The 56,452-nt window shown below is 72.4% G+C and carries 53 protein-coding genes, 1 tRNA gene, 1 pseudogene and 1 riboswitch (1 of these 56 only partly in view); of the genes and pseudogenes, 19 read left to right on the top strand and 36 right to left on the bottom strand.

What is annotated here, in order from left to right:
* Positions 1-20 precede the first annotated feature (20 nt).
* From CP984_RS24650 to CP984_RS24630, 5 genes are read right to left on the bottom strand one after another with little or no spacing between them, the layout of a single operon-like run.
* On the bottom strand, positions 21-608 hold the full coding sequence (locus CP984_RS24650; protein WP_003987222.1) for a hypothetical protein: 588 nt from the start codon (positions 606-608) through the stop codon (positions 21-23).
* Between the two features lie 35 nt (positions 609-643).
* A complete protein-coding gene (locus CP984_RS24645; RefSeq protein WP_030181236.1) occupies positions 644-1,684 on the bottom strand; it encodes a proline racemase family protein in 1,041 nt (346 codons plus the stop codon).
* Positions 1,684-2,631, bottom strand: a complete 948-nt coding sequence (locus CP984_RS24640) for a dihydrodipicolinate synthase family protein (RefSeq protein ID WP_003987224.1) — start codon at positions 2,629-2,631, stop codon at positions 1,684-1,686. The genes CP984_RS24645 and CP984_RS24640 overlap by 1 nt, the downstream gene beginning before the upstream one ends.
* A gap of 56 nt (positions 2,632-2,687) precedes the next feature.
* Positions 2,688-4,559: an FAD-dependent oxidoreductase gene (locus tag CP984_RS24635; RefSeq protein ID WP_063604378.1), complete on the bottom strand. Its 1,872-nt coding sequence runs from the start codon at positions 4,557-4,559 to the stop codon at positions 2,688-2,690.
* Entirely contained in the window at positions 4,547-5,815 is a 1,269-nt protein-coding gene (locus tag CP984_RS24630) for an NAD(P)/FAD-dependent oxidoreductase (RefSeq protein ID WP_078575452.1), read from the bottom strand. Before CP984_RS24630 ends, CP984_RS24635 begins: the two co-directional genes overlap by 13 nt.
* A gap of 137 nt (positions 5,816-5,952) precedes the next feature.
* Here CP984_RS24630 and CP984_RS24625 point away from each other — a divergent pair, with 137 nt between their 5' ends.
* Both CP984_RS24625 and CP984_RS24620 read left to right on the top strand, forming a co-directional pair.
* Positions 5,953-7,320, top strand: coding sequence for a type III PLP-dependent enzyme domain-containing protein (locus tag CP984_RS24625; RefSeq protein WP_003987137.1), 1,368 nt, complete (start codon positions 5,953-5,955; stop codon positions 7,318-7,320).
* Between the two features lie 29 nt (positions 7,321-7,349).
* Entirely contained in the window at positions 7,350-8,702 is a 1,353-nt protein-coding gene (locus CP984_RS24620) for an APC family permease (protein ID WP_003987136.1), read from the top strand.
* Between the two features lie 27 nt (positions 8,703-8,729).
* Here the strand turns inward: CP984_RS24620 and CP984_RS24615 are convergent, their stop codons facing one another.
* The 3 genes and pseudogenes from CP984_RS24615 to CP984_RS42185 all read right to left on the bottom strand — a co-directional run.
* Positions 8,730-9,311, bottom strand: coding sequence for a hypothetical protein (locus CP984_RS24615; protein WP_003987135.1), 582 nt, complete (start codon positions 9,309-9,311; stop codon positions 8,730-8,732).
* A gap of 165 nt (positions 9,312-9,476) precedes the next feature.
* Positions 9,477-10,334 (bottom strand): MurR/RpiR family transcriptional regulator, encoded by an 858-nt coding sequence (locus CP984_RS24610; RefSeq protein ID WP_043979188.1) that lies wholly within the window; start codon positions 10,332-10,334, stop codon positions 9,477-9,479.
* A 208-nt stretch (positions 10,335-10,542) separates the two neighbouring features.
* Positions 10,543-11,024: pseudogene (locus CP984_RS42185) on the bottom strand (aromatic amino acid lyase); the annotation flags it as partial.
* A gap of 237 nt (positions 11,025-11,261) precedes the next feature.
* On the opposite strand from CP984_RS42185, the gene CP984_RS24600 reads away from it, so the two are divergent.
* Positions 11,262-12,809, top strand: a complete 1,548-nt coding sequence (locus CP984_RS24600; protein WP_030181247.1) for an alpha/beta hydrolase — start codon at positions 11,262-11,264, stop codon at positions 12,807-12,809.
* A 30-nt stretch (positions 12,810-12,839) separates the two neighbouring features.
* Here CP984_RS24600 and CP984_RS24595 read toward each other — a convergent pair whose 3' ends face one another.
* Positions 12,840-13,571, bottom strand: coding sequence for a S1 family peptidase (locus CP984_RS24595; RefSeq protein ID WP_030181250.1), 732 nt, complete (start codon positions 13,569-13,571; stop codon positions 12,840-12,842).
* Between the two features lie 225 nt (positions 13,572-13,796).
* On the opposite strand from CP984_RS24595, the gene CP984_RS24590 reads away from it, so the two are divergent.
* Complete coding sequence (locus CP984_RS24590; protein ID WP_043979185.1) at positions 13,797-14,258, top strand: hypothetical protein; 462 nt, start codon at positions 13,797-13,799, stop codon at positions 14,256-14,258.
* Positions 14,259-14,280: 22 nt separating this feature from the next.
* Here CP984_RS24590 and CP984_RS24585 read toward each other — a convergent pair whose 3' ends face one another.
* Positions 14,281-15,297, bottom strand: coding sequence for a LacI family DNA-binding transcriptional regulator (locus tag CP984_RS24585; protein ID WP_003984075.1), 1,017 nt, complete (start codon positions 15,295-15,297; stop codon positions 14,281-14,283).
* A gap of 202 nt (positions 15,298-15,499) precedes the next feature.
* Between CP984_RS24585 and CP984_RS24580 the strand changes: the two genes are divergently transcribed.
* The 4 genes from CP984_RS24580 (at position 15,500) to CP984_RS24565 (ending at position 18,937) form a co-directional block, all read left to right on the top strand.
* Positions 15,500-16,396 carry an amidohydrolase family protein gene (locus tag CP984_RS24580; RefSeq protein ID WP_003984076.1) on the top strand — a complete coding sequence of 299 codons (897 nt, stop codon included), beginning with the start codon at positions 15,500-15,502 and terminating at the stop codon, positions 16,394-16,396.
* A gap of 14 nt (positions 16,397-16,410) precedes the next feature.
* Positions 16,411-16,998 (top strand): cysteine dioxygenase, encoded by a 588-nt coding sequence (locus CP984_RS24575; protein WP_003984077.1) that lies wholly within the window; start codon positions 16,411-16,413, stop codon positions 16,996-16,998.
* Between the two features lie 61 nt (positions 16,999-17,059).
* Positions 17,060-18,502, top strand: coding sequence for a purine-cytosine permease family protein (locus CP984_RS24570; protein WP_003984078.1), 1,443 nt, complete (start codon positions 17,060-17,062; stop codon positions 18,500-18,502).
* 9 nt (positions 18,503-18,511) lie between these two features.
* Positions 18,512-18,937, top strand: a complete 426-nt coding sequence (locus CP984_RS24565; protein WP_003984079.1) for a hypothetical protein — start codon at positions 18,512-18,514, stop codon at positions 18,935-18,937.
* Positions 18,938-19,273: 336 nt separating this feature from the next.
* On the opposite strand, the gene CP984_RS24560 is transcribed toward CP984_RS24565, so the two are convergent.
* Positions 19,274-20,665 (bottom strand): cystathionine beta-synthase, encoded by a 1,392-nt coding sequence (locus CP984_RS24560; protein WP_003984080.1) that lies wholly within the window; start codon positions 20,663-20,665, stop codon positions 19,274-19,276.
* 241 nt (positions 20,666-20,906) lie between these two features.
* Between CP984_RS24560 and CP984_RS24555 the strand changes: the two genes are divergently transcribed.
* The 3 genes from CP984_RS24555 (at position 20,907) to CP984_RS24545 (ending at position 24,599) form a co-directional block, all read left to right on the top strand.
* Entirely contained in the window at positions 20,907-21,938 is a 1,032-nt protein-coding gene (locus tag CP984_RS24555) for an SGNH/GDSL hydrolase family protein (protein WP_003984081.1), read from the top strand.
* A 151-nt stretch (positions 21,939-22,089) separates the two neighbouring features.
* A complete protein-coding gene (locus CP984_RS24550) occupies positions 22,090-23,310 on the top strand; it encodes an acetyl-CoA C-acetyltransferase (protein WP_003984082.1) in 1,221 nt (406 codons plus the stop codon).
* A 380-nt stretch (positions 23,311-23,690) separates the two neighbouring features.
* Positions 23,691-24,599, top strand: a complete 909-nt coding sequence (locus CP984_RS24545) for a hypothetical protein (RefSeq protein ID WP_003984085.1) — start codon at positions 23,691-23,693, stop codon at positions 24,597-24,599.
* A 93-nt stretch (positions 24,600-24,692) separates the two neighbouring features.
* On the opposite strand, the gene CP984_RS24540 is transcribed toward CP984_RS24545, so the two are convergent.
* Positions 24,693-25,007, bottom strand: a complete 315-nt coding sequence (locus CP984_RS24540) for a hypothetical protein (protein WP_030181258.1) — start codon at positions 25,005-25,007, stop codon at positions 24,693-24,695.
* A gap of 98 nt (positions 25,008-25,105) precedes the next feature.
* Between CP984_RS24540 and CP984_RS24535 the strand changes: the two genes are divergently transcribed.
* A complete protein-coding gene (locus tag CP984_RS24535) occupies positions 25,106-25,333 on the top strand; it encodes a DUF4287 domain-containing protein (RefSeq protein WP_003984087.1) in 228 nt (75 codons plus the stop codon).
* Between the two features lie 103 nt (positions 25,334-25,436).
* Here the strand turns inward: CP984_RS24535 and CP984_RS24530 are convergent, their stop codons facing one another.
* Both CP984_RS24530 and CP984_RS24525 read right to left on the bottom strand, forming a co-directional pair.
* On the bottom strand, positions 25,437-26,297 hold the full coding sequence (locus CP984_RS24530) for a Bax inhibitor-1/YccA family protein (RefSeq protein ID WP_003984088.1): 861 nt from the start codon (positions 26,295-26,297) through the stop codon (positions 25,437-25,439).
* 262 nt (positions 26,298-26,559) lie between these two features.
* A complete protein-coding gene (locus tag CP984_RS24525; protein WP_003984089.1) occupies positions 26,560-26,958 on the bottom strand; it encodes a rodlin in 399 nt (132 codons plus the stop codon).
* Positions 26,959-27,195: 237 nt separating this feature from the next.
* Here CP984_RS24525 and CP984_RS41435 point away from each other — a divergent pair, with 237 nt between their 5' ends.
* Complete coding sequence (locus CP984_RS41435) at positions 27,196-27,342, top strand: hypothetical protein (protein ID WP_156100300.1); 147 nt, start codon at positions 27,196-27,198, stop codon at positions 27,340-27,342.
* Positions 27,343-27,440: 98 nt separating this feature from the next.
* On the opposite strand, the gene CP984_RS24520 is transcribed toward CP984_RS41435, so the two are convergent.
* The 5 genes from CP984_RS24520 to CP984_RS24500 all read right to left on the bottom strand — a co-directional run bounded on the left by CP984_RS24520 (position 27,441) and on the right by CP984_RS24500 (position 30,162).
* Positions 27,441-27,842 (bottom strand): rodlin, encoded by a 402-nt coding sequence (locus tag CP984_RS24520; protein ID WP_003984090.1) that lies wholly within the window; start codon positions 27,840-27,842, stop codon positions 27,441-27,443.
* A 207-nt stretch (positions 27,843-28,049) separates the two neighbouring features.
* Complete coding sequence (locus CP984_RS24515; RefSeq protein WP_003984091.1) at positions 28,050-28,358, bottom strand: hypothetical protein; 309 nt, start codon at positions 28,356-28,358, stop codon at positions 28,050-28,052.
* 235 nt (positions 28,359-28,593) lie between these two features.
* The gene (locus tag CP984_RS24510; RefSeq protein WP_030181264.1) at positions 28,594-28,827 is read right to left on the bottom strand and encodes a chaplin; all 234 of its coding nucleotides are present in this window, start codon (positions 28,825-28,827) and stop codon (positions 28,594-28,596) included.
* Between the two features lie 281 nt (positions 28,828-29,108).
* Positions 29,109-29,510: a rodlin gene (locus tag CP984_RS24505; protein ID WP_003984093.1), complete on the bottom strand. Its 402-nt coding sequence runs from the start codon at positions 29,508-29,510 to the stop codon at positions 29,109-29,111.
* A 361-nt stretch (positions 29,511-29,871) separates the two neighbouring features.
* Positions 29,872-30,162 (bottom strand): hypothetical protein, encoded by a 291-nt coding sequence (locus CP984_RS24500; protein ID WP_003984094.1) that lies wholly within the window; start codon positions 30,160-30,162, stop codon positions 29,872-29,874.
* A gap of 350 nt (positions 30,163-30,512) precedes the next feature.
* Between CP984_RS24500 and CP984_RS24495 the strand changes: the two genes are divergently transcribed.
* A complete protein-coding gene (locus tag CP984_RS24495) occupies positions 30,513-31,001 on the top strand; it encodes an STAS domain-containing protein (protein WP_003984095.1) in 489 nt (162 codons plus the stop codon).
* 76 nt (positions 31,002-31,077) lie between these two features.
* Here CP984_RS24495 and CP984_RS24490 read toward each other — a convergent pair.
* Positions 31,078-31,159 (bottom strand) — tRNA-Leu (locus CP984_RS24490).
* A gap of 426 nt (positions 31,160-31,585) precedes the next feature.
* Here CP984_RS24490 and CP984_RS24485 point away from each other — a divergent pair.
* Positions 31,586-32,365, top strand: coding sequence for an ABC transporter ATP-binding protein (locus CP984_RS24485; protein WP_003984096.1), 780 nt, complete (start codon positions 31,586-31,588; stop codon positions 32,363-32,365).
* Between the two features lie 46 nt (positions 32,366-32,411).
* Positions 32,412-34,952 (top strand): ABC transporter permease, encoded by a 2,541-nt coding sequence (locus tag CP984_RS24480; protein ID WP_003984098.1) that lies wholly within the window; start codon positions 32,412-32,414, stop codon positions 34,950-34,952.
* An 80-nt stretch (positions 34,953-35,032) separates the two neighbouring features.
* On the opposite strand, the gene CP984_RS24475 is transcribed toward CP984_RS24480, so the two are convergent.
* From CP984_RS24475 to CP984_RS24425, 11 genes are all read right to left on the bottom strand, one after another.
* Positions 35,033-36,343: an SAM-dependent methyltransferase gene (locus CP984_RS24475; protein WP_003984099.1), complete on the bottom strand. Its 1,311-nt coding sequence runs from the start codon at positions 36,341-36,343 to the stop codon at positions 35,033-35,035.
* Positions 36,344-36,569: 226 nt separating this feature from the next.
* Positions 36,570-37,973 carry an NAD(P)/FAD-dependent oxidoreductase gene (locus CP984_RS24470; protein WP_030181267.1) on the bottom strand — a complete coding sequence of 468 codons (1,404 nt, stop codon included), beginning with the start codon at positions 37,971-37,973 and terminating at the stop codon, positions 36,570-36,572.
* 447 nt (positions 37,974-38,420) lie between these two features.
* Positions 38,421-39,365, bottom strand: a complete 945-nt coding sequence (locus CP984_RS24465) for a Ppx/GppA phosphatase family protein (RefSeq protein WP_003984101.1) — start codon at positions 39,363-39,365, stop codon at positions 38,421-38,423.
* Entirely contained in the window at positions 39,362-39,898 is a 537-nt protein-coding gene (locus tag CP984_RS24460) for a DUF501 domain-containing protein (protein WP_003984102.1), read from the bottom strand. The genes CP984_RS24465 and CP984_RS24460 overlap by 4 nt, the downstream gene beginning before the upstream one ends.
* A gap of 91 nt (positions 39,899-39,989) precedes the next feature.
* Positions 39,990-40,439, bottom strand: coding sequence for an FtsB family cell division protein (locus CP984_RS24455; RefSeq protein WP_003984103.1), 450 nt, complete (start codon positions 40,437-40,439; stop codon positions 39,990-39,992).
* 178 nt (positions 40,440-40,617) lie between these two features.
* Positions 40,618-41,907, bottom strand: a complete 1,290-nt coding sequence (gene eno / locus CP984_RS24450) for a phosphopyruvate hydratase (RefSeq protein WP_030181269.1) — start codon at positions 41,905-41,907, stop codon at positions 40,618-40,620.
* A 379-nt stretch (positions 41,908-42,286) separates the two neighbouring features.
* On the bottom strand, positions 42,287-42,979 hold the full coding sequence (locus CP984_RS24445; RefSeq protein ID WP_003986469.1) for a transglycosylase family protein: 693 nt from the start codon (positions 42,977-42,979) through the stop codon (positions 42,287-42,289).
* 3 nt (positions 42,980-42,982) lie between these two features.
* A riboswitch (cyclic di-AMP (ydaO/yuaA leader) is annotated at positions 42,983-43,150 on the bottom strand.
* A gap of 245 nt (positions 43,151-43,395) precedes the next feature.
* Complete coding sequence (locus tag CP984_RS24440) at positions 43,396-44,382, bottom strand: LysM peptidoglycan-binding domain-containing protein (RefSeq protein WP_003986468.1); 987 nt, start codon at positions 44,380-44,382, stop codon at positions 43,396-43,398.
* A gap of 207 nt (positions 44,383-44,589) precedes the next feature.
* Complete coding sequence (locus CP984_RS24435) at positions 44,590-45,861, bottom strand: cytochrome P450 family protein (RefSeq protein ID WP_003986467.1); 1,272 nt, start codon at positions 45,859-45,861, stop codon at positions 44,590-44,592.
* Between the two features lie 81 nt (positions 45,862-45,942).
* On the bottom strand, positions 45,943-46,341 hold the full coding sequence (locus CP984_RS24430) for a DUF6479 family protein (protein ID WP_226048695.1): 399 nt from the start codon (positions 46,339-46,341) through the stop codon (positions 45,943-45,945).
* Between the two features lie 171 nt (positions 46,342-46,512).
* A complete protein-coding gene (locus tag CP984_RS24425; RefSeq protein ID WP_043979167.1) occupies positions 46,513-47,442 on the bottom strand; it encodes a LysR family transcriptional regulator in 930 nt (309 codons plus the stop codon).
* Positions 47,443-47,596: 154 nt separating this feature from the next.
* On the opposite strand from CP984_RS24425, the gene CP984_RS24420 reads away from it, so the two are divergent.
* The gene (locus CP984_RS24420; RefSeq protein WP_003986464.1) at positions 47,597-48,874 is read left to right on the top strand and encodes an MFS transporter; all 1,278 of its coding nucleotides are present in this window, start codon (positions 47,597-47,599) and stop codon (positions 48,872-48,874) included.
* Here CP984_RS24420 and CP984_RS24415 read toward each other — a convergent pair.
* The 3 genes from CP984_RS24415 to CP984_RS24405 all read right to left on the bottom strand — a co-directional run bounded on the left by CP984_RS24415 (position 48,820) and on the right by CP984_RS24405 (position 51,725).
* Complete coding sequence (locus tag CP984_RS24415; RefSeq protein WP_003986463.1) at positions 48,820-49,827, bottom strand: nucleoside triphosphate pyrophosphohydrolase; 1,008 nt, start codon at positions 49,825-49,827, stop codon at positions 48,820-48,822. The two genes, CP984_RS24420 and CP984_RS24415, sit on opposite strands and share 55 nt — an antisense overlap.
* 174 nt (positions 49,828-50,001) lie before the next feature.
* Positions 50,002-50,649 (bottom strand): SurA N-terminal domain-containing protein, encoded by a 648-nt coding sequence (locus tag CP984_RS24410; RefSeq protein WP_003986462.1) that lies wholly within the window; start codon positions 50,647-50,649, stop codon positions 50,002-50,004.
* 311 nt (positions 50,650-50,960) lie between these two features.
* Positions 50,961-51,725 carry an HNH endonuclease family protein gene (locus tag CP984_RS24405; protein WP_032922919.1) on the bottom strand — a complete coding sequence of 255 codons (765 nt, stop codon included), beginning with the start codon at positions 51,723-51,725 and terminating at the stop codon, positions 50,961-50,963.
* 112 nt (positions 51,726-51,837) lie between these two features.
* Here CP984_RS24405 and CP984_RS24400 point away from each other — a divergent pair, with 112 nt between their 5' ends.
* Together CP984_RS24400 and cpt are read left to right on the top strand one after the other, a co-directional pair.
* The gene (locus tag CP984_RS24400) at positions 51,838-53,301 is read left to right on the top strand and encodes a DUF2079 domain-containing protein (RefSeq protein WP_003986355.1); all 1,464 of its coding nucleotides are present in this window, start codon (positions 51,838-51,840) and stop codon (positions 53,299-53,301) included.
* 144 nt (positions 53,302-53,445) lie between these two features.
* A complete protein-coding gene (gene cpt / locus CP984_RS24395) occupies positions 53,446-54,015 on the top strand; it encodes a chloramphenicol phosphotransferase CPT (protein WP_003986356.1) in 570 nt (189 codons plus the stop codon).
* A gap of 21 nt (positions 54,016-54,036) precedes the next feature.
* On the opposite strand, the gene CP984_RS41430 is transcribed toward cpt, so the two are convergent.
* Together CP984_RS41430 and mfd are read right to left on the bottom strand one after the other, a co-directional pair.
* Positions 54,037-54,174: a hypothetical protein gene (locus CP984_RS41430; protein ID WP_003986357.1), complete on the bottom strand. Its 138-nt coding sequence runs from the start codon at positions 54,172-54,174 to the stop codon at positions 54,037-54,039.
* Positions 54,175-54,991: 817 nt separating this feature from the next.
* Positions 54,992-56,452, bottom strand: partial view of a transcription-repair coupling factor gene (gene mfd, locus CP984_RS24385; protein ID WP_003986361.1) — the end only. 2,076 nt of this gene lie beyond the right edge of the window; only the last 1,461 of its 3,537 coding nucleotides appear in the window; its start codon lies beyond the right edge, outside the window; its stop codon occupies positions 54,992-54,994.

Genomic DNA, 56,452 nt, shown 5'->3' with positions numbered 1-56,452 from the left:
CCGCCCCTTCCACCAGATGCTCAGCGCACCGTCTGGTCCCCGTCCGGCACGTCCGTCACCGTGACCTTGGCGCGCGGCTGCCCCAGGCCGTCCGCCACCGCCGCCGCCAGGCCCTCCGGGTCCGGACGCGTCGGGTACGGAACGGCCTCGCCGTCCCCGTAGCTCTCCACGGCCTTCGTGAAGTAGCCGGGGTGCCAGGCGCCGACCGCGCCCCTGACCTCGACCGCCGTCACGCCCCGGCCGCCCACCCGGTCCCGCAGGGCGCCGAGGATGCGGTCGGAGCGGTACTCCCCCGGCACCTGGAACAAGCTGGCGTGCGCGCCGACCAGACCGCCGTCTGCCAGGCGGACCGTCACGGTCAGGCAGCTGGTCACGCTCGGGTAGAGCAGCGTGCCGCCGGGGCCGGTCTCCCGGACCTGGCCCTCGGTGATCCGTACGGCCGGGGCGGAAGCCGGGGCGCCTGCCGCCGCATCCCCGACGAGGTGGGACTGCGCCACGGCCGCCCCCGTACCGGCGTGCAGCGCCAGCACCGCGAGCGGTACGGCGAGAAGCCCCAGCCCCCGCAGTCCGCGCCCCTGACCCGCCCCTGCCGTTTTCTTCGTCGACACAGCTTTCCCTTCACCTGTACGTGGCCTCACCACCTTTACAGCACGAACCCCCGCGGGAACGGATCGGACGGATCGAGGACGTACCGGGCCGTGCCCGTGATCCAGGCGCGGCCGGTCACCGTCGGCACGACGGCGGGCCGCCCGCCGACCCGGTCCGTGCCCACCAGGCGGCCCCGGAAGCGGGTGCCGATCAGGGATTCGTTGACGAAGGGCCGGCCGAGGGGGAGTTCGCCGCGCGCGTGCAGCTGGGCCATGCGGGCGCTGGTGCCGGTGCCGCAGGGCGAACGGTCGAGCCAGCCGGGGTGGATGACCATGGCGTTACGGGAGTCGGAGCCGTCCGGGCCCAGCGTGCCGGGGGCCGTGAACTGGACATGGTGGCAGCCGGAGATGGCCGGGTCGGTGGGGTGGACGGGCCGGTCCCGTTCGTCGACCGCGGCCATCACGGCCAGGCCCGCCGCGATGATGTCGTCCAGGTGGGCGGCGTCGAACGGGATGCCCAGCGCGGCGAGCGGGGTGATCGCGTAGAAGTTGCCGCCGTACGCCAGGTCGTAGCGGACCTCGCCGTGGCCCGGCACCTTCACCACGGCGTCCAGTTCGTGCGCGTACGAGGGCACGTTGCGGATCGTGACGTGCTCGGCGCGCCCGTCGCGCACCGCGACCCGGGCCGCGACCAGCCCGGCCGGGGTGTCCAGCCGTACGGTGGTGACCGGCTCGGTGACCTCCACCAGGCCCGTTTCCACCAGGACCGTCGCGACACCGATCGTGCCGTGCCCGCACATCGGCAGACAGCCGGAGACCTCGATGTAGACGACGCCCCAGTCCGCGTCGGGCCGGGTCGGCGGTTGCAGGATCGCCCCGCTCATCGCGGCGTGCCCGCGCGGTTCGTTCACCAGCAGTTGGCGGATCGGGTCGAGGTGCTCCATGAAGTACCGGCGGCGTTCGGCCATGGTCGCGCCGGGGATGGTGCCGACGCCGTCCGTGATGACGCGCGTCGGCATGCCCTCGGTGTGCGAGTCCACGGCGCCGAAGGTGCGCACGCTGCGCGCGGTGAAAGAACCCCGGACCTCGGACGTCATCACCCGGCCGCTTTCACCCAGGCCTCCAGCGCCTGGACGGCGCCGCGCATGTCCGCGTCCAGTTGCCGCCGCTGGTCCGGGAGCAGCGGTCCGCGCGGCGGCCGGCAGGGCCCTCCGTAGCGCCCGACGAGGTCCATCCCACGCTTGATGGCCTGCACGAACTCGGTGCGCGAGTCCCAGCGGAACGCGGCGACCAGCGGCTCGTACAGCTCCCGCGCCTCGGCGACGCGCCCTTCCAGGGCCAGGTCGTAGAGGCGTACGGACTCGGCGGGGAAGACGTTGGGGAAGCCTGCGAACCAGCCGGTGGCGCCCATGAGCAGCGCCTCCAGCACCAGGTCGTCGGCGCCCGCGACCACCTCCAGGCCGGGGGCCTGCTCCTTGATGTGCAGCACCCGGCGGATGTCGCCGGAGAACTCCTTGACGGCCACCACCCCGTCGATCGCAGCGACCTCCCGCAGGATCTCCGGTGTGAGGTCGATCTTGGTGTCGAGCGGGTTGTTGTAGACCATCACCGGCAGCCCGACGGCCGCGACCTCCTCGAAGTGCCGCACGATCTCGCCGGTGTTGGCGCGGTAGAGGGTGGGCGGCAGGCACAGCACGCCGTCCGCGCCGTCCTCGGCCGCCAGCTCCGCCCAGTACCGCGCCTGGTGCGCACCGGCCCCGTGCACACCGGCCACGACCAGCGCGTCCTGCCCCACCGCCGCGACGGCCGTACGGGCCACGGCGCGCCGTTCGCCGTCGGTGAGGGAGGAGTACTCGCCGAGCGAACCGTTCGGCCCGACGCCGTGACAGCCGTTGTCGACGAGCCAGCGGCAGTGGTCGGCGTACCGGTCGAGGTCGGGCCGCAGCCCGGCGGGCGCGGAGCCGTCCTCGGCGTACGGGAGGGCGGTGGCGACGATGACGCCGGTCAGGGACGTACGGGACTGCGGCGTGGCGGAATCCGTCATGGCGGGTCCTCTCGGTACGGCGGGGTGGTCGGGGTGGGGTCGGGACTGGACGGGGTTCAGGGCTGGGTGGGTGCGGGGCCGGAGGGAGGCTCGGGTACGGGGTCGGGCCCGGCCGCATCGGTGCTCGCCGCGCCCGTACCTGCCGCATCGGTGCTCGCCGCGTCCGTACCTGCCGCTTCCGCCCCCGCCGCGGCCAGGTCCGCGAGCCGTACCGGCTGGGCGATCGGACGGCGGTCGGCCGTCTGCGGGTCGGGCAGGGCGTCCGGGCCGCAGAGGCCGGCCGCGTTGCGGGCGCAGATCCGGCCCTGGCAGGGGCCCAGCCCGACGCGGGTGGCGAGCTTGAACGTCCGCATGCCGTCGGCGGACAGGAGATCGGTACGCACCTGCCCGTACGGCACCTCCTCGCAGCGGCAGACGAGCGTCTCCGCGTCGGGCCAGGTGCGCCACCCGGGGCGTACGGGGTGGGTCGCGGCGAGCAGCCGGGCGAAGCGGCGGCCCGCGAGGACCCGCCGCCGGACGGCCGGGGCGCGCCGCGCCGTACCGGACGGCGCGCCGGCCCACCGTGCCGCCGCCAGCCCCGCCAGCTCGCCTTCGGCCGCCGCGAGCGCCGCGCCGCCGATGCCGGTGGGCTCGCCCGCCGCGTACACGCCGGGTACGGAGGTCTGCTGCGCGGGCCCGACCGCGACCCAGGCGCCGTCGCGCAGCGCGCATCCGGCGGCGAGGGCGAGTTCCAGCTGCGGCGTGAAGCCGTAGCCGACGCAGAGGGCGTCCACGTCCTCGATGCGGTGCTCGGTACCGGGCACGACGCTCCAGTCCGGTGCGAGGCGGGCCACCGTCACCGCCTCGACGCGGTCCCGTCCGTGGGCGGCGACGACGGCCCGGCGGGGCCGGTAGGGGACGCGGTGCCGCGCCAGGGTGGCGGCGTACGCGAGGAGTTCGGGGAACTTGCCCCCGCCGTCCCGGAGCGCGGCGACGGGCGCGCGCAGCCAGGCGGCGGGCGTACCGGCCTCGTATACGCCTAGGACGCGTGTGCCCACGCTGAGCAGCGACGAGGTGACCGGCAGCAGGAACGGCCCGGTGCCGGAGACCACCACCCGGCGGCCGATCGCCGTCCGCTGCCCCTTGGCGAGCGCCTGCGCCGCGCCCGCCGTGACGACGCCCGGCAGGTCCCAGCCGGGGAACGGCAGCGCCCGGTCGTACGCGCCGGTGCACAGGACCAGCGCGTCAGCGTGCAGGGTGTACGGCGTACGGGCGGGGGCGTCGGCGGGGCCTTGCAGCACGTGAACGGTCCAGCCGCCGTCCTGACCGGCAGCCGTCCCCGCAGCCGAACCGCCGTCCTCACGGCCAGCCGCCCCCGAACGCGAACCACCATCCTCACGGCCAGCCATCCCCGAACCCGAACCCCCCGCCTCCAGCCCCCAAACCGTCGCCCCCGCCAGCCACTCGATCCGCGGATGCTCCTGTACGGCCCGGACCGCCGCGCCCCGCGCCGGGCCGTCCGCGGGCTGCCGGTGGTACTGGCCGCCCGGCCGCTCCCCGTCGTCCACCAGCACCACCCGCGCCCCGGCCCCGGCCGCCGCCAGCGCCGCCGCCATGCCCGCGGGCCCGGCCCCGACGACGACCACCGGTACCGCCACGTGCCGCGCCGCCACGGGAAGCGTCTCCGGCGCGAGGTCCGGCAGCCGTGCCCCCACCTGCGTCTCGATGCGGTCGCCCGCCACCACCACGCGCCGGCAGGCCCGTACGTCGGGTACGCCGTTGACCACCACCAGGCAGTCGTGGCAGACGCCGATGCCGCAGAACACACCGCGCGGACGGCCGCCGCGCGTGGTCCGCCAGGAGAGGCGGCCCGCGGACAGCAGCACCGAGGCGGCCGTCTGGCCGGGCCGCGCCCACTGCTCCTCACCGTCCACCGTCACGCGGAACACTGCGCTCCCTCCCCCTCCACCAGCCCCGGCCGCCCCACCCGATACGGCTCCGGGTCGAGCCGGGGCCGCTCGCCCGCGTACAGCTGCGCGAGGAGTTCGCCGGTGGCCGGGGCGAGTCCGATGCCCGCGCCCTCGTGCCCGGTCGCGTGCCACAGGCCGGGCAGCCGCGGGTCCGGGCCGATCACCGGGAGGTGGTCGGGGGTGTACGGGCGGAAGCCGCCGTACGCGCGGATCACCGGGACGCGGCCCAGCACCGGGAACAACGCGGTGGCCTTGCGGGCGAGTTCGCCGAGGACGGCGGCGCGGAAACGTTCCTGGAAACCGGTCCGCTCCCGGCTCGACCCGATGAGCACCGTCCCGCCCCGCGTCGCCTCGACGACCGTCGAGGTCCGCAGATCGGCGTCGCCGCTGCCGACGGCGCCCACATAGTCGGCGTCGTACACCTTGTGCCGGACCGTGCCCGGCGGCAGCGGCGCGGTGACCAGCACCAGGCCCCGGCGCGGCGCCACGGGCAGCGGCGCGCCCGCCGCCCGCGCGAAGTGCCCCGCCCAGGGGCCGCAGGCGTTGACGACCGCGCCGCACGGCAGCGTCCCGGCCGAGGTGCGCAGCGCCGTCACCCGCCCGTCCGCGCCGCGCTCCACGCCGAGCGCCCGCACCCCGGACCGCAGCGTGCCGCCGCGCCCACGGACGGCGGTGAGCAGCGCGGTGGCCGCCGCGACCGGCTGGATCTGGGCGTCCTGCGGGTAGTGGACGGCGGCGCGGACGCCCGGCGTCAGGTTCGGTTCGCGGGTGCGCGCCTCGTCCGGGCCGAGGTCGTACGCGGTGACGCCGGCGGCCCGCTGCGCGGCGGCGAAGCCGGTCAGCGCCCGCGCTCCCGCCTCCCCGAGGGCGACCACGAGGCCGCCCTTCGCCTCGTACTCGCACCGCTCCGCGAGAGCGGGCCCGCCGGGCCGGTGCCCCTCGGCGTCCAGTTCCGCGAGCAGCCGCGGCCAGCGCTCCGACGAGTCCAGCGCCAGGTCGAGTTCGGGTCCTGGCGGCTTGTCGGAGACCAGCAGGTTGCCCTCGCCGCGGGCCGTGGTGCCGGAGGCGAGCGGCGCGTGGTCCAGGACGGTGACCCGCAGGCCGCGCCGGGTGAGCGCCTCGGCGCAGGCGGCGCCGACGATGCCGCTGCCCACCACGATCACGTCGGGGTGCCGGGGCGGCCGCGGGAGGTCCCGCCGCGCCGCCGGTCTCGCCTGGACGTGCCGGTATCGCATGCACCGCACCACCGTTCCGGGAAAGGGGCCCCTCGTGAGAGCGCCGCGACGTTATTGCCGCGTGCCGAAGAGGTCAACACCGCGCGCGGACGCGCCGGTCGATGGCGGCCACGGCGGGCAGGTGGTGGAGTGGTGCCATGAGCACTCCCCCCGCCGCTCCGCCCGCCCCGCGCCACCGCGCCGTCGCGGCGGCCGTCGCCCGGGGCCTCGTCAGCCCCGGCGCCCCCGTCGCCGGTCTGCTGGACATCGCCGGAATCCGCCGTTCCGCCGCCGAACTGCGGGCCGGTTTCGAGGATTTCGCCGAGCCCGGCACGCCGGTCCTGCACGCCTTCGCCGTCAAGGCCGCCTCGCTCGTGCCCGTACTGCGCCTGCTCGCGCGCGAGGGGCTGGGCTGCGAGGTCGCCAGTCCCGGTGAACTGGCCCTGGCGCGCGCGGCCGGGGTGCCGCCGTCCCGTACGGTGCTGGACTCCCCGGCCAAGACCCCCGCCGAACTGCGCGAGGCGCTCGCCCTCGGCATCGCCGTCAACGCCGACAGCTTCGGCGAACTCGCCCGGCTGGACGCCCTGACCGGCTCCGCGCCGTCCGCCTCGCCGCTGGGCCTGCGGGTCAATCCGCAGCTCGGGGGCGGCAGCATCGGCGCGATGAGCACCGCGACCGACAGCTCGAAGTTCGGGGTGCCGCTGCGCGACGAGGGCGCCCGTGACCAGGTCGTACGGGCCTTCCTGGACCGCCCGTGGCTGACGCGCCTGCACGTCCACGTCGGGTCCCAGGGCATGGCGCTGGAGCTGATGGCGGACGGGGTGCGCGTGCTGTACGAGCTGGCCGAGGAGATCAACGAGAAGGCCGGGCGCACCCAGGTCACCACACTGGACATCGGCGGCGGGCTGCCGGTGAACTTCGCGTCCGACGAGGTGTCGCCGACGTACCACGCATATGCCCGGCTGCTGCACGCCACCGTGCCGGGGCTGTTCGACGGCCGCTACGGGCTGGTCACCGAGTTCGGCCGGTCGCTGCTCGCCAAGCACGGCGTCGTGCTGGCACGCGTGGAGTACACCAAGTCGGCCGGCGGGCGGCGGATCGCGGTGACCCACGCGGGCGCCCAGGTGGCCACCCGTACGGTCTTCGCGCCGGACTCCTGGCCGGTACGGGTCGCCGCGTACGACGCGCAGGGCCGCCCCAAGGCCGGTGAACCGGTCGTCCAGGACGTGGCCGGGCCCTGCTGCTTCGCGGGCGACCTGGTCGCGCGGGACCGGGCGCTGCCGCTCCTGGAGCCGGGCGACCACGTGGCCCTCCTGGACACCGGCGCGTACTACTTCTCCACCCACTTCGCGTACAACTCGCTCCCCCGGCCCGGGGTGTACGGGTACGCGCCGGGCCCGGACGGCGCGCCGCGCTGGGCCACCGTGCGCGCCCCGCAGGAGATGGACGAACTGGTCGCGGAGAGCGGCGGCGCCCACGCGGACGCGCTCACCCGGCTCGGGGACCCCGCCGCCCCCGAGCGCTAGAAATCTTGCGCTTTGGGCATGTCCCGCTCATGCGGCCCCCCTCCACGGACACCGCCGGGCACACCGGCGAAAGCGCCCCGCTGCGGCGCGCCATCGGCCCCGGACTGCTGGTCCTGCTGGTGGTCGGGGACATCCTCGGCACCGGCGTCTACGCCGTCACCGGCAAGGTCGCGGGCAAGGTGGGCGGCGCCCTGTGGCTGCCCTTCGTGATCGGCTTCGGCATCGCGGTGCTGACCGCCGCCTCGTACGTGGAACTCGTCGGCAAGTACCCGAAGGCGGCGGGCGCCGCGCTCTACACCCAGAAGGCGTTCCGGGTCCCCTTCCTGACCTTCCTCGTCGCCTTCATGGTGATGTGCTCGGGCCTGGCCTCGGCGAGCGCCGCGGCCCGCGCCTTCAGCGGCGACTATCTGCGCACCCTCGCCGATCTGCCGCCGACCCCGGTGGCGGTGCTGTTCGTGCTGGCGCTGGCCGCGGTGAACCTGCGGGGCGTGGCGGAGTCGGTGAAGGCGAACGTGGTGCTGACCCTGGTCGAGGTGTCCGGGCTGCTGATCATCATCGGGCTGGGCGGCTACGCGGTCCTGACCGGCGGCGGGGAGCCGGCGCGGCTGGCCGAACTCGACACCGGCGGCAGCGGCCTCGCCGTGCTGACCGGTGTGCTGGGCGCCACCGGCCTGGCGTTCTTCGCGTTCGTCGGGTTCGAGGACTCGGTGAACATGGCGGAGGAGGCCGAGCACCCGGGCCGCGACTTCCCGCGCGCGATCTTCCTCGGGGTGGGGATCACGGGCACCGTCTATGTGCTGGTGGCCCTGGTCTCGTCGCTGCTGGTGGACCACCGGCGGCTCCAGGGCTCGTCGGCGCCGCTGCTGGAAGTGGTGCACGCGGGCGGCGCGACCTTCCCGCCCACGGTGTTCGCGCTGATGGCGCTGTGCGCGGTCACCAACTCCGCGCTGATCAACATGATTATGGCCTCGCGGCTGTGCTACGGGATGGCGGGCGAGCGCATCCTGCCGCGCGCCGTCGGCCGCGTCCTGCCGGGCCGCCGTACGCCCGTCGTCGGCATCGCCCTGACCACACTGCTGGCCCTGGGCCTGGTCCTCACCGGCGAGATCGAGGGCCTCGGCGACACCACGGCCTTCCTGCTGCTGTGCGTCTTCGCGGTGGTCAACGTGGCGGTGCTGGTGCTGCGCCGCGACCGGGTGCCGCACCGCCACTTCCGCACGCCGACGGTCTTCCCGGTCCTCGGCGCCGCCGGGGCCCTCCTCCTGGCCAGCCCGCTGGCCGACCGGTCGGCGGAGGTGTACGTACGGGCCGCCGTGCTCGTCGCGGTCGGTGTCGTCCTGTGGGGCGTGAACCGGCTGGTGCTGCGGGCGCGGGGCGAGTAGGCCCGCGCCCGGTCCATGGGCCGCCCGTCAGGCTCTCGCCTTCGGCCGCCCCGCCTTCGCCCCTCCCGGGCGCGCGTCCTTGGCCGCCACGCCGGTCGTCAGGTAGCCGCGTACGTCCCGGCCCGCCGGTCCGCCCCGTACGGCCGCTTCCGTACGGACCCACAGCAGCGCGTCGTGCTCCTGCTCCCAGCGGCCCAGCCACAGCGCCTTGGCCCACAACCCGAGCCCGGCCCCGGCCAGGAGCAGGCCACCGGCCGCGGGCAGCGCGAACGAGGAACCGACCGCCGCCAGGAACGCCAGCAGCAGCCACCAGCGGTGGGCCCGCCGCCAGACCCGCAGGGTCACGGCGCGGTCCTGGAGGATCGCCGACTTCCCGGCCCGGGACGCCGCCTTGGCCAGGTGCGCGTACCGCTTGCGGCGTACCGCGAAAACCGTGAAGGCCGCGACGATGAACAGCGCCGCCCCGGTCAGCACCCCGATCCGCCGCCCGGTCAGGCCGGGCGGCAGCGCCCCGACCCCGGCGGCCAGCAGCCCCGGCCACCACAGCCACCCGGCCGGTGCCCGCAGCAGCACCGCCACCCGCGCCAGCGCAACAGCCCCGCGCCCCACGACAACCTCCTCGCACCACGATCCGGCCACGGGCCCCGGGGACGGCGGCGGCTCCCCGCCGCGACGGCGGAACCCGTATACGGCGGCGGATGGTAGCCAGCCCGTCTGAGAATTCCGTGAAGCCGCCGGGTCGCTTTCCGGCCGTACGACGGGTGCCGGACGGGCTCACTCCACGAACAGCCCCCGCTCCGCCGCCTTCGCGTCGAACTCCTCCAGCCGCGCCTGCGCGTCCGGCAGGGCGTCGCACATCGCCTCCAGCAGGACGCGGCCGAGCAGCATCGGCGCACAGGCCGTGTCGAAGGCGAGGCCGGTGCCGACCGCTGCGGGCAGCAGCAGGTCCGTGTGGCGGGCGACCGGCGCGAAGGCGCTGTCGGCGACGGTGACGACGGTCAGGCCCACCTCGTGCGCGTACTCCAGCGCGTCCACGACCTCGCGCGGGTGGCGCGGCAGCGCGAAGCACAGCAGGGTGCTCGCACCCGCCTGCACGGCCGCGTCGATACGGTCGGTGAGCATCGTGCCGCCCTCGTCGAGCAGCCGGACGTCCGGATGGACCTTACGGGCGAAGTACGCGAATCCGGCGGCCTGCGCGGTCGCCGCGCGCAGCCCGAGGACCGGCAGCGGCCGGGAGGCCGCGAAGAGCCGGCCGGCCCGCACCACCGGCCCCGGATCGGCCAGGACCGCCGCGAGGTGGCGCAGGTTGTCGATCTCCGCCTGTACGGCCTGCTGGTACTCGTTGTACGTGCCGGTGCCGCGCGCGCTCGTGGCGGGCGCCACCTCGCGCAGGTGCTTGCGCAGCGCCGGATAGCCGTCGAAGCCGAGCGCGACCGCGAAGCGGGTCACGGACGGCTGGCTGACCCCGGCCAGCTCGGCGAGTTCGACGCTGGAGAGGAACGGCGCGTCGGCGGCCCGGCGCACCATGCAGTGCGCGATGCGCCGCTGGGTCGGGGTGAGGCGGTGCCCTTCGAAGAGTTTCTGCAGGCGGGCCGCGGTGCCGGTGGCCGCGGCGGGGCCGGGCGGCGGCATTCCCGTGTCCGGCGCGTCCCCCGCCGCCCGCTCGCCGCGGTCCTCGCCGCCGTCCCCGATCATCGCTGCCTCCCGGCCGTGTCCGCGGCCGTGCTCCCGGCCTTCGTGTCGTTGCTGGTCGTGCGGGGCGGCACGCGCCGTGCGCCCGCCGTCCCGCCGCCCGACTGTACGTAATCGACGCCCCCGCCCGGCGGCTTCCGGCCCCGCATCACAGCGCGGCCGGCCCGTCCAGCAGGGTTTCCGCCACCGCCACGTCCGCCGTCAGCGGCCGGTCCGCCATCCGCGCGTCCAGCGCCCCGGCGGCCACGGCGAACGCGCGGGCCGCCGGCACGCCCGGCTCGGGCTCCAGCGAGCGCATCCGCAACGCCCGTACGGCGGCGGCGAGTTCGCAGGCAGGCACCCGCCGGTAGGCGACGCCGGCGCGCAGCGGCTGGCGGGCGGCGGCTGGCGGGCGGCGAGCGACGCGAAGCCGGCCTGTTCCTCGACGCCGCGGGAGAGGACCGCGCGCCCCAGGGAGGCGGGCTGCGAGGCGGCCCGCAGTTCGCCGAGGGCGGCCCCGGCCGCGTATTCGAGGATCATCACACCGGAACTGGCCGGCGCGTGGTCCCCGAGGAACGGGCGCAGCCGGGTGAAGTCCGAGGGGCGCCTCAGCGGGCGGCGGGACGACGCTCGCGCCCCCGGGCGCACGGCCGCCCCGCCCGCCCTGATCCAGAGTCCGGGACACCATGGCGCCGCCCTCCCTCGGCATCTATTCACCCACCCCGACTCTGCATGACGATATACAGGCCGACAAGAGGCAGCCACCCGCCAACCGGCTGATCGTCCTCCGGATGCCACCCGGTACGACCGGAAGGTGGGGCACCCCCCACCCCCGGCCCTGGTGCTGCCCCGCTGGGCGTCCGGCCTCCGTCCGGACAGGCTGTTGCCATGCGAAACACCAAGCACCGCCGCCCCGTTGGGGCCTCCGTCATGGCCACTGCCGCCGCTCTCGCCACGGCTCTGCCGTTCCTCGCGCCGCCCGATGCCGCGGCGTCGGCATCCCCGGACCGCCCCCGGACCTCGCTCGACTGGCAGCCGTGCCCTTCGGCGGCTGCCAAGGCCGCTTCCCAGCAGTGCGCGACGCTGAAAGTCCCCCTCGACCACAAGGACCCGGGCGGCAGACAGACAGACCTCGCGGTCTCCCGCATTCCGGCCGAGGACCCGGCATCGCGCCGCGGAGCACTGCTGCTGATTCCCGGCGGGCCGGGCGGTACGGGGCTGGACCGGCCCAGCACCGCGAAGCTCTCGCAACGCCTGCGCGCCGCGTACGACATCATCGGCTTCGACCCGCGCGGCGTGGGCCACAGCTCGCCCGTGAGCTGCGGACTTCCGTACGCCGACCTGTCCTTGACCACCCTGCGCGCATGGCCCGCACCCGACGGCTCCATCACCGGCAACGTCGCCGCCGCCCGCCGGACGGCCGCCGCCTGCGCCCGTAACGGCGGACCCGTGCTGCGCAGCATCAGCACCGCCGACGAAGCCCGGGACATCGACCGCATCCGGCAGGCCCTGGGCGAGCGCAAGCTGTCCGGCCTGGGTGTCTCATACGGGGCGTACGCCGGTGCGGTGTACGCGCAGCTCTTTCCGGACCGGACGGACCACTGGGTGCTGGACAGCAACGGCGACCCCGACCCGGCCCGGGTGGAACGCGGCTGGCTGGCGAACTCCGCCGTCGGCGCCGAGGACCGCTTCCCCGACTTCGCGGCGCGGGCCGCCGACCCGGCGCGCGCCGACCGGCTCGCCGACCGCCCGGAGGAGATCCGTCCGCTGTTCCTGGACCTCGCGGCCCGCCTCGACCGCACCCCGCTGCCCTGGCCGAACGCCAACCCCGCCGAGCTGAACGGCAACGTCCTGCGCCAGCACCTGCTGATGGCCCTCTACTCCGACAGCCGGATGGACGGGCTGATCACGCTGATGCGCGCCGCCCGCGCCAAGCTGGACGACCCGCACGCCCCGGACCTGCCCGCGCAGCCGGTGCCGTCCCCGCAGGACATCGAGGCCCAGCAGCAGACCGCCGCCGCCTCGCTCGCCACCCTCTGCAACGACGTGGCCTGGCCCCGTTCACCCGGGAAGCACGCCCGTGACGTGGCGGCCGACCGCGTGCGCCACCCGCTGACCGCCGGCATGCCGGTCAACATCACGCCCTGTTCCTTCTGGCCGGCGCCGCCCGCCGAGCGGCCCGTGCGCATCACCGCGCACGGACCGTCGAACGTCCTGCTCGTCCAGAACCGCCGCGACCCGGCCACCCCGCTCACCGGCGCCCGCGCCATGCGCCGGGCCTTCGGCGACCGCGCCCGGATGATCACCGTCGAGGCCGGTGGCCACGGCGCCTACCACGGCGACGACCGCGCCTGCGGGGACGCGCTGACCACCACGTTCCTGCTCACCGGCGCACGCCCGGCCACCGACATCAGCTGTCCCGCCATGCGGGCCTGACGTTTCGCCGGGCCGCCGGCGCGTTCAGTACTAGCGCCGGATGACCGAGCGGACCCAGGCGAGCTGCTGGGAGACCTCGCCGGCCTGGGCGACCGTCTCCCGGTCCGAGCCGCTGAAGACGCCGAGGAGGGTTTCGGTGCCGCTCGGGGCGATGCTCATCACCGGGCCACCGGAGTCGCCGCCGGCCGGAATCCCGGACACCTTCTCCATGCAGAAGTCCGGGCCGCCCGGCGCGGTGTAGCCCTCGCACCGGGGGTCGTCCGGCCGCACCACCCGCAGGTCGGACTGCTTGAGCACGGGAGACTGGCAGGCGTTCTCGTCCTCGGTGCAGGTGGCGCCCCACCCGTACTGCCGCACGATCTGGCCGACATGGACACCGGCCGTGGCCAGGCGCGCCGTACGGACCTTCATCGGCTGCACCTTGATGAGCATCATGTCGGCCGTGCTTCCCACGCGCTTGCCGGGCACCGGGCGGACCGTGGTGCCCTTGCGCATGTCGAGGCTGCCGACCCGGAAGGAGATCCGCTTGTCGGCGACCGGCTGCGCCTGCTCGTAGAAGCAGTGGGAGGCGCTGAGGATCCACTCGCTGCTGACCGCCGTCCCGGTGCACGCCGGTTTGCCGTCGACGAGCATGCGCACCGCCCACGGGCCGTAGGTGCTCTTGGACCCGCCGATGACGGCGGAGGCCGGCGCGGCTGCCACCACCGACCCTGCCACCAGCAATAAGACGCTCAGCAGCAGCACACGAACACGACGCACCATCCGAAACAGCTCCTTTTCCACCGGGCACGGGCCGTACGGTGAGACAGCCCGCCGGGCCGAAAGGTTCCGGAGACTCGACGGATGACCTGAACAAGCCGGCCGTGCAGCCGCCCCATGACATTTGTCCCGCCCTGCCGAGGACGCTTGACGCTGCCGCGCCGCCCCGCGCCTCACCAGGATGGAGACATCACAGAACAGCGGTACTTCACCACCAAGGGGCGGGCGATGCAGATCCTCACGAAGGCTCGGAAGAACGCGCGGCAGCAGGTCTCCGCCGAGGAGCTGGCGAAGGTGAAGCCGCTGCCGGTGTGGTTCTTCGCGTTCGAGGGGGTGCTGGGGGCCGCTTACGACCTGTGTCACGCGTGGTCCGGTGCCTGGACGGTGATCCTGGCCTTCGCGGCGGTCAACATCGTCGTCGGGCTGACCGTGCTGCGCCGCCGGATCAAGCTGGTAAAGGCGCTGTTGAAGAACTCCCGCACGCGGGCCATCGCCTTCGGGCTGGTCGCCTTCCGGATGGGTGCGCACGCGCTGCTGGGGGCGGTCGGCGCCCAGGTCGCCTCGGCGGCCGGGCATCTGCTGTTCGCGGCTGTCATGGGTGGCGCGACGGTCGCGCTGCTGTGGTTCGACCAGCGCGTCACCTTCCGCGCCCTCGGACTGGCGCCCGCCCGAACCGCCGTCCCCGCGTGAGGCATCCGGCGGCCGCCGCCCCTCACACCCGTACGGCCGAGCCCCGTTCGCTCAGCCGCGGCGCGCACAGCATGCGCTTGCGCCGTACCCGCCGTCCGTCGATCGCCGCGACGGCCAGCCGCGCCGCTTCCTGGGCGATGCCGGCGAGGCCCCAGTCCAGCGTCGTCAGGGGCGGGGTGAGCACCTGGGAGACGGGGTGGTCGTCGAAGCCGACCACCGAGACGTCCCGGCCGACCTTCAGCGACGCCTCGGCCGCCGCCGCGTAGACCCCGTACGCGATCGAGTCGGAGAAGCAGAACACCGCCGTCGAGCAGGCCCCGTCCGCGCCGCCGTCGCGCAGCACACGCCGGGCGACCGCCGTCGCCTCGCCCAGTTCCTGGGCGCACGGGAGCACTTCGGCCGCGATGCCGAGGCGTCCGGCCGCTTCCCGTACGTACACGTCGGCGGGCCGGTCCGGGGTGGAGGGGCCGGTGGGCGTCAGGACCGTGATCCGGCGGTGGCCCAGTCCGGTCAGGTATTCCAGTACGGCGTCGATGCCGGCGCGGTTGTCGAAGAGCACCTCACCCGCCGTACGGGCGCGGCGCAGCGAGTCGCCGATGGACACCACCGGCACCGCTTCGGCGATCTGCGCCCAGCCCGCGGCCGAGGGGTCGACCGGGGACACCAGCAGACCGTCCACGCGCTGGTCACGGAGCTGTTTGGCCAGGGCCAGCTCGCGCTGCGGGTCGCCGCCCGCGTCCAGGATGAGCGCGTAGCGGTCGCCCGCGAGCAGTTCCCGCCCTATCGCCGCCATCAGCTGCTGCTGCCACAGGTCCTGGAGGTCGCCGGCCAGTACGCCGACCATGCTGGTCCGGCCGCTGGCCAGGGCGCGGGCGATCGGGTCGGCCTCGTAGCCGAGTTCGGCGGCGGCCTTGCGCACCCGTTCCTCGGTCTCCTTGGAGACATGCGTGCCGCGCAGCGCGTAGGAGACGGCGGCGGTGGAGAGCCCGGTGGCCTCGGCCACCTCGCGGAGAGTGGTGCGCTTACGGGGCCTGGCCATGCCGGAAGCCTACCCAAGGGGCCGCCTCGCCCGGCGTGTTGGACCGCGCGGACGCCGTGCCGTGCGCACGGCCGCCCCCGCCGTTCCCTTGACACGGATTCGGGTTAATCGCTTCACTCAATCGCGTAACTGAAGCGGTTAACTTCCCTCGTTCCGGCGCCATTTGCGGGCGTCCGGCCAGGCGCCCTCCCGGAGGGAGCCCGTGACCACCGACATCCACCAGCACCTCTGGCCGCCGCGGTTCCTCGCGCTGCTGCGTGCGCGCACCGCACCACCCCTCCTCGACGGCCGGACACTGCACCTGCCCGGCGAGCCTCCGCACGCCATCGACCCCGCCGACCACGACCCCGCCGCCCGTACGGAACGCGCCCGCGCCGACGGCCTCGACCGGGCCCTGATCTCGCTCTCCAGCCCGCTCGGCATCGAATTCCTGCCGCCCGCAGAAGCAGCCCCGCTCCTCGACGCCTTCCATGACGAAGCGCTCACCCTGCCCGCCCCGTTCGGGGTCTGGGCCTCCCCGTGCCTGTCCGTCCCCGTCCCCGATCCCGCACCCGTCGTACGCCTGCTGCGCCGCGGCTGCGCCGGCCTCCAGCTCCCCGCCACGGCCTTGACGGACGCCGCGGGATGGGAGCGCTGCGGGCCGCTGCTCGACGGCGTGGCCCGCCTCGGCCGGCCCCTGTTCGTCCACCCCGGAACCGCGCCACCGGTCCCGCCCGGCAGCCCGCCGTGGTGGCCCGCCCTCGTCCCCTACCTCCAGCAGCTGCACGCCGCCTGGTTCGCCTTCCGCGCCTTCGGCCGCCCCCGCCACCCGCACCTGCGCGTCTGCTTCGCCGCCCTCGCGGGCCTCGCCCCGCTGCACGGCGAGCGGCTGGCGGCGCGCGGCGGCCGGGACCGCGGACGCGTGGACCCCGGCGTCTTCTACGAGACCTCCTCCTACGGCACGCGTGCCGTGGACACGGTCGTCCGCGCCGTCGGCATCGACGCCGTGGTCTTCGGCAGCGACCGCCCGTACGCCGTGCCGGATGTGCCCGGCCTCGGCGCCGCCGCCGTGCACGCCCTGCGCACCGCCAACCCGGTCCGCCTCCTCGGCCCGGCGTAAGGAGCCCGCCCGCAATGCCCGAATCCCGTACGCACCACCGCCCGGCCACCCCCGCCGCCGCCCCCCACACCCCCGGCCTCTTCGCCGCCCTCCCCGCCCGCAACCTCACCAAGCGCGAACTGCGCTCCCTCGTCGAGCGGCTGGCCGACGCCCCGGGCCTGTGGCGCGGCGACGTCGCCTTCTCCGACACCGAGCGGCACTACGCCTCCCTCCACCGCGACACCTACGTCGACGTCTGGCTGCTGTGCTGGACGCGGCGCAGCGACACCGGCTGGCACGACCACGACCTCTCGTCCGGCGCGGTGCGCGTGGTGCAGGGCGTGCTCACCGAGTCCAATCCGCGCATCGGCGGCGCCCATCTGGCCACCGCCGTCGGCTCCGGCGCCTCCATCTGCTTCGGTCCGGACCACATCCACCGCCTCACCGGCGCCACCGACGACACGGTCTCGCTGCACGCCTACTCGCCGCCGCTGTGGCGGCTCGGCCAGTACGCCATCACCGAGGACGGCCTGATGCGCCGCCTCTCCGTCTCGTACGCGGAGGAACTCCGGCCCCTGGAGCCCGGTGCCGCCCGCGCCACCTTTTCCGGTCCGGGGTATTGATTTCTCATTCAACCGCGCCGATCCTGCATGAACTCATACAGCCGGACGAGGAGGGCGGCCGATGGCGGCAGTGGTGGAACGGCATTCGATCGACGTCGTACCGGACGCCGAACGCCACGGCACGCCGGTCAGCCAGTTCACCCTGTGGCTCGGCGCCAACCTCCAGATCACCGCGGTCGTCACCGGTGCGCTGGCCGTCGTCCTCGGCGCCCGGGCGTTCTGGGCGGTGCTCGGACTGCTGCTCGGCAACCTCCTCGGCGGCGCGGTCATGGCCCTGCACTCCGCGCAGGGACCGCGGCTGGGCCTGCCGCAGATGATCTCCTCGCGGGCCCAGTTCGGAGTGCGCGGCGCGGTGGTGCCGCTGGCGCTGGTGATCGTCATGTACATCGGCTTCTTCGCCAGCGGCACGGTGCTGGCCGGGCAGGCGGTCGGCGAGCTGACGCACCTGGGCGGCACCTTCGGCATCCTCGTCTTCGCCGCGGTCACCGCCGTCGCCGCGGCGGTCGGCTACCGGCTCATCCACGTGCTGGGCCGGGTCGCGAGCATCGTGTGCGCGCTGGCCTTCCTCTACCTCGGCGCGCGTCTGCTGGAGCGCGCCGACCTGGCCGCGCTGCTGCACGACCGGTCCTTCTCCTTCCCGATGTTCCTGCTCGCCGTCTCGCTGTCCGCCTCCTGGCAGCTGGCCATCGGCCCGTACGTCGCCGACTACTCCCGCTACCTGCCCCGCGACACCTCCACCCGCGCCACCTTCTGGTGGACGCTGTCCGGCTCGGTCCTCGGGTCGCAGTGGTCGATGACCTTCGGCGCGCTGGCCGCCGCCGCGGCGCCCACCGCCTTCACCGGCCACGAGGTCTCCTACGTCGTCTCCCTCGGCGGCGCCGGCCTGACCGCCTCCGCGCTGTACTTCGTCATCGCCCTCGGCAAACTGACCATCAACGTCCTGAACACCTACGGCGGCTTCATGTCGCTGGTCACCGGCGTCAGCGGCTTCCGCGGCCGCGCCACCCTGTCGCCGCGCGGCCGCACCGCGTACGTCACCGGCATCATGCTCGCGGGCACCGCCGTCGCCCTGCTCGGCAAGGACTCCTTCCTCACCTCGTTCAAGGACTTCCTGCTGTTCCTGCTGACCTTCTTCACGCCGTGGTCGGCGATCAACCTCGTCGACTACTACCTGATCTCGAAGGAGCGCTACGACATCCCGGCGCTCAGCGACCCGTCCGGCCGCTACGGCGCCTGGAACGGCGGGGCGCTGGCGGTGTACGGCGCCGGCGTGCTGGCCCAGCTCCCGTTCCTCGCCACGCACTTCTACACCGGCCCGCTGGTGGACCCGCTCGGCGGCGCCGACGTGTCCTGGCTCGTCGGACTGGCCGTACCCGCCGTCCTGTACTGGGCGGTCGCCCGCCGCGACACCGGCCGGGTGCCGCCCGCCGCGGTGGCGGGTGCGGAATCCACCCCCGCGAATACGGGGGACAGCCCTACCGCGCGGCCCGCTCCCCGCCCGTAATCTCGCAGCATGGCTACCCATGACCCCGAGCTGAGGAAAGAACTCGACGCGACCCTGCAGACACGCAAGGAGCTGGGGCCGGAGTACGAGTCCGAGCTGGTCGAGTCCTTCCTGGAGAAGCTCGACACGACGGTCGACCAGCGGGTGCGCCGGCAGTTCGCCGAGCAGCAGATGCAGGTCGCGCGCGGTGCGCAGCCGCCCAGGGCGCGCGCGGCGCCCGGCGGTGGCGGCAGCGGCTATGCGGAGCGCTTCGGCTTCGCGACGGTCTCGCTGGTCCTCGCGGTCCCGCTGTCCGCGATCAGCGCGGTGAACGCGGGCCTGACCGGGCTGATCGTCAGCTGGGCCGGCATCGTCGGCGTCAACGCGGTGCACGCGTCCGGCTTCTTCAAGCGCTCCCGCCAGAACGCCGAACAGGACGGGGACGGCTGGGAGTAGACAGGAAGCCGGTCCTCGTACGGGCGCGGTGGTGGCGCGGGGACCGCCGCACCCCGGCCGGTGGCCGAGGGCGGGACGACGGCGGTCCCCGCGGGGGACGCGGGCCGGGTCAGGGCCGGCTGTGCGCGTCCGGGCGATCTTCGGAAGGTCCGGGAGCCGCTCCGGAAGTCCGTATCGCCACCGTCACCAATGTGCCCGCTCAGTGTTAAGTCCGTGCTGCGGGCGCGTGACGCATACGTACACCTTGCGGCGGCCGGACGTTTCCTGACGGTCGCTTGACGCCGGCTGTCCTCGGCGCGGAGCGACCCCGCGGACGAACCCCGCCGCCTACGGGTGCTAGCCCTGCTTCGCCTCCCGCGCCAGGAACGCCAGCAGGTCCTGCCGGCTGACGACGCCCTTCGGCTTGCCCTCGACGAGCACGATCGCCGCGTCCGCCTTCTCCAGGACCGCCATCAGGTCACCGACCGGCTCGCCCGAGCCGACCTGCGGCAGCGGCGGGCACATGTGCTTCTCCAGCGGGTCGCCGAGCGACGCGCGCTGCGCGAACAGCGCGTCCAGCAGCTCCCGCTCCACGACCGAGCCGACGACCTCCGCCGCCATCACGTCCGGGTGCCCGGCGCCCGGCTTGACGATCGGCATCTGCGAGACGCCGTACTCCCGCAGCACGTCGATGGCCTCGCCGACGGTCTCCTCCGGGTGCATGTGGACCAGCGAGGGCAGTGCGCCCTCCTTGTACCGCAGCACGTCACTGACGCGCGCCGCGGGACCGGCGTCCTCCAGGAAGCCGTAGTCCGCCATCCACTCGTCGTTGAAGATCTTGCTGAGGTAGCCGCGGCCGCTGTCCGGCAGCAGGACGACGACCACGTCGTCCGGGCCGAGCTTCTTGGCGACCTCCAGGCCCGCCACGACCGCCATGCCGCAGGAGCCGCCGACCAGCAGGCCCTCCTCCTTGGCCAGCCGCCGGGTCATCTGGAAGGCGTCCTTGTCGGAGACCGCCACGATCTCGTCCGCGACCGTACGGTCGTAGGCGCTCGGCCAGAAGTCCTCACCGACGCCCTCGATGAGGTACGGGCGGCCCGAGCCGCCGCTGTAGACGGAGCCCTCCGGGTCGGCGCCGACGACCTTGACCCGGCCTTCGCTGGCCTCCTTCAGGTACCGGCCGGTGCCGCTGATGGTGCCGCCGGTGCCGACGCCCGCGACGAAGTGAGTGATTTTCCCCTCGGTCTGTTCCCACAGCTCGGGACCGGTCGTCTCATAGTGCGAACGCGGGTTGTTCGGGTTGCTGTACTGGTCCGGCTTCCAGGCGCCCGGGGTCTCACGGACCAGCCGGTCCGAGACGTTGTAGTACGAGTCCGGGTGCTCGGGGTCCACCGCGGTCGGGCAGACCACGACCTCGGCGCCGTACGCGCGCAGCACGTTGATCTTGTCGGTGGACACCTTGTCCGGGCAGACGAAGATGCACTTGTAGCCCTTCTGCTGGGCCACGATCGCCAGGCCCACCCCGGTGTTCCCCGAGGTCGGCTCGACAATGGTGCCGCCCGGCTTCAGCTCGCCGGACTGCTCGGCGGCCTCGATCATCCGCACCGCGATCCGGTCCTTCACGGACCCGCCCGGGTTGAAGTACTCGACCTTCACCAGGACGGTGGCCTGGATTCCTCGGGTGACGTTGTTGAGCTTCACCAGCGGGGTGTCGCCGACGAGCTCGATCATGGATTCGTAAAACTGCACGGTGGTCTCCGCTGTCGGGGGCGCGCTGTCCTGCGCCCATCCGACCAGCCTATTGCCCGCTCCCGGGACGGCGCCGTGCGTTGCGCGGGCCGCCCGACGGGGCACCACCTTGTTGTACCGCTTCTTGTTCCGGCCGCTACGGACATCCTGTACGGGCCGCGCGTCCGGCTCCGGGCCGGCTCCACCCATCCACAGTCACCACACGTTTTCGAACGCACTGCACGGGGAGGTGCCCGGCCTTATGCCGATGACGATGTCCAGGGCGAGGGTGGCACGGCGGATCGCCGCCGCCGCCGCGGTGGGCGGCGGCGGGATCGGTCTGCTCGGCGTGGCCGGTGTCGGCCTGCTGCTGACCGAGGTCCGCCTCGCCCGCCGCACGGTCGGCGGCTCCAGCGCCGTCCCGCCCGGCGCCGACGGCCGCTACGGCTCCGCCTTCGCCCACCGCACCGACCGGCCGCCGCTGCGGCTGGGCTTCCTCGGCGACTCCACAGCCGCGGGCCAGGGCGTGCACCGCCCCCGCCAGACGCCGGGGGCCCTGCTCGCCTCCGGCCTCGCCGCGGTCGCGGAGCTGCCGGTGGACCTGCGCAACGTGGCGCTGCCCGGCGCCCAGTCCGACGACCTCGACCGGCAGGTCACGCTCCTTCTGGAGGGGCCGGAGCCCGCTCCCGACGTCGCCGTCATCATGATCGGCGCCAATGACGTCACCCACCGCATGCCGCTCGCCCGCTCCGTGCGGCTGCTGTCCGATGCGGTGCGGCGGCTGCGCGAGGCCGGCTGCGCCGTGGTCGTCGGCACCTGCCCCGACCTGGGCACCATCGAGCCGGTCTACCAGCCGCTGCGCTGGGTCGCGCGCCGCCTGTCCCGGCAGCTCGCCGCCGCGCAGACCATCGGCGTGGTGGCGCACGGCGCCCGTACCGTCTCCCTCGGCGACCTGCTGGGCCCGGAGTTCGAGGCCCACCCGCGCGAACTGTTCGGCCCCGACAACTACCACCCCTCCGCCGAGGGCTACGCCACCGCCGCGATGGCCGTGCTGCCCACCCTCTGCGCCGCACTCGGCCTGTGGCCCGAGGAGGAGCGCCCGGAGGCGCACCGCCGCGAGGGCATCCTCCCGGTCGCCGAGGCCGCCGCCCAGGCCGCCGACGAAGGCGGTACGGAAGTCACCCCGACCCGCACGCCGTGGGCCCTGCTCAAGCACCGGCGCCGGCGGCAGATCCCGCCCCCGGAGCCCACGGAGGCGGCGGACGCGACGGGCCGCGCGCGGCAGGGCGACTGATCCGGGCCGCCGGAGCGCGGACGCCCACCCCGATAAGCACCCGCTTAGAAAAGAGTCCCGTCTCACAACGCCGACTGCGTGACCTCCGCCTTACGGCCGGGTAACTTCCCCCACAGTCCTGCCCGTCCGCCCGTCTTCCCCAGGAGCCGTCATGCCCGAAGCCGTGATCGTGTCCGCCGCCCGTTCCCCGATCGGCCGCGCCTTCAAGGGCTCCCTGAAGGACGTGCGTCCGGACGACCTGACGGCCGAGATCATCAAGGCCGCGCTCGCCAAGGTCCCCGCGCTGGACCCGAAGGACATCGACGACCTGATGCTCGGCTGCGGTCTGCCGGGCGGCGAGCAGGGCCACAACCTGGGCCGTATCGTCGCCGTGCAGATGGGCATGGACCACCTGCCCGGCTGTACGGTCACCCGCTACTGCTCCTCCTCCCTCCAGACGACCCGGATGGCGCTGCACGCCATCAAGGCCGGCGAGGGCGATGTGTTCATCTCGGCCGGCGTCGAGACCGTCTCGCGCTCCGTGAAGGGCACCTCGGACGGGCTGCCCGAGACCCACAACCCGCTGTTCGCCGACGCCGAGGCGCGCACCGCCGCCCGCGCCGAGCAGGAGGGCGCCGGCTGGCACGACCCGCGCGAGGACGGCCTGCTGCCCGACCCGTACATCGCGATGGGGCAGACCGCCGAGAACCTGGCCCGCGCCAAGGGCATCACCCGCCAGGACATGGACGAGTTCGGCGTGCGGTCCCAGAACCTCGCCGAGCAGGCGATCAAGGACGGCTTCTGGGAGCGCGAGATCACGCCGGTGACCACGCCCGACGGCACGGTGGTCGGCCAGGACGACGGCCCGCGCGCGGGCGTCACCCTCGAAGGCGTCCAGGGCCTCAAGCCGGTCTTCCGCCCCGACGGCCTGGTGACGGCCGGCAACTGCTGCCCGCTCAACGACGGCGCCGCCGCCCTCGTCATCATGTCCGACACCAAGGCCCGCGAGCTGGGCCTGACCCCGCTCGCCCGGATCGTCTCCACCGGCGTCAGCGGCCTGTCGCCGGAGATCATGGGGCTCGGCCCGGTCGAGGCGTCCAAGCAGGCCCTCAAGCGCGCGGGCCTGGGCATCTCCGACATCGACCTGGTGGAGATCAACGAGGCGTTCGCCGCCCAGGTGATCCCCTCGTACCGGGACCTCGGCATCGACCTGGACCGGCTGAACGTCAACGGCGGCGCGATCGCCGTCGGCCACCCCTTCGGCATGACCGGCGCCCGCATCACCACCACGCTGATCAACTCCCTCCAGTGGCACGACAAGCAGTTCGGCCTGGAGACGATGTGCGTGGGCGGCGGCCAGGGCATGGCGATGGTCATCGAGCGCCTGAGCTGACCCCCGCGAGACCGTCGGCGTACGGGGCGGATGCCCGTACGCCGACGGGTGCCGTCCCCCGTGCGCGGCGCCCGTCGCGCCCCGTACGCCGCACCCGTCCCCCAGACACGCCTCCCCCGTACCCTGCGTCCCAACTGACGCACGCAGAGCGACCGTCGGTGACCTGGCTCACCAGGTGACGAGATCGCGATCAAATCTCCCCATGGATTGTGACCAAACCCCCCAAGGCGCGGTGTCCCCGCAGGTCAGCGCGGTGTCACTCGAACGCACCAGGTCCAAATCCCCGTTCTGCTCAGGCCCTCCGCCACTGGGACCGGTCGCCGACGACCGGCAGCCTGATGTAGGAAGTCGGGGGACATTCTGCTAATGGGAGTACGTCAGTGAGCGCCATCACTCTTGCCCTGCTGCTGGCCGCGGCCGTCGCCGTGACCCTGGGAGCGGCTGCCCTGCACACCGCCCACGCGCTGCGCCGCCAGGTCGCCGGGCTGCGCGCCGAACTGCTCGCCGCGCACGCCGAGACCCGCTCCGAGGCCCGGGCGCAGGCCGCCGCCGCGAGCATCCCCGCCGCCCGCCCCGCCCCGGCCGCCGAGCACGCACTCGCCGACATACGCGCCGCCGTCGCCGACGCGCTCGCCGAGGAGCGGGAGCGCGAACTGGCCGAGGCCCGCGCCTTCTGGGCCGCCCAGGAGGCCAGGGACGCCGCGGACGCCCCGTCCCTGCTGGGCCCGCTGGACGGCGGCACCGACCACCTCGACCCGCACGAGCGGCTGGACGACCCGTTCTTCCTGCCCCGGCAGGCGGACCTGGCCGGGCTGGAGCCGCTGCTCGGCCCGGACGCGCTGTACGCCGCCGACGGCCCGGCCCTGGAACCGGTGGACGCGCTGGAGAGCGAGACGGTCGAGGAGGCCGAGTCCGCCGAGCTGGCCGCCGCGCGCCGGCGCCACCCCTCGCACCCGGACTTCACCCCGTCCCCCGCCATCGGCGACCACGAGCGCACCGTCAACCGCCTGGAGGAGCTGGCCCGCGACCGCACCCCGCTCGCGGACGTCCGCCCCGGCCCGCTGGGCACCCTCGATGTGTACGTCTTCGCCGACGGCACCACGATCTGCATGACGCCCGGGCACCGGGAGACCGCCGAGCGCGTCGCCACGGCACTGAGCGAGGGCAGCGTCCCGGTCCTGCTGGGCGGCTCCGGCGTCTCCGGCGCCTACGCCCTGACCTTCTCCTGGGGCCCCGCCACCACCGACAGCGTCTACATCCTCGCGGACCGCGTCATCGCGTCCCTCTGAGAGCCGTCACGCGCCCGCGGGACCCTCGTGTCCCGCCCAGAATCCTCGCTTGCCGCCGGATATCCGGCCGGAAGCGGCCGTTCCCCGGGGACCTCAGCAGCGCACCGCGGCCTCCCGCACCAGCGCTACCGCCGCCGTGAGCGCCCGCTCGTCGCCCGCGGCGCGCACCGCCTCCACCAAGTCGTGCCCGGCCACCGCCACTTGGTCGCCGACCGCGAACATGCCCGCGTCCGGGAGCTCGTACGGTTCCCGCCGGGGGCTTTCCAGGCGCTGCGCCCGGTCCGCCAACTCGCGGGCGAGGGCCAGCGCTTCGGCCGCCGAACCGCGCGCCAGAGTGCTCTGCGGCAGCGCCCGCAGGCGGTCGGCGAGGGCGTCCACAGCGGTCTGCAAAGGCGTCACGTCAAGCACAGCCCGAGCTTATGCGCCACTCCCGGGTGGTTGCCAACACCCGAACGGTCAGGCACGGTGGGCTGAAGGACCAGCATCGAACGCGTCCGGAGGCGCCGATGTCTCAACTCTTCTCCGAAGAGACCCACCGGAACCTGCTCTCCCGTATCCCCCATTGCACCGGTCGCGAAGTCTCCGACTGGCTTCGCACGGTAGACGAAGGCCCCGCTCTCTTCCGCTTCGAGGAGAAGGTCAGCTGGCTCCGGGGCGAGCACAACCTCGCCTACGGGCACGCCAAGGCGATCGTCCACGAATACGACCTCAGGCGCGCAGCGCGCAAGCTGTAGCCGTGCCCGCCCGGAACGCCGAAGGGCCCGCGGGGAGTTCCCCGCGGGCCCTTCGTCAGGTCCGTGCACCGGGCGCCGGGCACGGTCGCCCGGCGCCGCCGCGTCAGTCCCGCAGGATCGAGATCAGCCGCAGCAGCTCGGTGTAGATCCACACCAGGGTCACCGTCAGGCCGAACGCGGCCAGCCAGGACTCCTCGCGCGGAGCGCCGTACGCGATGCCGTCCTCGATCTGCTTGAAGTCCAGGGCCAGGCACAGCGCGCCGAGCACCACGCCGACGACGCCGAACAGGATGCCCAGGCCGCCGCTGCGGAAGCCGAGGCCGTCACCGCCGCCGAAGACCATGAACAGCATGTTGACCATCGACAGCAGCACGAAGCCGAGCATCGCGATGAGCAGATAGCGCGTGAAGCGCGCGGTGACCCGCACGATGCGGGTCTTGTAGGCGACGAGCATGGCGACGAAGACCGCCATGGTGCCCATCACCGCCTGCATCGGCGCGCCGCTGAGCTTCGGGATGTCGTTGATCGCGCCGCTGAGCGCCCCGAGGAAGATGCCCTCGAAGGCCGCGTACGTCAGGATCAGGGCCGGCGACGGCTTGCGCTTGAAGGACTGGACGAAGCCCAGCACCATCGCGATCAGACCGGCGCCGACGGCGAAGCCGAGGCTCTTGGTCAGGAAGATCCAGCCGACGGCCGCACCCGCGATGACCGTGCCGAGCGTCATGCCGGTACGCAGCACGACGTCGTCCATGGTCATCCGGCCGGTCTGCGGCGCGTACGACGGCGCCTGGGTGGCCTGTGCGGCGTCCTGGGCGTAGGGGTTGCCGGGCTGGGCGTACGGGTTCGTTCCGGCGTAGGGGTTCGCTGCGGGGCCCCCGGCCTGCGGCGGCGCGTTGAAGCCGGCGTAGCCGTTGTTGTCGCGGCTGAACCCCCGTCGCGAGAAGACCGGGTTGCTGCTCCTCATCTCACTCCTCCATGGCCGCCGTGCGCGGCCTTCCCACAAGGGTAATGGCTTGGCAAAAGCGCGTTCTAGTTCTTCAGCAGGATCTTCACCCCTACCGCCGGTGGTCAATCCTGCCCGGGAACGATGCGCGCCGGTGGATCTTTCGCCTGTAGGACGTACGGGAGGCCGGGAAGGTGCCCGGACGCCGTCGAGGGACCGTACGCGGGCGGCGTGCGGTCCCTCAACGGATTTCGGCGGCCGGTGGCCGGCCGCCGGTGACGGGTCACTCGTTGTTGGTGCCGTTCTGGGAGAGCAGCGGCAGCTTGTCGATGATGTGCGACAGTGCCTGGTCCTGCTGGCTCTCGGTCGAGTTCTCGACACACTGCTGGTTCTGGTCCGAGGACAGGATGTCCTGCACACCGATGTTGACCAGCGCCACGATGTTCTGCACGTTCGTGATCGGGATACCGATGCACAGCTTGTTCAGCGAGTTGCCGATGAGCGTGGCACTCGGGCTCATGTCGCCCTCGGTCCGGTTGTTGCCGAACGACTGGGCCGAGTGGTTGCCGTTGGCCGTCCCCGTGTCACGGCCGTCGCCCACTGCCATGGCCTGCGGAGCCGCCGCCGCGGAGATACCGACCAGAGACGCGGCAACCGCCACGCCCGCCATCATCTTGTTCATCTCGAAACCCCTTCAGGAAATGAACTCCCATGACGAAGGGAGCCCTGTAAGCAACAACCCGCCACGGCCGGGAAAGTTGCGCATCATCACCCGAACAGATCGACATTCCAGTTCCCGGGCCGCTGTCCCACTCTTCCGGGTGGCTTTCGGCGGCACCGGGCGGGGACGATTCCCAGGCCCGCCGGACAACGAAAGGACAAAGATTTCCGTATGCCAGCCCCGAGGGACGCGACTCGCGTGCAAGAGGAAATCGTCGATGCGGTGCGCCGCGGCGACGATGCCGGCGTCGACACTCTGCTCGGCCGCTTTGCCCGGCTCGCTGATTTCGAGGCCCTGATGAGCCTGCGCCGGGCGTTGCTGGAGAAGCCGGACGAGACCGGCTGACCGTGGTGCGGCCACCGGCGGCGGCACAGGAAAAGGGCCCGCGCTGCCGGCCGGCGGCATTGCGGGCCCTCGCGCCGTTCACGCGGCGGCGGTGTCCGTCACTCGTTGTTGGTGCCGTTGACGGAGAGGATGGGAAGCTTGTCGATGAGGTGCGACAGCGGCCCGTCGCCCTGGACCTGGGACGAGTTCTCGACACACGTCTGGGTCTGGTCCGAGGACAGGATGTCCTGCACACCGATATTGACCAGAGACACGAGGTTCTGCACGTCCTGGACCGGCAGCGCGATACAGGGCTTGTTGAACGAGCCCTGGATGAGCGCGAACTGCGGGCTCATGTTCCCCATCGTGGACATGTTGCCGTACACCTGGGCCGCACCGTTGCCGTTGTAGGTGCCGATTTTACGGGCGTCACCGACCGCCGATGCCTCTGGGGCGGCGGCGGCCGCGATACCTACGACAGAAGCAGCCGTGGCTACTGTTGCCAGCGCCTTCTTGATCATGTGTGATCCTTCGCGTTTCGGGATGCTCTTTACCCGGGGCAGTATGAACAACTCGGTGTGCCGGGCTTGGTTTTGCTCCATCACTCAAATGATGTGGTGCACAACTGAGGGGAACAGCTGTGCCACCGGCCGGCACAGCGGCTCGTCCCTTACTGACCGTGCCGCCCCGAGAATTCGGCCGCGACCGGCAGCAAATCGTGGAACGGGCTACTTTCCGGACCCCCTGGCCACCTCGACACCCTTGAGCCCCGGTGTCTTCTGGGCGACATCCCCGACGGCGTGCACCAGCTTCCGCGTGGCGGGGGAATCCTGGAGGTCGCTGGAAGTCTCCTCGACCGTCCTTACCACCGGGTCGAGCTGCCGGCCGTCCAGCTGCTTGTTCTTCAGAGCTTCCGCAATCCCACCGTTGATGCTGAAACTCGGCCCCTGGCGCGGGGGTCCGGCGAAAACAGGGGACGCCGCTCCCAGAGCCATGGCGGAACCGGCCAAAAACGCGGCAGTCTTCGCGTACTTCACTTTCCGCTGTCCTTTCCTGAGCGGCGCTTTCGGCAATCGCAACCCAATGTGCCGCGCGACCTTTCCGGCATTGCCCGGACCACCGCCCTTCTGGTTTTCAACGATTTCGGCCCGAAAGAGAAACCCAACCGTTTCGCCGCTTCCCGGCCCCCTCGAACGCGACCGGCCCCGGCACGCTTGGCTGGCGCGCCGGGGCCTTTCGCTCCATGCTCTGCTACCCGTCCGACGCGATACGTCAGTCGTTGACGCAGGTGTTGCCGAACGCCGGGTTCAGCAGCCCGATGATGTCGATCGAGTTCCCGCAGAGGTTGATCGGGATGTGGATCGGGACCTGCAGGACGTTGCCGGAGAGAACGCCGGGGGAGTTCTGCGCGGCGCCCGAGGTACCCGCATCGGCGAACGCCGGGGTGGCGGCCCCGACCGCCATGAGCGTTCCAGCAGCGACTGCGGCAACCTTCGCGTACTTCACTTTCAGCCCTTTCCGCAGCGGAGTCTGAAACGGTCACGTCCTTCGTGCCGCACGGGCGCCCTCAGGATTGCCCGTAACACCGCTACCAATATGTGTAACGATTCGTCCGCGCCAACGAAACTCCCGTGGAATAGATTTTCACGAGGAATCGCCCGTATGGTTCAGCGCGGTTCAGAACAGAAGAGTGGGGTGCGAGAACTGCGCGCTTTTCACAAAGCGCAAAGGCCCGAGCCGATCAGGAGGAGAGAACCGACGTCCCGGGCCTTTTACGGCACTCCGGCTCAGCTGTTGTTGACGCCGTTCTCGGACAGCAGCGGCAGCTTGTCGATGATGTGCGACAGCGCCTGGTCGCCCTGCGACTCGGTCGAGTTCTCGACACACTGCTGGTTCTGGTCGGAGGACAGGATGTCCTGTACGCCGATGTTGACCAGGGCCACGATGTTCTGCACGTTCGTGATCGGGATGCCGAGGCAGGGCTTGTTGAGCGTGCCTTGGATCAGGCTCAGCTGCGGGGACATGTCGCCCTCGGTGTCGGAGTTACCGAAAGCCTGCCCCGCGCCGTTGCCGTTGGCGGTCGACGTTCCGCGTCCGTCACCGACCGCCATGGCCTGCGGAGCCGCCATGGCCGAGACGCCGACGATGGACGCAGCTACGGCCGTCGTGGCCAGGAACTTCTTGATCACGATTCACCCTTCTCGAAGCGGAGTGCCCGTTTCCGGAGCGTCCTGGACAACTCGCGTCCGCCAGTTCAGTTTCGCCGGTTCACCCGAATGCCACGAAACCGTAGACACATATCACCGCACTGCCACGCGGCCGGCCGATGCGCCGGGCATTCGAAAGTCCGGGCGCCGGTCGCGGACACTCGTCATCGCGTAAATGAACGAAACCGCCACCGTGGCACCCGCCGCGCCTTTTCCCGGACCGGCTGTCATAATTCGGCCGCACACAGAGTGCCGCACAGAGAAAGGCCCCGCGCGCCGCGGGGCCTTTCGAGGTCTCAGCGGACCGGCGGCACGCGGTGCCGCCCGTCCTGCCGGGGCCGGTTCACTGCTCGACGTTGCCGATCGCCAGGCCGACCTTGGTGACGTTCTTCTTGTACTTGAACTTGTACGTGTCGTTGTCGTTGTACGTGTACGCCTTGTTGTCGTTGTACTCGTTGTGCTCCTTGTGCACGCGGTCACAGTGGAACTTGCCGTACTTGGCAGCGCAGTTGCTGCCGGAGGTGTGGCGCGGTGCGTCGTCCCAGGACGCTGCGGAGGCCATGCCCGAGAGCGGAACGATGGCAAGGGCCGCGATGGCGACCGAGCCGGCGGTACGACCGATGAACTTGCGCATGCTTTCTCTCCTCGTGCGCAGAAATGTGACACGGGATGTCTACCGCGGCCGCATCCGATCGAACACGCACTGCCATGTGATATATCTGTTCGGGTCCGAAGTGCGACCATTTGCAGCACCAGCGTTTCCCCACGGGAAATGCTTGCGCTATCCAGGGCCGCGCGCATTCTCGGGGTGCGCCGAATGCGGCCCCGCCCGGCGCCCGGACCGGCGCCGACGGCGGCCGGGCGGCACACGCGCCGTACCGGGGACCCGGCGCCGCGGGCCGGGACGGCCCGCCCGGCACACTGGGCGGTAGCGGGGATGCGCCCCGGGAGTCCGGCCCGTCCGGGCGCACACGTGGAGGAGCGATGTCCCAAGGCAAGCGGCGCTTGACGATCACCACGGTCGTCGACGCCCAGGAGTGCGCGGTGCTCCGGGTGGCCGGGGAACTGGACGTGCACGCCGAGCGGCAGTTCCTGGACGAGTCCGGGGCGGTGATCGCGGCCGGGCACCGGTTCCTGGTGCTGGACCTGACCGCGCTGCGGTTCTGCGACTCCCGCGGCCTGAACTGCCTGCTCGCCCTGGACTGGCTGTGCCGGCGGATGAACGGGCGGCTGCTGCTCGCCTCCCTGGGCGTCCGCGTCCTGCACGTCCTCCTGGTCACCCGGGCCGTGGAGGCGCTGGCCTGCTTCCCCACCGTCGGCCACGCGCTGGCCGCCGTACCGGCCGAGGTCCGCCCGGTCTGGCCGCCCGGCGGCGGGCCCGCGGACGGGGACGGCCGGGACACCGGTGACGGCGATGACGTCAAGACCGGTGACGGGGACGCGCACCGGTCGTACGATCGGGAACAGCCGTAGCGCGACGGCCGGGACGGGAGCCGGCCGGGACCGCTCGCCGGGCGGGCCGGTCCGCGGCACCGGCGGCCATGTGCTGTGCCCGGAGCCGGACTTGAACCGGCACGGCCCGAAGGCCAGCGAGGTTTAAGCTCGCCGTGTCTGCATTCCACCATCCGGGCCTGGGATCCCCCATGCCACCTCAAAGGGGGCAGCACGAGCCTAGCCCGCAGTACCGTCTGAACAGGGGGCCGTCTTCCCGAGGTTGTCTTATTTTATTGGCAACTGAGGGGTCATCAGCGGTTGGTACGGGCCTTCGGCACATGCCTGCGGCCCACCCTCGCCGTTCCGGCGCCTGCTCCCGGCCGGGTCCGGATTGACGGAAACTCGATGCCGTGCGCGCGCCCCCGCGAGCGCCCTTCCCGCGCCCTTCGCCTCAGGGTCGCCGTCATACCCAGGGATGACCGAAGGGCCGTTCGGATACCCCGCAGGGCTCCCCCAGGACCGGCTCACGGGCTGACGTTGCCGTACCGGGGCCTCCCCCACGATGGAAGGGGCCGCGTTCCACCGGCCCCGACGGTTCCGACGTTCGACAGGAGTCCTTTCCCGTGACCAGCCCCCGCACCGGCGTTCCCACCGCCACCCGCACCACGGTGGCCGCACGCGCCACGGATCTCACCAAGGTCTACGGACAGGGCGAGACCCAGGTCGTCGCGCTGGACCAGGTGTCGGTCGAGTTCCGCCAGGCGGAGTTCACCGCGATCATGGGCCCCTCCGGCTCCGGCAAGTCCACCCTCATGCACTGCATGGCCGGACTGGACGCGATATCCCGCGGCTCGGCCCTGATCGGCGACACCGAGCTGAACGGCCTGAAGGACAAGCACCTGACCCGGCTGCGCCGCGACAAGATCGGCTTCATCTTCCAGGCGTTCAACCTGCTGCCCACGCTGACCGCGCTGGAGAACATCACGCTGCCGATGGACATCGCCGGGCGCAAGCCAGACCGGCAGTGGCTGGACCGCGTCGTCGAGACCGTCGGTCTGTCCGGGCGCCTCAAGCACCGTCCCAGCCAGCTGTCCGGCGGCCAGCAGCAGCGCGTCGCGGTGGCCCGCGCGCTGGCCTCGCGGCCCGAGATCATCTTCGCCGACGAGCCCACCGGCAACCTCGACTCCCGCTCCGGCGCCGAGGTCCTGGGCTTTCTGCGCAACTCCGTACGGGAACTGGGCCAGACCGTGGTGATGGTGACCCACGACCCGGTGGCGGCGGCCTACGCGGACCGCGTGATCTTCCTTGCCGACGGCCGGATCGTGGACGACATGGCCGACCCGACCGCCGACCGGGTGCTGGAACGCATGAAGGGCTTCGACGCCAGGGGCCGGGTCAGCTGACCGGTACCCGCAGCCCGTCCACCGCCCTTCTCCCACAGGACTGACGATGTTCCGTACCGCCGTGCGCAATGTGCTCGCGCACAAGGCCCGGCTGCTGATGACCGTCCTCGCCGTCATGCTCGGCGTGGCCTTCGTCTCCGGCACCCTGGTCTTCACCTCCACCCTCTCCGACGCCACGCAGAAGAGCTCCCAGAAGGGCTTCGACGGCGTGGACGTGGCCGTCCAGCCACACCGCTCGGACGCCGCCGACGCCAATCCGGGCAAGGCCCCCGGGCTGAGCCAGGCGCTGCTCGACCGGGCCGGCAAGGTCCCCGGCGCGGCCGGCGCCACCGGCACCGTCGAGGGCTTCACCGCCATCGCCGACAAGAGCGGCAAGCTCGCCGGCAACGGCGCCGGCTCGAAGGGCCGCAACTACTACCCCGGCCCGGACGGCAAGGACGCCCGCTTCCCGATCACGTCCGGCACCGCCCCCAAGGGGCCGGGCCAGGTCGCCCTGGACTCCGGGACCGCCGAGCAGACCGGTTACAAGGTCGGCGACACCGTACGGCTGTCCGTCGACGGGCCGGTCCGCGAGATGAAGGTCTCCGGCATCTTCACCACGGACGACGGCGCGGTCGCCGCGGGCGGCAGCCTCGCGCTGTTCGACACCGCGACGGCGCAGAAGCTGTTCGCCGAGCCCGGCGAGTTCAGCGAGATCGACGTGAAGGCCGCACCCGGCACGTCCCAGGACGCGCTGAAGTCGGCGGTCGACAAGGTGCTGCCGGACACCGCCGAGTCCGTCACCGGCAAGAAGATGGCCGACGACCAGGCCGAGATGATCGCCAAGAGCATGGACGGCATGAAGACCGGCCTGCTGGTCTTCGCCGGCATCGCGCTCTTCGTCGGCATCTTCATCATCGCCAACACCTTCACCATGCTGGTCGCCCAGCGCACCAAGGAACTGGCCCTGATGCGCGCGGTCGGCGCCAGCCGCCGCCAGGTCACCCGCTCGGTGCTCATCGAGGCGTTCGTGGTCGGCGCGGTCGCCGCCGTCACGGGCCTGCTGGCCGGTATCGGCATCGGCGCCGGGCTGCGCGCGCTGACCGGCGCCCTCGGCAGCGTCCCGGACGGCCCGCTGGTCGTCGCCCCCTCGACCGTCATCACCTCGCTGCTCGTCGGCGTCGTGGTGACGGTGCTCGCCGCCTGGCTGCCGGGCCGCCGGGCCGCGAAGATCCCGCCGGTCGCCGCGATGAACAGCGTGCACGCCGCGGCCACCACCAAGTCCCTGGTGGTACGCAACGCCATCGGCGCGGTCCTCGCCGCCGCGGGCATCGCCTGTGTGCTGGGCGCCACCGCGATCGGCGCCGACGGCAAGGGCCTGATGGCGCTCGGCGCCGGACTGCTCCTGATCGGCGTCTTCGTCCTGACCCCGCTGCTGTCCCGCCCGCTGATCGCGGCCGCCGCGCCCGTCCTGCGCGCCTTCGGCATCTCGGGCAAGCTGGCCCGGCAGAACGCGGTGCGCAACCCGCGCCGTACGGCCGCCACGGCCTCCGCCCTGATGATCGGCCTCACCCTGGTCACCGGCCTGACCGTGATCGCGGGCAGCGTCCAGAAGGGCGTCGACAAGATGGCGACGGACGCCCTGAAGGCGGACTACGTCGTCGGCATGGCCACCATGGGCCCGCTCTCCCCCGACGTGGCGAAGAAGCTGGCGGCCGACCCCGAGGTCACCGCCTCCAGCCCGCTGCGCAGCGCCGCCGCCCGGATCGGCGGCGAGACGGAGTCCCTGACCGGGGTCGACGGCAAGGCGATCGGCGAGCTGACGAACCTGAAGTTCACCGCGGGCTCCCTCGACGGGCTCGGCACCCCGAAGGCGAACCGGGCGGTCGTCGACAGCGGCACCGCCAAGCGGAACGGCTGGCAGGTCGGCTCGTCCTTCGCGACGACCTTCGAGGACGGCAGGAAGGGGCGGCTCACCGTCTCCGGTGTCTTCGAGGGCAACGACATGCTCCACGGGATCATGGTCGACACCTCCGTGCTGACCCCGCACCAGAAGAAGCCCGCCGATATGCGGGTGCTGGTCAAGACGAAGGGCGGCGCGTCCGAGACCACCAAGGACTCCCTGGTCGAGACGCTCGGCAAGAACCCGGCGATCTCCGTGCAGGACAAGAAGGACGTGTCCGAGGGCATCGCGCAGATGATCAACCTGATGCTGAACATGCTCTACGGGCTGCTCGCCATGGCCGTGGTCGTCGCGGTGCTCGGCGTGGTCAACACCCTGGCCATGTCGGTCTTCGAGCGGCAGCAGGAGATCGGCATGCTGCGGGCGATCGGCCTGGACCGGTCCGGCATCAAGCGGATGGTGCGACTGGAGTCGCTGGTCATCGCGCTGTTCGGCGGGGTCCTCGGCATCGGTCTGGGCGTCTTCTTCGGCTGGGCGGCCGGTGAGCTGATCGGCTCCTCGATGGCCACGTACGAGCTGGTGCTGCCGTGGGGCCGGCTGGGCGTCTTCCTGGCGCTCGCCGCCGTGGTCGGCATGCTGGCCGCGCTGTGGCCGGCCCGGCGGGCCGCGAAGCTGAACATGCTGGCGGCGATCAAGGCCGAGTAACCGGCACCCGTACGAAGGGCCCCGGGCCCGGACCGCAGCGCGCGGCCCGGGCCCGGGGCCCTTCCGTGTGCTCCCTGCCTTCAGCCGCGCCACTCACGGGCGCGCAGCGGCAGCCCCGAGGTGCCGGACTCCGGGGTGCGGACGGCCAGGACCTGGTTGACCCCTATCTTGTTGCGCTCGAAGGACAGCGCGGAGGCGGCCATGTACAGCCGCCACACCCGGGCCCGGCCCGGCGTCGTCAGGCGTACCGCTTCCTTCCAGCGCGCCTCCAGGTTGGCCACCCAGGCACGCAGCGTCAGCGCGTAGTGCTCGCGGATCGCCTCCACGTCGCGCACCTCGAACCCGGCGTCCTCCAGCTGCCCGACGGTGCGGCCGACCGGGGCCAGCTCGCCGTCCGGGAAGACGTAGCGGTCGATGAACTCGTCCACGTGGTAGGCGTCCTCGTCCGCCAGCGGGCGGCGGGCGATCTGGTGGTTGAGCAGCCGCCCGCCGGGCTTGAGCAGCGCGTACAGGTCGGCGGCGTACTCGGCGTAGCGGGCGCGGCCGACGTGCTCGGCCATGCCGATCGAGGAGATCGCGTCGAACGGCTCGTCGTGGACCTCGCGGTAGTCCTGGACGCGGATCTCGATACGGTCCGCGAGGCCGGCCTCGGCGACGCGCTTGCGTCCGTAGGCGGCCTGCTCCTCGGAGAGGGTGATGCCGACGACCCGCACGCCGTACTCGCGGGCGGCGTGCAGAGCCATCGAGCCCCAGCCGCAGCCCACGTCCAGCAGCCGCTGCCCCTCCTCCAGGCGCAGCTTGCGGCAGATCAGGTCCAGCTTGTCGCGCTGGGCCTCCTCCAGGGTGGCGTCCGGGCTCTCCCAGTACGCGCACGAGTAGACCATCGACGGGCCGAGCACCAGCTCGTAGAAGTCGTTGCCCACGTCGTAGTGGTGGCTGATGGCTTCCTTGTCCCGGCGCAGGGTGTGCAGCGGGCCGTGGCTCTTGGGGGCCTCTTCGGCGGGCGGCTTGGGCGGTACGGGGAGGCCCGCCAGCGTCACCAGCTCGCGGGCGGCGGCACGGACCTCCGGCTTGGCCAGCGCGCGCAGGGCGGCGGCACGCCGGGGCTTCTCGGCCGCCGTACCGCGTTCCCAGATCAGCCCCGACAACAGGTCCAGGGCCTCGTACAGATCGCCCTCTACGTCGATGTCACCGGCCACCCAAGCGCGCGCAAGGCCCAACTCGCCCGGCTTGAACAGGAGGCGGCGCAGGGCACGGCGGTTGCGTATGACCAGGACGGGGGCGCCCGGCGGGCCGTACTCGCTGCGGTCCCAGGCGCGGATGCGGACCGGGAGCGGGGCTCCCAGCACCTCCTCGGCGAGCCGGGAGAGCCGTCCAGCGGCGTCGGCCATGTCGCACACCTCCGTGTTGACGGGAAGGGCGAAGAAGTTTCACCCACCACGTAAACGCCGTTCGGGAGCCCTGGTAGTCCCGCTCGTTCGTAAGGGAACAGCAAAACGGCCGCGGGGCGCCACAACGAATACGCCGAAGGGGCGGCCGCACCACGGATGGCAGCCGCCCCTTCGGCGGTGGTGTGCGGGGTGACGCGCGCCGGACGGCGTCACCCCAACGGGAAGGTCAGGAAGCCTTGGCCTTCGCCTTGTCGTCGGCCTTCGCCTTGTCGTCGGCCGCGGCGGCGGGCGCCGGGGCCGGCTTGGCGGCCTCGTAGAACTCCTCGCGCGGGTTCTCCATCGCGCCGAGCGAGGTGATCTCGCGCTTGAGGAACATGCCGAGGGTCCAGTCCGCGAAGACGCGGATCTTGCGGTTGAAGGTCGGCATCGCCATGCCGTGGTACGCGCGGTGCATGTACCAGGCCAGCCGGCCCTTCAGCTTGATCTTCGTCTTGCCGACGACGATCATCGCGACGCCCTTGTGCAGACCCAGGCCCGCGACCGCGCCCTTGTTGGCGTGGCTGTACTCCTTCTGCGGGAAGCCCCGCATACCGGAGATCACGTTGTCGCCGAGGACCTTGGCCTGGCGCAGCGCGTGCTGGGCGTTCGGCGGGCACCAGGCGTTCTCGTTGCCGGCCTTGCGGCCGACCAGGTCCGGGACCTGGGCGTTGTCGCCGGCGGCCCAGATGTAGTCGGTGCCCTGCACCTGGAGGGTGGCCTGCGTGTCGACGTGACCGCGCGGGCCCAGCGGCAGGCCGAAGCGCGAGAGCGCCGGGTTCGGCTTGACGCCGGCGGTCCACACGATGGTGTTGGAGTCGACCTCCAGGTCGTTGCTCAGCACCACGTGGCCGTCGACGCAGGACTTGGTGCTGGTGCCGAGGTAGATCTCGACCCCGCGGCTCTCCAGGTGCTCCTTGCCGTAGGCGCCGAGCTTCGGGCCGACCTCGGGCAGGATCTTGTCCGCGACGTCGACCAAGATGAAGCGCATGTCCTCGCGCTTGACGTTCTTGTAGTACTTCGCGGCGTCGCGGGCCATGTCCTCGACCTCGCCGACGGTCTCCGCACCGGCGAAGCCGCCGCCGACGAAGACGAAGGTCAGCGCCTTGCGGCGGACCTCCTCGTCGGTCGTGGAGTCGGCCTTGTCGAGCTGCTCCAGCACGTGGTTGCGCAGGCCGATGGCCTCCTCGATGCCCTTCATGCCGATGCCGTTCTCGGCGAGGCCGGGGATCGGGAAGGTGCGGGAGACCGCGCCCATCGCGATGACCAGGTAGTCGAAGGGCAGCTCGTACGCCTCGCCGACCAGCGGCGCGATCGTGGCGACCTTGCGGTCCTGGTCGATCGTGGTGACGCGGCCGGTGAGGACCTCCGCCTTCGGGAGCACGCGTCGCAGCGGCACCACGACGTGGCGGGGAGAGATGCTGCCGGCCGCAGCTTCAGGGAGGAAGGGCTGGTACGTCATGTACGAGCGCGGGTCGACGACCGTGACCGTCGCCTCGCCGTACCGCATCTTCTTGAGGATGCGGCGTGCCGCGTACAAACCTACGTACCCACCGCCTACAACGAGGATCCTGGGACGCTCCGTGGTGCTCATGCAATCGAGTATCCACCCCCACTCGGAGCACCCCTCGTGAGCCCCTTCACAAGGTTGCGGGGGGCGTCTGCTACACTCCGCGCCTTCGTGATCGACGCCATAGCTCCACGGGGGAACCACCGTACCCTCCGAAGCGTTGGACACCCCTGTTGATCAGGGATTGCGACCTCGGGAACGGCTGGACCAGCCGTCCCGTAAGGATCTCTTTAACACCGCTGAAACCGCACATTTTTGCGGCGCCAGGGGCCTACGGCCTCAGAAGTAGGGCCTGGTGCCCGGTTTGTGCGCCCGGTGGGCGGTTTTTTCATGTGAAGAGTTTCACGAAGTTTTTCGCGGAAGGGGGCCTTCAGCGGCTCCGAAGGGGCCTGGAGGGCCCTGGACGGGGCGGCCGGAGGGTGCTCCGGCGCCGCCCGGACGCCAGGCGCCCGGGCGGTCGTTCCGCACGGCTTACGCGCAGCTCCAGGCGATGCCGTCCAGGATGTCGTGCTCCGAGACCACGACCTCCTCGGCGCCGGTCCGTTCCATGATCGACAGGAGGACGAGGGCGCCCGCGGCGATGACGTCCACGCGGCCCGGGTGGATGGCCGGGATCTCGGCGCGCTCCTCGTGGGTGGTGGTGAGGAGGCGGTGGGTGATCTCGCGGACCTGGGTGAGGGGGATGCGGGAGTGGTGGATGGCGGCGGAGTCGTACTCCGACAGGTCCAGGGCGATGGCGGCGACGGTGGTCACCGAGCCGGCCAGGCCGACCAGGGTGCGGGCCTCGGAGAGGGGGACGGTTTCCGCTGCCTGGTCCAGGGCCCGGGCGATGTCGGCCTTTATGGCGGCGATCTGCTCCTCGCCGGGCGGGTCGGCGAGGACCTTGCCGTCCCGTACGAGGTGGCGTTCGGTCATCCGGACGCAGCCGATGTCCACGGAGCGGGCGGCGCGTACGGTGTCCGAGCCGAGGACGAACTCGGTGGAGCCGCCGCCGATGTCGACGACCAGATAGGGCGTCGCCAGGTCGGTGCGGCCGGTCAGCTCCTTCGTGGCCCCGGTGAAGGAGAACTCGGCCTCCTGGTCGCCGGTGATCACCTCGGGCTCGACACCCAGGATGTCCACCACACCGCGTACGAAGTCGTCGCGGTTCTCGGCGTCGCGGGAGGCGGAGGTGGCGACGAAGCGGAGCTTCTCGGCACCCAGCTCACGGATGATCCCGGCGTACTCGCGGCAGGCCGCGAAGGTCCGCTCCAGGGCCTCGGGGGCCAGCCGGCCCGTACGGTCCACGCCCTGGCCCAGGCGCACGATCGTCATCCGGCGGTCCAGGTCCTTCAGCTCGCCGGTCGCCGGGTCGAGGTCGGCGACGAGCAGGCGGATGGAGTTGGTGCCGCAGTCGATGGCGGCGACGCGCTTCATTCGCCCTCTCCTTCGCCCGGCTCCGGGCAGGGGGTCACGCACGGGCCCTTGCGCCACCACTGCGGCAGCATCGCCAGCGCCTCGTCGCCGAGCGGGTTGACGCCGGGGCCCGCCGCCAGCGAGTGGCCGACCAGGACGTGCAGGCACTTGACCCGGTCCGGCATGCCGCCCGCGCTGGGGAAGCCCTTGAGCTCCTCGATCTCGTCGCGGCGCCGGATGTAGTCCTCGTGGGCGGCCCGGTACTTCGCGGCCAGCTCCGGGTCCCGGCCCAGCCGCTCGGTCATCTCCTTCATCACGCCGTTGGCCTCCAGCGTGCCGATCGCGGAGGCCGCGCGCGGGCAGGTGAGGTAGTAGAGCGTGGGGAAGGGGGTGCCGTCCTCCAGGCGCGGGGCCGTTTCGACGACGTCCGGCTGCCCGCAGGGGCAGCGGTGCGCGATGGCGCGCAGGCCGCGCGGCGGGCGGCCGAGCTGTTCCTTGAAGGCCGCGATGTCCGCCTCGGTCGGTTCGGTGCGCTCGGTCTGCGGCGGGGGCATGCGGTGTTCAGACACGGACATGATGCTTTCGGTTGTGTGGTGGTGCCGGGCTGGTGGGCGGGGCCGGGGCGGCTCAGGTGCCTTGGCCAGGCTACTTGTCGGCGGCGTCGAGGCCGTTCCAGATGTTGTCGTACCAGGGCCGTTCCGCGGCGCCCTGGCCCGTGCGCCGCTTCCCGTCGCCGGAGCCGTCCTGGACGATGTAGCCGGTCTCCCCCGGCATGACGTAGTGCAGGTGCAGCCGGGCCTGCTGCCGTACGTACTCGGGGTCCTGCCAGCGGGCCTTCTCGTCGCGCAGCTCGTCGGCGCGCTGCCCGGCCCGCTCGGCCTGGCGGCGCTGGTCGGCGATCTCGGTGCGCTGCGAGAGGTACTGCCGGGTGGGGTAGGCGAGGGCGACGACCAGCGAGCACAGGACCAGGGCGAGCAGCGCCGCGCGGCCGGTCAGGCGGCCGCGGCGGCGCGGGCGGGCGCGCTGGACGCGGGCGGCGGCCTGCTCGCCGAGCGCCTTGAGCCGGGTCGCGGTGGAGAACCGTTCCGCGGACACGTCGCCCTCCCTGGGTGAGCGGCCCGGACCGGTGCGGCCCGGAGCACGTACGTCCCCGGCAACGGTACGGGACCGCCGCCGGGGACGTACGTCATTGACTGCCGCCGGGGCCGCGCGGCCCCGGGCGGATCAGTCCATTCAGCCCTTGCTGTGCTTGTCAGTCCGCGAAGCGCTGTGCCTACTGGTCCGCAAAGCGGAACCGCGGGAAGGCGGAGCGGCCCGCGTACACCGCCGCGTCGTCGAGGATCTCCTCGATGCGCAGCAGCTGGTTGTACTTGGCGACGCGCTCGGAGCGGGCCGGGGCGCCGGTCTTGATCTGGCCGCAGTTGGTGGCGACGGCCAGGTCGGCGATGGTGACGTCCTCGGTCTCGCCGGAGCGGTGCGACATCATGCACTTGAAGCCGTTGCGCTGGGCCAGCTCGACGGCGTCCAGGGTCTCGGTCAGCGAACCGATCTGGTTGACCTTGACCAGCAGGGCGTTGGCGGAGCCCTCCTCGATGCCGCGGGCCAGGCGCTCCGGGTTGGTGACGAACAGGTCGTCGCCGACCAGCTGCACCTTGGTGCCCAGGCGGTCGGTGATGACCTTCCAGCCGTCCCAGTCGTCCTCGAACAGCGGGTCCTCGATGGAGACCAGCGGGTAGGCGTCGACCAGCTCCGCGTAGTACGCGGTCATCTGCTCGGCGGTGCGCTGCTGGCCCTCGAACTCGTAGACGCCGTCCTTGTAGAACTCGGAGGCGGCGACGTCCAGCGCGAGCGCGATGTCCTGGCCGGGGGTGTAGCCGGCCTCCTTGATGGCCTCCAGGATGAGGTCCAGGGCCTCGCGGTTGGAGCCGAGGTTCGGGGCGAAGCCGCCCTCGTCGCCCAGGCCGGTGGCCAGGCCCTTGCCCTTGAGCACCTTCTTGAGGGTGTGGTAGACCTCGGCGCCCCAGCGCAGGGCCTCGGAGAAGGACTCCGCGCCGATCGGGGCGATCATGAACTCCTGGATGTCCACGTTGGAGTCGGCGTGCGAGCCGCCGTTCAGGATGTTCATCATCGGGACCGGCAGCACGTGGGCGTTCGGGCCGCCCAGGTAGCGGAACAGCGGCAGGTCGCTGGCCTCGGAGGCGGCGTGCGCGACGGCCAGGGAGACGCCCAGGATGGCGTTGGCGCCGAGCGAGCCCTTGTTGTCGGTGGCGTCCAGGTCGAACATGGCCTGGTCGATCAGGCGCTGCTCGGTGGCGTCGTAGCCGACCAGCTCCGGGCCGATCTGCTCGATGACCGCGAGGACGGCCTTCTCCACGCCCTTGCCCAGGTAGCGGTTCGGGTCCCCGTCCCGCAGCTCGATGGCCTCGAAGGCGCCGGTGGAGGCGCCGGACGGGACGGCGGCACGGCCGGTGCTGCCGTCGTCGAGGCCGACCTCGACCTCGACCGTGGGATTGCCTCGCGAGTCGAGGATCTCGCGAGCTACGACGACGTCGATGGACGGCACGTTGTCTCCTTCATGGGTGTCTGGAGTTCTGCAGCACGAGCCTAACGGCCTCCCGGGGTTCCGCTCGCCGCCAGCCCGGCCCTTGGGACGAATACACCCGCAAAGCCCCTGTTCACGGGACGTACGGGCGCAATGTTCGCTGAACGGGGAAGTGGGCGCGTGGGTGGTACGGGCCCACGGCGGGGCCGGGCGGCCGGCGGGGAAATGGAGAAGCCCCGCCGCGGCGCGTGCGGGGGTTCACACGCCGTGGCGGGGCGGTCTCACGGGATGAGCGGATTCCCGGTGTGAGCGGCCCGGCCCCGGGCGCGTGCCGTTCCGTACATACCGCCGTACGTACGGGGCGACACGGTCACCCGGGGGCCGTCAGGTTTCAGCGGGCTCAGACGGCCAGCTTCTGACCCGGGAAGATCAGGTTGGGGTTGCCGCCGATGACGGACTTGTTGTTCTCGTAGACCGACTTCCAGTTGGTGCCGTGGGAAGCGGCGATCTTGGCGAGGGTGTCACCGGACTTGACGGTGTAGTTGCCCTTGGGGTTCGACTTCGGCGTCGACTTGTGGGACGGGGCCGGGGTCTTGCGGGCCAGCTCCTCGCCCTGCTTACGGGCCTCGGAGCGCGAGGAGTGCTGCGGCGCCGAGTAGGAGCGCTGCGACTTGTAGGACTTGTGGGAGCCCTGCGAGGAGGAGCCGCCCTCGGCCGTGGCGTTCGAGTTGCCCTTGCCCAGGTGGCCGCCGGCGCAGGTCCAGGCGCCCGGGCCCTGGATGGCGAGCAGGCGCTCGGCCGCGGCGATCTGCTGGCTCTTGGAGGCCATGTCGGCGCGCGGGGCGTACTTGGTGCCGCCGGCGGCCTTCCAGCTGGAGTTGGTGAACTGCAGGCCACCGTAGTAGCCGTTGCCGGTGTTGATCGACCAGTTGCCGCCGGACTCGCACTGGGCGACGGCGTCCCAGTTGTTCGCGGCGGAGGCAGAGGTGGCGCCCATCAGCGGGACGGCCACAGCGGCACCGGCGACGCCGGCCAGCGTGGCGACGCGGACGGCCTTGGACGGACGGCGGTGCTTGCCCTTGGAGTTCAGCATGGTTCGTTTCCTCACCGACGCCTACGAGGTGAGCTGTCGGGTTCGGGCTGTGAGTGGCCCGGCCGCGTGAACCTCCACGCGGCTTCACCCCAAGCCGGCTGTCCCGCTTCCGCGGGCGGGGCCGGCGACTTACCTTGGGTCCCCCGCTCCTGCCTTCGGCGCTGTCGCGACGTATGACCTCCGGCCACCGGCAGGATTCGGCGTGTGGCTGAAGGGCCCGCTTTGGCGAGCGATGAAGACGGTAAACACGAACGGCCCGCCGGTTCAAACCCCTACATCTGAGGCCAGTTGGCCCTCAGACATCACAGGATCATTACATTTCCGCAGGTCGTCGCAGGTTTGGAAACAACGGACAGGGCGGACGGCGGGTTGCCGAACGAGATCCATGTCTCACTTTCACCAAACCGGGTAATTGCTCATGAACCGCTCGGTTCGGCGGTCACATCAAGGCGCTGGCCAGGGTGAATGAGGTCCGGATCGCCCCCGATGACACCTTTGTTGGCTTTGTACAGCGCCGGCCAGCCCCCGGAGACCCCGCGGTCCTCGGCGATCGCTGACAGGTTGTCACCCGGCCGCACGGTGTAGTCGCCGGGCGACGCCGGGTCCGTACGGTGCGCGTCGCCGCCGCGCGACGGGTGCTCCCCGTCCCGTCGGCCCGCGTCACCCGCGCCTCCGGTGCCCGTGGCGGGCCCCTCGTCCTCGCTGGGCTTGCCGCGGTGCTTGCCGCCCTGGGACGGGGGCGTGGTGGGGTCCGTGGCCTTGTCGCCGCCGGGAGTGGCCGGGTCCTGCGTACGGCCCGTACCGGACGGGTCCGGCGTACGGGACGCGTCGCCGCTGCCGGACGGGTCGGTCGGCGACGGCTTCGGCTCCGGGGTCCGCGTGCCGCCGGGCTCGGGGGTTCTGGACGGCGCGCCGGAGCCGGAGGGCGACGGCTCGGCCGGAGTGGAAGGGGAGGGCTTGGAGGAGGGGGTCGAGGAGGAGGGCTCCGGCGACGGGGTGGTGCCCGGGTCCACGTCCGGCTTGCCCCCGCCCTTCTTGAGCCCCGCGTTCACCGCGCAGCTCGGCCAGGTGTCCGGCCCCCGCGCGGCGAGGATCGACTCGGCGACGGCTATCTGCTGCGAGCGGCTGGCCAGGTCGGGGCGCGAGGCGTACGCCGCGCCGCCGTTCGTGTCCCACATCTCCTGGGTCAACTGCAGGCCGCCGTAGAACCCGTTGCCGGAGTTGGCGCTCCACACGCCGCCGCTCTCGCACTGTGCGACCCGGTCCCAGGTGGCGGCGTCGGCCGCCTGCGCGTCGGCGGTGGCGAGCAGGGGCATGGCGAGGGCGCCGCCGACGGCTCCCGCCGTGACGAAGATGGCCGGAGCCTGACGGGGGCGACGGTGTCGGCCGGTCCCGGAGCGCATGCGGTTGCCTTTCGAGCGGCGGTTGAGTTGTCGTCGAAAGGCCGGGACCGTGGGCCGCACGGCCCGCCCCGGCCTTTCAGACGGATGAAAGTAGCGGTGCGGCCCGCTCGTCACAAGCCGGTGTAGCGGAGATCACGCTCAGGTCACGGCCTGACGTGGCGTCACTTCCGTACGGGAGGTGGCGTCACTTCCGCACAAGCGGAACCGTCACTTCCGTACGGGCGTGAACTCCACCGGCAGGGCCCGCAGCCCTCGCATGATCAGCCCGCCGCGCCACCGCAGATCGTCCGGGTCGGCGGCGAGTGCCAGGTCCGGCAGCCGGGTCAGCAGCGTGGCGATGGCGGCCTGGCCTTCGAGACGGGCCAGCGGCGCGCCCAGGCAGTAGTGGATGCCGTGGCCGTATCCGAGGTGCTGATTGTCGCGGCGGCGCAGGTCCAGTACGTCCGGTTCCGCGAAGCGCCGCGGGTCGCGGTCGGCGGCGGCGAGCACGACCAGGACCGGATCTCCCTCGGCGATGCGCTGCCCGCCCAGGGTCAGGTCCCGGGTCGCGAAGCGCCAGGTGGCCAGCTCGACCGGGCCGTCGTAGCGCAGCAGCTCCTCGACCCCGGCGGCGAGCAGCTCCGTATCGCCCGCCGCAGCGGCCTTCTGGAGCAGTGCGCGCTGGTCAGGGTGGCGCAGCAGCTGGTACACGCCGTTGCCGATGAGATTGACGGTGGTCTCGAAGCCCGCGAACAGCAGGATGAAGGCCATCGCGGCGGCCTCGTTCTCCGTCAGGTGCTCGCCGTGGTCGGAGGCGCGGATCAGGCCGGAGATGAGGTCGTCGGCCCCTTCCTCCCCCAGGGCCTCGCGCTTGCGGTGGATCAGCTCGGCGAGGTAGCCGCGCATCTTCTTCACCGACCGGGCGACGCCGCCGCGCGGCCCGCCGCCGTGCCGGATCATCATCCCGGCCCAGTCGCGGAAGTCGTCCTGGTCCTCGCGCGGGACACCGAGCAGATCGCAGATGGCGTAGATGGGGAGCGGGAAGGCGAACTCGTGGATGAGATCGGCCTCGCCGCGCTCCGCGAAGGAGTCGATCAGCGCGTCGGTCAGTTCCTGTACGCGCGGCGCGAACCGGGCGATGCGGCGCGGGGTGAAGGCTTTGGAGACCAGGCGGCGCAGCCGGGTGTGGTCCGGTGGGTCGATGTTGAGCAGGTGCGTCATCAGGTTGGCGCCCCGCTCGCCGGGGATGCCGACCTTGCCCTTGCCGTGCGCGGCCTCGCTGTGGTGCACCGGGTTCTTCGACAGCCGGGTGTCGGCGAGCGCCTGCCGCGCGTCCGCGTACCGGGTCACCAGCCAGGCTTCGACACCGCTGGGCAGCCGGGTGCGGTGTACGGGCGCGTGCTCGCGCAGCCAGGCGTACGCCGGGTACGGGTCGGCGGCGAACTCCCACGTGAACAGTTCCGGACAGGGCGGGACGGCCGCCGGTCCGTGGCCGGACACGGGGCAGGCCGTGCCGGGCGCGGCGGGGGCCGCGGGCTGTTCATCGGAGGGGGGCGGGGTCTGCTGGCGCACCCCTCGACGTTAACCCCCGCCGAACGAGCCGCTGTGCCCCTCCTGCCAGCGCTTGCGCTCCCGGTCCTGGTCCTCGCCGTGGCGGGTGGGCGCGTTGCCGTAGTCGGGCAGCTCGTGCGGGGTCAGCCGGTGGTCGCCGTCCCGCGGCACCTCGTTGGGGTCGCGCAGTTCGCTCTCGTACCCGGTCGGGTTCTTGGGCGGCGTCGGCTGGGTCTCCGGCTCGGGCGGAGCGGGCTCGCGGTCCCGGCGGCGCCTGCCGTAGACCACGGCGAGGATCAGCCCCAGAACGATGACGATCCCGGCGACCAGCGGACCGGTGCCGACGACCATGTCCCGGGTGAAGTCCACGGCCTGCTGCACGGAGCCGATGTCCTGGGCCGGTGTGGCCGAAGCGATCGTTGCTGTCATTCGACCCGGGTACCCGGGTGGGCGGGGACGATGCGCGGGCGGGGGCCGTAGCGGACCGTCCGGCCGGTACGGGGGCGAAGCCGCAGGTCAGCGGAGGTTTGTCGGGCTGTCGGCCAGATGCCCTGAGCAACCGGACAGCCGATCAGGTGCTTGGAGCAACCGGATCACCGCTCAGGTGCTTTGAGCAGCCGGTACGGCCGGCACCCGGTCCGGGTCGGTACCCGGGTCCGAAGGATCCACCCCCAGCGCCGCCAGAAAGGCCGCCGCCGCGGGCGAGGGCCCCAGCCGGTTCCATACGACGCGTTCGACCCGGGCGGGGGCGCTGTGGACGCGCACCACGCTCAGCCCGGTCAGCTCCGAGGCGAACGCCTGTGGCACCATGCCGATGCCCAGCCCGGCGCGGACCAGCTTGGCCAGGAACTCCACGGTGGTCACCTCGAAGGCCACCTCGGTCGTCAGGCCCGCCGCGCGGAACGCCTCGTCCCGCTGGCGGCGGGCCGCCGAACCGGCCGTGAAGTCCACGAAGGTCTCCTCGGCGAGCCGCGGCAGATCCGTCCACTCCCGGCCCGCCAGCGGGTGGCCCGGCGGTACGACGGCCACCAGCTCGCCGTGGGCCAGCGCCCGCTCCCGTACGCCCTGGCTGCGGGCGCCCGGCACCAGGCCGACGAAGGCGACGTCCAGCGTGCCCTGCCGGACCTGCTCGATCAGCTGCTCGCTCATCTCCATGCGCAGGCTGATCCGCACCTGGGGATAGCGGGCACGGTAGGCGCCCAGCTCGCGGGCCAGGTCGACGGCCGCGACGGTGGAGATCGCGCCCACGGCCAGCCGGCCGCGTACCTCGCCGGCCACCGCCTCCACCTCGGCGCGGGCCCGGTCGGCCGCCTCCAGGGCCTGCCGGGCGACCGGTACGAACGCCTCGCCCGCGGCCGTCAGCCGCACGCTGCGGCTCGTACGGTGGAAGAGCCGGGCGCCGAGCTCCTTCTCCAGGCGGGCGATCTGGTGGCTGAGCGCGGACTGCACCACATGGCAGCGCTCGGCGGCCCGGGTGAAGCCACCGGTCTCGGCGACCGCGACCACGTACCGCATCTGTTGCAGCTCCATGCGGCGAGCGTAGCCAGCGCCCCGCCACCGGCCGTCGATCGCGGTTCACGATGGGTGGGATGACAACTATGTGTTGGACTCATCGACCGGTGCCGCGGAGGCTGAGGGGCGGAGCAACACCGACGGGGTGGCGCGCAGTGCGGAAAGGGACCTGATGTCTACCCAGGAATCGCGGGAAGAGGGGCAGCCCGGGCTGGGGCGCGGCACGCTGCTGCTGATGTCCGTGGCGACCGGCCTGTCGGTCGCGGGCAACTACTTCGCGCAGCCGCTGCTCGACGTCATAGGCCGCGACCTGCACCTGGGCTCCGCCACCACGGCCCTGGTGGTGACCGTCGCGCAGGTCGGCTACGGCCTGGGGCTGCTGTTCCTCGTCCCGCTCGGCGACCTGCTGGAACGGCGGCGGCTGGCGGTGAGCCTGTGCGCGGCCACCGCGGTCTTCCTGACCATTACGGCCAGTGCGCCCAACGGGGCGCTGCTGCTGACGGGCACCGCGCTCACCGGCCTGGCCTCCGTCGCCGCCCAGGTCGTCGTCCCGTACGCGGCCTCCCTGGCGGCGCCCGCCGAGCGCGGCCGTACGGTCGGCACCGTCATGACCGGGCTGCTGCTGGGCATCCTGCTGGCCCGTACGGCGGCCGGACTGCTGGCCGACCTGGGCGGCTGGCGCACCGTCTACTGGGTCAACGCCGGGCTGATGCTGCTGATGGCCCTCCTGCTGCGGCTGCGGCTGCCCGCGCTGCACACCGCCGCCGGGCTGCGCTACCCCGCGCTGATCCGCTCCACGCTCGCCCTCTTCGTACAGGAACCGGTACTGCGCTGGCGGGCCGCGCTGGGCGCGCTGTCCTTCGCCGCGTTCAGTGTGCTGTGGACGGCGATGGCCTTCCTGATGTCCGGCCCCGCCTACGGGTGGTCGGAATCGGCGATCGGGCTGCTGGGCCTGGTGGGCGCGGCCGGATCACTGTCCGCCTCGGTCGCCGGGCGGCTGGCCGACCGGGGCCTGGCCCACCGGGTCACCGGCCTCGGCGGGTTCCTGCTGCTCGGCTCCTGGGCGCTGCTGGCGGCCGGCGGCGCGGGCGGCCCCTGGGCACTGGCCGCCCTGCTGGCCGGGGTGATCGTCCTGGACGCGGCGGTGCAGGCCGTGCACATCAGCAACCAGAACCTGGTCTACGCGGTACGCCCCGAGGCCCGTAACCGCCTCAACTCGGCCTACATGACCAGCTACTTCGTCGGCGGCGCGGTCGGCTCGGCGCTCACCTCCGCGGTATGGGGCGCGGCCGGCTGGGGCGGGATGTGCGTCGTGGGCGCGGCGGTGAGCGCCGCCGTCGTCGCCGTCTGGACGGCCGAGCGGCTGCGACACCGCGGCAACACGCCGCCCGGCGCTCAGTCCGCGGCGCCCGAAGCGGCCTCCTCGACGGACCGAATGGCATCCCGATAAGTACGAGCAGCGGCCCGCAACGCCGTCTCCGGGTCCGTGCCGGACGCCTCGGCCCGCACGGCGAGAGCCAGCAGCTCATACCCGATGCCCTCCCCCGCCGGGAGGGCATCGATGCCGGCCGTACGGGCCCGGGAGGCCAGCTTGCCGGCCAGCGCCAGGGCGGGCTGGCCGAGCGGGATGCCTTCGGTGACCGAGGCGCGCTGCTTCTCGACCGCTTTCTCGCGCAGCCAGTGCGCCTTGACGTCCTCGGGGGTGTGCGCGGCCTCCTCGCCGAAGATGTGCGGGTGGCGGCGGATCAGCTTGTCCACGAGGGTGCCCGCCACGTCGTCCACGGAGAACGGCTCGTCCGGGTCGTCCTGGGCGATCCGGGCGTGGAAGACGACTTGGAGGAGCACATCGCCCAGCTCCTCGCGCAGCGCCTTCCGGTCGCCCTCCTCGATGGCCTCGACCAGCTCGTACATCTCCTCGATGCCGTACTTCGCCAGGTCCTCGTGGGTGCGCACGCCGCTCCACGGGCACTGGCGGCGGATCTGGTCCATGACCTGCGCGACATCGAGCAGGCGGGCGCCCGGCAGGTCGTACGAGCCGGGCAGCAGCTCCAGGTCCGGCATGGTCTCCCGGCCCGAGCCGGCCATCCGGGCCAGCCCGTCGGTCAGCTCCGAGTCGCCGTCGGCGGAGGTGATGACGGCGGCCGTACGGCCGCCGTCGCGGCAGAACTCCACCAGCTCGCGGGCGCCGGGCACGGCCCGCTCCACCGCGATGCCCGCCTCGCGCAGATACGGGAGCTGCGGATGGGCGTCGTCGGCGCACAGCACGCGGTCGGCGGCGCGCAGCGTCTGCCACGCGGGCCAGGACAGCAGACCGGGCGCGACCCGGTGGCTGGTCGTGAGCAGGACCAGACGGCCGGGGGCGGTGTCCGGCGCGTCGGGGGCGGCGGTGGCGTCAGCGTTCACCCGACGAACGTAACGCACGGCACTGACAACGCGACGGCCCGGCCGGGGCCGCACGCGCTGCGGCTCGGCGGGCGGGTTCCTCTTGCTGCGATCCCGACGAACGGGTCCCTCTCGCTGCGATCCGGCCGGGGCGGGACCCGCGCACAGTCCGTCCCGCCCCTCCCCCGGCCCCGCTCAGGTCTGCTGCTGCTCCGCCGCGCCGGACACGTTCTTGACCCACGGCTCCTTGGTCCGGCCGAGGATGACCTGGCCGTCGTCCCACTTGCCGTAGCGCGGGTTGACGTCGATGCCCATCTTCCGGGACGTCCTGGCCAGCTCCGTGGCGAGCTGCTGCTGGCCCTGCGGCTGGCCGCGGTCGGCGCCGATGTGCTTGGCGATGCCGTCCAGCAGAAGCTGGTTGCGGACCACCGCGTTGATCTCGCCGGGCGCGATGGCCTGCTGGAGCCACATCTGCTTCAGCCGCTCCGCGCCGCCCGCGCTGCGCTCGGCCGCCGCGCGCCACTTCTGCACGTCGCTGCGCGAGACCGTGACCCCGGCGTCCTTCGCGTTCCGCTCCAGCACCCGGTCGAAGATCATGCCGTTAAGGGTGGCGGGCCCCAGCTTGCCGGTGTTCTCGACCAGTTGGGCGGCCTGCGGTGACTTCTCCTGGGCGCTGCGCACGTCCTGGACCCGCGACTGGAGCTGCGCGACGGTGATCCGCTGCCCGTCCACGACGGCCGCGGCGCCGGGGTGCGCGTCCGTACCGCAGGCGGTGAGCAGGGGGGCGGCGGCCAGCAGCGCGGCGGCGGCGGAAACGGGAAGCGCGGTCCTACGGCGGAACATCAAGCCTCCTGGCGGGGTGCAACGACGGTGCGGCGGCGGTGCGGCTTTTCCTACCTGTTTTCCTGGCCTGGCGTTGATCGATGCCGATGCTAAAGAGTCCGCGTGATCCAGGCCACTGATTCGCACAACGAGTTGCCCGGAAGGCGGTTTCTCTCCTGAAGGTATGCCCGTATGTACGGGGTCGGCCGCGGACCTGCCCGGGCCGGTACAGCGTGCGCCGGACCTCGGCGGGGGCGGAACCGGCCCGGCGGCCCGTCCTGCTCCCCCGCCTCTACTCCCCCATTCCTCTACTCCTCTACTCCCCTATTCCTCTACTTCGCCGCGAACCGCTCCGGCGCCTCCGTAGGAGCCCCGCCCGACGGCAGCTTCAGCGTCGGGCACCCCTTGAGCACCCCCGTCATCGCGTCCTTCTCCGCCTGCGTCACCCACAGCCCGTACTTCTTCTTCACGGCGACCTGGTGCGCGACATAGTCACAGCGGTACGCCTTGTTCGGCGGCAGCCATGTCGCCGCGTCGCCGTCGCCCTTCTGCCGGTTGGCGGAGGCGTCGGCCGCGATCAGGTTCAGCGGGTCGTTGGCGAGCGCCACCCGCTTGCGCCCCGGCCACTGCTGCGCGCCCTTCTGCCACGCGTCCGACAGTGCTACGAGATGGTCTATGTCCACCTTGCTGCGCCCGCGCTCGTACGTCACCGCCTGCCCGGTGTACGGGTCCTCGGCCAGCTTCCCGGACGCCACCTTGCAGTGCCCGTCGGTGAACCGCACCGCGGTCAGGTCCCGCTTGAGGATGTCGTCGCGGGTGCCGCAGTGGTTGCCGTCGGTGTCGGCCCAGGCGGTGCCGAAGCGGTCGCGCGCGTAACCGGTCTTGGGGGCGCGGCCTTTGACGGTGAGGGACGCGACGGCGTGCAGCGCGGTGCCCCCGGCGGCCGGTTCCCCGCCGCCGTCTCCCCCCGTACCGCCGCCCTTGCCGCCGTCGGGCGAACAGCCGGTGAGGGCGAGCAGCGCGGCCAGTCCGGCCGCGGCGACAGCGCCGCCGCGTGGCCGGGTCCGTACGCGGGACAGGTTCCGTTCGCGGGGCATGGCGGCAGTCCGTATCCGGAGCAAGAGGGACATCCCATCTCAAATAAGGCGGCAATACCGGCCGGTTCGTCGGCCTCGGATATCTTTTCGGAAGTTGAGAGTGAGGACGCGCATGGACACGGCCACCGCCACCGCGGCGACGGGCAGGCCCCCGGCCCCGGCCAGCGGCGGGGCCGGACCCGCCCCCGCCGCCGGCCGGCTCCGTACCCGTACCGCCGCCCTGTTCGCCCCGCGATCCGTGCCGTACTGGACCGCCGCGGCCCTCTTCGTCGTCTTCTTCGCCGTCTCCGGCCTGCGCTTTCGCGCGATGGCGACGTCCTCGTGGGACCTCGGGATATTCGAGCAGGCGGTACGGGCCTACGCGCATCTGCGGGCGCCCGTCGCCGACCTCAAGGGGCCGGGCACCAACCTCCTCGGCGACCACTTCAGCCCCGTACTGGCGCTGCTCGCCCCCCTTTACCGCATCTTCCCCAGCGCCCTGACCCTGCTGTGCGCGCAATCGTTCCTCTTCGCACTGTCCGCCGTGCCGGTGACCCGGACCGCCATCCGGTTCCTCGGGCGCGGCCGCGGCCTGGCCGTCGGCGTGGCGTACGGGCTGTCCTGGGGGCTGCAGAAGGCCGTCGACTTCGACTTCCACGAGATCGCCTTCGCCGTACCGCTGATCGCCTTCGCGCTCGAAGCGGTGCTGCGCGGGCGCTGGACCGCCGCGGTGTGCTGGGCGGCACCGCTCGTACTGGTCAAGGAGGACCTGGGGGTGACGGCGGCCGCCATCGGCGCGCTGATCCTCGTCCGCGCGCGGCAGGCCGTGCCGCTCGCCGTCGGGCTCGTCGTCTTCGGGCTGGCCGCCACCGCCGTCACCCTCGGCGTGATCATCCCCGGCTTCAACGGCTCCGGCTCGTACGACTACTGGAACAAGATCGGCGGCGGTGACGGGCCCACCCAGCGCATCCCGTTCGACACCGCCGTACGCACCCTGCTGTGGATCCTGCTGCCCACCTCCGGGCTGCTCGCGCTGCGCTCCCCGCTGCTCCTGGTCACGCTGCCCACCCTCGGCTGGCGCTTCATCTCCCACGAGCCGCACTACTGGGGCGTCGACTGGCACTACAACGCCGTCCTGATGCCGGTGGTCTTCCTGGCCCTGGTCGACGCCCTGCCGCGCACGCTGGTCTCCGCGCGCCCCTGGGTCCGTTCGTACGCCCACCACCTGCCCACCGCCGTACTGGCCGCCACGCTCGCCCTGACCACCACACTCCCGCTGGCCCGCCTCACCGAGACCGCCACCTACCGCAAGCCGCCCGCCGCGACGGCCGCGGAACGCCTGCTGGACCGTATCCCCGACGGCGCCACGGTCGAGGCCGACATACGGCCCATCTCCCGGCTGACCGGCCGCGCCCGGGTCTTCTGGATAGGGGACACCCGAGGCATCGCCCCCGACTACATCGCCGTGGAACAGCACGACGACCGCAAGGCCGAACAGACCCTGGACGACGCCCGCAAGCGCCACCCCCGGGCCGTCTACGGCATCGTCGGCACCGCCGGTGACGTGACGGTGCTGCAGCGGATGGGGCGACTCTGATTGCGCGCTCCGGGCCGGCCCTGAACGCGCGCTGCGAGCGGAGCTGACCACGCGCTTCGGCCTCCCCTGACCGCGCGCTGCGGGCCGGCTCCGGCCGCGTAATTACGGAGGACAGGCCCGGCCCCGGCTGCGTACGGTGTCCCGATGACCACCGGCTCCCCACCCCTTCGCACCGATGTCGTCGTCCTGAACGGCGGCTCCAGCTCCGGCACTTCGACGCTCATCCGGCAACTGCAGGAACTCCTCCCCCGGCCCTGGCTGACCTTCGGCGTCGACTCCTTCATCGAGTCCCTGCCGCGGTCGCTGGTCACGCCGGAGGCGTCCGCGACCGCACCCGGCCTCGGCCTCGCGCCCGACGGCAGCATCACCGTCGGGCCGGTCTTCCGCGCCCTGCAGACCGACTGGCAGGAGGGCGTCGCGGCCATCGCCCGCACGGGCACCGGCGTCCTCCTGGACGAGGTGTTCCTCGGCGGCGCCGAAGGCCAGGAACGCTGGCGCCGCACGCTGAAGGGCCTGTCGGTGCTGTGGGTCGGCGTACGCTGCGCCCCGGAGACCGCCGCCGCACGCGAGGCCGCACGCGGCGACCGGGTCACCGGCATGGCGGCGTCCCAGGCCGAGCTGGTCCACCGCGGCGTCACCTACGACATCGAGGTGGACACCACCGACACCGACCCCGCCACCTGCGCCCGGCTGATAGCCGCCCACGTGGTGTGAGGACGGTTCAGGCCGCGGGGCTCACTGCCAGTGCGGACGCCCGCTCTGCATCGCGCAGGTGAGGGTGGCGCCGTGGGCGTCCTGCGTGGTCAGACCGAGGTGGGCCTTCTTGCAGAACTGGCCGCGGCGGTAGTGGTTCCCGGACGGCGCGAGAATCACCCCGTCCGAGGCACCGGACCCGGACCCACCGGAGGACGCCCCACCGGAACCGGAGCCACCGGAGGAGGACCCACCCGAGCCCGACCCACCGGAACCGGAATCCGATCCTCCGCCGGTCCTGTGCGTCTTACGCGCCGGCGGCTCGGCGGCCTCGGGCGTGGGCGTGGGCGCGGCGGACGACGGCGTGGCGCTCGGGCTCGGACTCTCGGTCGGCGAAGCGGACGGCGAGGGCGCAACAGAAGCCGAGGCGGAGGCCGTCGCGGACGGGCTCGCCGCACCGCCCTTGTCCGCACCGCCGTCCGGCGTACAGCCGGAGAGGGCGACCAGGGCCGCGGTGATCAGGGAGGCGGCGGACAGGGCGGCGCGGCGGGGTCTTATCACGGTGGAAACATCCAGTTCTCGATGGCCGGAAACCCCGTGAGACGCACGGGGAAGCCCGACGATAGAGCGATATCTCCTACCGGTCACCGCCAAGATGCCTGAATCGGGCGGAAGACGGGCCAAACCGCGTTACGCCGTATTTCCGCGGCCTCCGGCCCGCACCCGCGGTAGTGGTGCGCGGGGACGGTGAACGCGATGTCGGGGCAGAGGTCGGAGTTCTCCCCCTGCTGCGCGCGGGTGTGGGGCATCCCGTACCGGAAGCGCGCCCCGAGCGGGTAGCGAACCCGCCCTCCCGGCGACGACGAGATCTTCGCCGTCGCCGCACGCAACTCGGGCAGAAGCGCCCGGATGTGGTCCTCCCAGCGCCCCGGGTCCCGGCTCCATTCGCGGGCGAGCCGCCGGGGGCTGTCGTACGCGCCCTGTGGGTGGCCCGCTCTCACCCCAGAACCGACGTCAAGAACTCCCCCACCCAAGCCAGCAGTTCCCGCCCCACCAGCGGCTTGCCGCCGATCTTGCCGGTGGTCGGGCGCGGTACCAGGGCCTGGCGGGTGGCCGGTTTGAGGATGGTGCGGGGGTAGAGGCGCTTGAGGCGGAGTTCCTGGGATTCGCGGAGGTCGATGGGGGAGAAGCGGACGTTGGAGCCCTGGAGGGTGATGTCGGTGACGCCGCAGGAGCGGGCGAGCATGCGCAGGCCGGCGACCAGGAGGAGGTTTTCGACCGGTTCGGGCAGCTTGCCGTAGCGGTCGGTCAGTTCCTCGCGGACCGCCGCGATGTCCTCCTCCGAGGACGCGGCGGCGATCGCGCGGTACGCCTGGAGGCGCAGCCGCTCGCCGGGGGCGTAATCGTGCGGGACATGCGCGTCCACCGGCAGTTCGATCTTGACCTCCAGCGGCGGCTCCTCCTCCACGCCGCCCTCCAGGGACGCCCGGTAGTCGGCGACGGCCTCGCCCACCATGCGGACGTACAGGTCGAAGCCGACGCCCGCGATGTGGCCGGACTGCTCGCCGCCGAGGAGGTTGCCCGCGCCGCGGATCTCCAGGTCCTTCATCGCGACGTACATGCCCGCGCCCATCTCCGTGTGCTGCGCGATGGTCGCCAGGCGTTCGTGGGCGGTCTCGGTGAGCGGCTTCTCCGGCGGGTAGAGGAAGTACGCGTAACCGCGCTCGCGGCCGCGGCCGACGCGGCCGCGCAACTGGTGCAGCTGGGACAGGCCGAAGTTGTCGCCGCGCTCGACGATGAGGGTGTTGGCGTTGGAGATGTCGATGCCGGACTCCACGATGGTCGTGGAGACCAGCACGTCGAACTTCTTCTCCCAGAAGTCGACCACGACCTGTTCGAGCTGTGCCTCGCCCATCTGGCCGTGCGCGGTCCGGATCCGGGCTTCCGGCACGATCTCGCGGAGCCTGGCCGCCGCCCGGTCGATGGACTCGACGCGGTTGTGGATGTAGAAGACCTGGCCTTCGCGCAGCAGTTCACGCCGGATGGCGGCGCCGATCTGCTTCTGCTCGTAGGGCCCGACGAACGTCAGGACCGGGTGCCGCTCCTCCGGCGGGGTGGTGATCGTGGACATCTCGCGGATGCCCGTCACCGCCATTTCGAGCGTACGGGGAATGGGCGTGGCGGACATCGTCAGCACGTCCACGTTGGCGCGCAGCTTCTTCAACTGCTCCTTGTGCTCGACGCCGAAGCGCTGCTCCTCGTCGACGATGACCAGGCCCAGGTCCTTGAACTTGGTCTCGGAGGAGAAGAGGCGGTGGGTGCCGATGACCAGGTCGACCGAGCCGTCCTTGAGCCCTTCGAGGACGGCCTTGGCCTCGGTGTCCGTCTGGAAGCGGCTCAGCGCCTTGACGACGACGGGGAACTGGCCGTACCGCTCGGTGAACGTGCCGAAGTGCTG

Origin of the sequence: Streptomyces rimosus (assembly GCF_008704655.1) — a bacterium.
GTDB lineage: Bacteria > Actinomycetota > Actinomycetes > Streptomycetales > Streptomycetaceae > Streptomyces > Streptomyces rimosus.
This window is presented reverse-complemented; position numbering and strand designations above follow the sequence as displayed.

Coding starts and splice junctions, on each gene's coding strand:
- CP984_RS24645 (WP_030181236.1), bottom strand. CDS start 1,684: ATGACGTCCGAGGTCCGGGGTTCTTTCACCGCGCGCAGCGTGCGCACC.
- CP984_RS24640 (WP_003987224.1), bottom strand. CDS start 2,631: ATGACGGATTCCGCCACGCCGCAGTCCCGTACGTCCCTGACCGGCGTC.
- CP984_RS24630 (WP_078575452.1), bottom strand. CDS start 5,815: ATGCGATACCGGCACGTCCAGGCGAGACCGGCGGCGCGGCGGGACCTC.
- CP984_RS24625 (WP_003987137.1), top strand. CDS start 5,953: ATGAGCACTCCCCCCGCCGCTCCGCCCGCCCCGCGCCACCGCGCCGTC.
- CP984_RS24620 (WP_003987136.1), top strand. CDS start 7,350: ATGCGGCCCCCCTCCACGGACACCGCCGGGCACACCGGCGAAAGCGCC.
- CP984_RS24610 (WP_043979188.1), bottom strand. CDS start 10,334: ATGCCGCCGCCCGGCCCCGCCGCGGCCACCGGCACCGCGGCCCGCCTG.
- CP984_RS24600 (WP_030181247.1), top strand. CDS start 11,262: ATGCGAAACACCAAGCACCGCCGCCCCGTTGGGGCCTCCGTCATGGCC.
- CP984_RS24595 (WP_030181250.1), bottom strand. CDS start 13,571: ATGGTGCGTCGTGTTCGTGTGCTGCTGCTGAGCGTCTTATTGCTGGTG.
- CP984_RS24590 (WP_043979185.1), top strand. CDS start 13,797: ATGCAGATCCTCACGAAGGCTCGGAAGAACGCGCGGCAGCAGGTCTCC.
- CP984_RS24585 (WP_003984075.1), bottom strand. CDS start 15,297: ATGGCCAGGCCCCGTAAGCGCACCACTCTCCGCGAGGTGGCCGAGGCC.
- CP984_RS24575 (WP_003984077.1), top strand. CDS start 16,411: ATGCCCGAATCCCGTACGCACCACCGCCCGGCCACCCCCGCCGCCGCC.
- CP984_RS24570 (WP_003984078.1), top strand. CDS start 17,060: ATGGCGGCAGTGGTGGAACGGCATTCGATCGACGTCGTACCGGACGCC.
- CP984_RS24565 (WP_003984079.1), top strand. CDS start 18,512: ATGGCTACCCATGACCCCGAGCTGAGGAAAGAACTCGACGCGACCCTG.
- CP984_RS24555 (WP_003984081.1), top strand. CDS start 20,907: ATGCCGATGACGATGTCCAGGGCGAGGGTGGCACGGCGGATCGCCGCC.
- CP984_RS24550 (WP_003984082.1), top strand. CDS start 22,090: ATGCCCGAAGCCGTGATCGTGTCCGCCGCCCGTTCCCCGATCGGCCGC.
- CP984_RS24535 (WP_003984087.1), top strand. CDS start 25,106: ATGTCTCAACTCTTCTCCGAAGAGACCCACCGGAACCTGCTCTCCCGT.
- CP984_RS24530 (WP_003984088.1), bottom strand. CDS start 26,297: ATGAGGAGCAGCAACCCGGTCTTCTCGCGACGGGGGTTCAGCCGCGAC.
- CP984_RS24525 (WP_003984089.1), bottom strand. CDS start 26,958: ATGAACAAGATGATGGCGGGCGTGGCGGTTGCCGCGTCTCTGGTCGGT.
- CP984_RS24520 (WP_003984090.1), bottom strand. CDS start 27,842: ATGATCAAGAAGGCGCTGGCAACAGTAGCCACGGCTGCTTCTGTCGTA.
- CP984_RS24500 (WP_003984094.1), bottom strand. CDS start 30,162: ATGCGCAAGTTCATCGGTCGTACCGCCGGCTCGGTCGCCATCGCGGCC.
- CP984_RS24495 (WP_003984095.1), top strand. CDS start 30,513: ATGTCCCAAGGCAAGCGGCGCTTGACGATCACCACGGTCGTCGACGCC.
- CP984_RS24480 (WP_003984098.1), top strand. CDS start 32,412: ATGTTCCGTACCGCCGTGCGCAATGTGCTCGCGCACAAGGCCCGGCTG.
- CP984_RS24475 (WP_003984099.1), bottom strand. CDS start 36,343: ATGGCCGACGCCGCTGGACGGCTCTCCCGGCTCGCCGAGGAGGTGCTG.
- CP984_RS24470 (WP_030181267.1), bottom strand. CDS start 37,973: ATGAGCACCACGGAGCGTCCCAGGATCCTCGTTGTAGGCGGTGGGTAC.
- CP984_RS24465 (WP_003984101.1), bottom strand. CDS start 39,365: ATGAAGCGCGTCGCCGCCATCGACTGCGGCACCAACTCCATCCGCCTG.
- CP984_RS24460 (WP_003984102.1), bottom strand. CDS start 39,898: ATGCCCCCGCCGCAGACCGAGCGCACCGAACCGACCGAGGCGGACATC.
- CP984_RS24445 (WP_003986469.1), bottom strand. CDS start 42,979: ATGCTGAACTCCAAGGGCAAGCACCGCCGTCCGTCCAAGGCCGTCCGC.
- CP984_RS24440 (WP_003986468.1), bottom strand. CDS start 44,382: ATGCGCTCCGGGACCGGCCGACACCGTCGCCCCCGTCAGGCTCCGGCC.
- CP984_RS24430 (WP_226048695.1), bottom strand. CDS start 46,341: ATGACAGCAACGATCGCTTCGGCCACACCGGCCCAGGACATCGGCTCC.
- CP984_RS24425 (WP_043979167.1), bottom strand. CDS start 47,442: ATGGAGCTGCAACAGATGCGGTACGTGGTCGCGGTCGCCGAGACCGGT.
- CP984_RS24420 (WP_003986464.1), top strand. CDS start 47,597: ATGTCTACCCAGGAATCGCGGGAAGAGGGGCAGCCCGGGCTGGGGCGC.
- CP984_RS24410 (WP_003986462.1), bottom strand. CDS start 50,649: ATGTTCCGCCGTAGGACCGCGCTTCCCGTTTCCGCCGCCGCCGCGCTG.
- CP984_RS24405 (WP_032922919.1), bottom strand. CDS start 51,725: ATGCCCCGCGAACGGAACCTGTCCCGCGTACGGACCCGGCCACGCGGC.
- CP984_RS24400 (WP_003986355.1), top strand. CDS start 51,838: ATGGACACGGCCACCGCCACCGCGGCGACGGGCAGGCCCCCGGCCCCG.
- cpt (WP_003986356.1), top strand. CDS start 53,446: ATGACCACCGGCTCCCCACCCCTTCGCACCGATGTCGTCGTCCTGAAC.